Here is a 57,671-nt window from a genome sequence, read left to right as displayed (position 1 = left end):
GAGCCGGGACGACGTGATCAGCGGAGCCGAGGAGCTCGGGGTCGAGCTGGAGTCTCACATCGCGTTCGTGATCAGCGCCATGCAATCCGTAGCGGACGACATCGGCCTGGCCGGAATTCCTGTGACGAGCGACCCGACCTGATCATTCTGGCGCTGGCCGGGCGCGAGGTGTCCGCGTCGTCCGCTAGCGCTGCGCACTCTACGGAGCCCGACTCTTCGCGGCGGCTTCTTCCAGAAGCCGCGGCTTCGAAAGCCATCGGTCTCCTCGGAGCTTGCGACGCTACCGCCGCAGACACCTCGCACCCGTCCCCATACTTTTTTCCCGCGCCGACGCTGTACGGCTGAACGCCGGCGCGACTTCGCGGACGACCGAGTGAGCTTCGCGCACACGCGTGTCGGTTGTCGTTAGCAACGACACCGATGCACAGGCGGGTGCTGATGATGTCCTCCCGGGGCCGCCTGCTTCGCTGCGAGGAGACCGACGGTCATCGAAGCCGCGGCTCCCGGAGGGAGCCGCAGCGAAGAGTCGGGCTCCGTAGACTGCGGAGGCAAGCGGCAGCCGGGAGGACATCATCGGCGGCCGCCGGCGCGCAGAAATACTCAGTTGTAACGAAGTACACGCCGAATCGCGGCGCGCAGCTCACTCCATTACGAATTCGCGACGGAAGATCACGTCGAACGAATAGGTTTTGGGCTTGGTCTTCGCCTCCATTACCCCGGCAATTCGCTCGAGTCTGGCGGGGATCCCCATGATCTTCTCCTGTGCCTTGCGGCCTGCGTCGTTCAGATCGGTGAGCTTGTCTATCGCCCAGAACTTGATCTGCTCCTCGACGATCTTCAGGTAATCCCGCGGTCCGTAGATACCCGCTCGGCGCACCACATCGGCGAGCTCGCGGAAGTGGGGCATATTCACACCGGGCATGTCGATCGCCGGCATTATCTTCGCCGCCGACTCGAGTGCCTGGTTCGGGTCGCGCTCCAGCACCGCCTTGAACACCGACCTGTAGAACGTGAAGTGCCTCGCCTCTTCCTTCGCAACGTTGGAGAGCACCAGTCCAATCGTCGGCTCCGTCTCCGAAGCGAGCTTACCTGTGTTCGCGTGCGAGAACTGCGTGGCGCGCTCCTGCAGCGACGTATAGACAAAAACGCGATAGGGATCGCGATCCCAATCCGGAGCGAACCCGGCGCGCATGTAGTCGAACTGCATCTTCTCGATCACAACGCGGTCGAATACCTCCGCGTCGCGGGTGTAATCGTGAAGAATCACGCCGTGACGGTCTTCTTCCGCCGTCCACAGGTTGGTCCACGTTTGCCAATGGCTGTCGTCGCCCAGGTATACGGCAAGAATGCGGTGGAAATGCGGTAATCCTTCCTCCGTGAGCAGATTGAGCGCGAGAGCAACTCTGGCCGGCTCGCTGATGCCTTTTGCGCGTTCTCTCAGCTCGCGACGATGTCGTTCGGGATCTTCGTCCGGAGGAGGATCGAGAATCTCGCTGGGGAACCACAGGATACGCTTCGCTTCGTGCGTCCGCATGAGATCAGCCACCACAGCTTCGAGGTCAGCGAGAACCTCGATCTTCGAAAGCATTTCGGTGTCGGCGGTTTGCACGGTCAAATCGGCTTCTCCAGATCAGGTCGTCAGAGTCGAGCGCCCCCCGACCGGCTGGTCAGGGGGGGCCATTCTAGATATGCACATTGCGGCGGCTTGCATCAAGTCTGCCAGCGGTCAGCCTCGTCAGCCCGGCGGAGTGTAGCTATCGCCGAGCCTCCCTGCGAGCGACTTAAGGTATGCGTCGATGGTCGAGGTGTGTCCCATCGCACGGGAGACTACCCGGAAAATCGGGTTGTATATCTCGCCGTGCTCGGTGATCGTAATGCGGCTGCCCGAACCATCGGGAACGATCATGTAATCCCAGCTTCCACCGAACGGCAACCCCTTGTCGGTGATTCGCGTAACGAGGTGCCGCGGTGGCTCTGCGGTTTCTGCCTCGTACGTCAGCGCATTCCGGCTTCGTGAAGTCTCCCTCCACACAACCTTGCCGTCGCGCGAAGGAAGCTGCTCTGCGACTGCGACATCGTTTCTCCAGCTTGGAAACGAGTCAATGTTCGTGATCACAGTCCATACGCTCTCCGGTGGCTGCGACAGCTGGGCTGTGCGTGAAGCGGTGTGGTTCTGCGGCATCATCGAACCGGCTATGAAGACCGCTGCCACGAGCACGACTATCACCCCGACGATTATGCCAAGCCACTTCAGCATGTCGCTCTCCGGATCAGAGGATTGGCGCGGATTCGGCGGCGCCTTCCGTCACCTCGCACGTGCGCACGCGTGACCTGGAGATAGTCAACAATTTCAGCGAGCCGTTTCTGCACGATCCTCCATTGCTTCCGCCTTCGCGATGATCTCGAGCAGCTCCTGGACGGCTGTCTGGCCGTGGTCCCGGGCATACCACATGCGCACCTGACGATATCGCTCCTCCTTGGGAAGCGCGAGACCGCTCTCCGTCACCCATGCCTGGAGCTCCCCCGGCCTCGGGCCCCACCAGCCATGCTCGATGAAGTCGTCGTCGAGCACCATGATCACGGGAATGGACTGCGACAAACCGGCGAGATGCGAAGCGATGAGATCGGGATTCGCATCCCGCCCAATGATGCGCATGTCGATGAGCGGTGTCTTCTCGGTGAGCCGGGCGATTACAGGAAGAGTGTTGAGCGAGTCGCCGCACCAGTCTTCACTGAGGACGAGGAGATGCCAGGGCCGCCGAAGTCGGGCTACCCGCAGGTAGACATCGTCAGATAGCTTCGCGCGCTTGTAGAGTGCGTCCCACAGCTCACTGTTCTTCTTCGGCCGCTGGAGAAACTCCGGAAACGTCTCGCCTGCAAGAAATCGCTTTTTCAGCATCCCGCCCTCAGTGACGACGCATATCCAGATGCCAGATGCCATCTTCGAGGTACGGGTCGGCAACTCGGCGAAAATCGAAATCCTCGTAGAAGCCTTCGAGGTACAATTGCGCAGCCAGGCGGATTGGCTGCCCCCAGCCGGCGTCGGTGATTCGCTGGAGTGCTTCCACCATCAGCGCTTTGCCCAGTCCAGTACCTCGCGCAGCAGGGTGCGTCAGTACGCGGCCAATCGAAGCCTCGGGGTATTTCACGCCTGGAGGGAACAGCCGAGCGTAGGCGGCCAGCAATAACCCATCGGGTGTGTTGCGCCAACCCAGGAGATGATGGGCAAAATGGTCGGCGCCGTCTGCGTCGAGGTATTGACACTTCTGCTCGACGATGAAGACGCGCTGGCGCACCTCCATCACCGCGTACAGCTCCCCCGCCGTGAGCTCGTTGAACGGGCAGCACTGCCACGTTACCGTCAGTTCGGTGAGACTCGTTCTGGTCGTCATCCGTATGCTCCGGCCACAATATACGACTGGCCGCGGCGACCGCCTTGACGACTGCTACACCTCACGCCGCAGCGCTGTCCGTGATCTTCAGCTGCGAGCCCTTCGCATACATGTAATCGCGGGTGAGGGGCATCTCTGATCGTCCTTCCTTATCCGGCTTGACAAGCAGCGCTTGAATCAGGTTCATCCGCCCAACCGCGAACCCGTGCGCGCCGCTCGACATGTACAGACGCCACACGCGGTACGTACGCTCTCCCGCGATCCTGATCGCCTCCGATGAGTGCTTCTCGAGCTCCCTGATCCAGTGTCTCAATGTTATTGCATAATGCTCGCGCAGGCTCTCCACGTCGCGCAGCTCGAATCCGACTCTCTCGGCGCAGGCAATTACATGCGATACCGGGACCAGCCTGCCCTCCGGAAAGACATACTTGCGGATGAAACCCTCACGCCTCCACAGATGCGCCTTCGCACGCTCGACTATCGACATGGGACGAGCGCGTGCGACGCTGACGATGGTGTGATTCAGGAACAGCCCGCCCGGCTTGAGTACTCTGTAAATTGCGTCGAAATAGCCGGGTTGCAGATCCTCTCGAACATGCTCCATCATCCCCACCGAAGCCGCTCGGTCGAACTGCGGCTTTCCGTCGAGATCGCGATAGTCGAGCAGCTCGACCCGGCACCTGTCGGACAAGCCCGCTGCCGCAATGCGCTGTTTCGCGAGTGTCGCCTGTGCCTCGCTCAGGGTAATGCCAACCGCCTCGACGCCGTAGTTCTCCGCGGCGTGTATGATGAGCGCTCCCCAGCCGCATCCGACGTCGAGGAACCGCATTCCCGGCTCGAGCCGCAGCTTCCGGCAGATGTGATCGAGCTTCGCTACCTGCGCAGTCGCGAGATCGTCGTCGCTGCGGGTGAAGTACGCGCACGTATACACCATTTGCGGGTCGAGCCACAGCCGATAGAAGTCGTTGCTCACGTCGTAGTGATACTGAATTGCTTTTTCATCGCCCGGGCGCCAGTTGAGAAGCAGTCGCTTGACGCCTCGGGAGAAACGGGTGCCCTTCACCTCGCTGGGAGCCGAGCTCGCATCGCGCGGCAGTGCAATCAGCTTTGGAAGCAGCCGTGCGAAGGCTTTGCCTGATTGCACGCGCTTGCCGATGTCGTCCGCGAGCGACATCGCCGCCTCCATATGCCCCTCGATGTCGACGTCACCGGAGAGGAAAGCTTCGACGATCGATAGCTCTGAGGCTGGCAGCAGCATTCGACGCAGTGAGCCTGGTCGCTCGAAGCGCAACGTGAATTCTGGAGTCGAACAGGCTCCAGGGGGCTCGAACGTGCCATCCCAGTAGCGGACTGCAAAGTGTCGCTCCCTTATGGGGCCGAACGTCGCATCCACCACTTCCTGACTCAGTGCAACCCTCGGATCCGGCCGGTGGGGCTCGCGATCCTCCGCGGCTGAAAAGCTGTGGATCGTTCGCGGCGGCAGTGACTCCACGGCGGGTTGCTGCCCCACGCTGAGATCGCCGAATTCGAATGACTGCGGCTGGGACATGTTGGCGTCTGGTGACAAGTGTTCCCTCCCCGGAGACAACATTTGACTCATCGCAAGCACCCGGCCGTAGCAGGTGTGAGCGGTCTCTTTTTTTAATGATTGTATGGGCTTGCGTTTGTTTTCAAGCCGCTCGGCGCCATTCGGCAAGGTCGAGCTTGCGCTCGAGGTGTTTAAGGAGACGCTCGCGCCGGCTACTGCAAATCAATAACGAAGAAGCCGTCACGCCTCGCGGCGGCGCCCAGGCGCCGATCTGCAGTTACGAACTCGAGCCGGAGGAAAGCTTCACAACAACAGCTGCTCCGGCGACTCAGGGCGCGGTCCAGTAGATCGGTATCCTGTAGCCGCCGGACAGCGCGTCGCCAGCAACGTGCTTCCCGTCGCCGCTTATGGCGTGCGCACGGCCTGAGTTGCTGCCCTTCGGAGTCTTCAGGGTCGTCACACCCGTCAGCTTCCAGACGAACGCAGTTGTGTTGGCGCTGCCGGAGAGATCACCGGCGATGGTGCCATCGTCGGCCATCGCATTGGAATAGCTACGGTCGGACATCACCTCACGAGCAATGATCGCCCCGTTCGTGCGATCGATCGTCCACCGCACAGCCCGATAGTTGCCGTTCCGATCGTCACTCGTTCCGGCGACGTACACTTTGCCTGAGACCGGTTCACTGATCCCGCGCACCAGCGTAGACACGTGTCCCGTCAACGGTGGAAGCTCGACAGGCGTTCCACTCGCAATGCGTGCGTAGCCTCTGTGCAAGCCTGAGTTGTCGTGGAACTGAATGACCGCGTCGCCCGCGCTAGTGATATCGCGTCCCTCGACACCTTCGTACAGCGAAGGATCGACATTCGGCACCAGAATACGAGTGCCGTCGATCATCCAGATTGCCGCGTCTCCTCCACCCGCTGCGTAACCGATCCTTCCGATCACGTCGCCGTTGTCGTTCACTGCCGACGCAAATCCGCCCCCGGATAAATCGAGCATTGTCGGTTCGCTCACGCCCGTCTTCGGATCAAAGCTCCAGCGCAGAGGTTCGGATCCATTGGAGCCGGCGAGGTATGTCACGGGACCGCTGCTGATTCCCCGCACGACCGCGCCTATCATGTGGTTTTGTCCGCTCGCTCGGATGAACCAGTGACCCTGAATGAGCCCGGATTCGGGCCAGTAGTTGCTCTGAACCACCACTTGTCCGGAGTTGTTGACCTCCCACGCGAATCCCTCGCGATGACCGGGTAGCAACGCGATCTGTGTGACGGTGTAGCTCGTGGATGTGCCGCGTGCCTCGCGAACCGCGAGTGCAGGATCCCTGGGGGCCAGAACGGTTTCCTGCGTGCTGCACGCGCCGAGTACGGCAGCTGCTACGCTGATGAGAAGTGATGCGACGACGCGCTTCATAAAGAGCATTCCTCTTCAGTGGTTGACCAAGCTTTAACGGAATTGCGCCAAAGATTTCCGAACGTCAGTTCTGAACCGTCGTCCAGAGCAATGCGCGGTTCTTCAGCTGTTTTTCCCCCTGCCCGGCGATGTAACGGCCGCCGGGGCTCATGCCGTAGCCTTTGCCGTTCTTCACTCCTTTGGGCATGGGAAGCGTCGTGAACTGATTTCCACTCCAGACGAATGCCGAAACAGACCAGCGTGCCCCGTACGTTCCTGTGAGCTGTCCGAGCGAGTTCGCGCCCCACGCGCTGCCGCTTACGGAGTAGGTCTCCGTTGCGATGACAGATCCTCCGCCGACGTCGACGGTCCACCGCACAGGAGTACATTCGCTCGACGTGTGTTGAATCTTTCCGGCGACGTACACGACGGTGCGCCCTGAGCCATCGACAACCGCTTCGCTGATCGCGCCGACCACGCTCGTGTCAGCAGACATGTTCGCCGGCGGCTCCAGCATAACCATCTGTCCCGAGGCCAATCGCAGGTACGCCCGCGCCTGCCGTGCCGGTCCCTTGAGGTTGAACGCCGAGTGCCCCGCGTTGTTGATGTCCACACCCGAGCGGAAAGTGAATCCCTCCGGCAGATCGGGACTGATGACGGTTCCGTCATTCAGGCGAATGCGACTCCCGATGACGTCGCCCAGATCGTTCATACCCTGCGGGTGTCCGGCGGCTGACTCGACGTCGAGCTCCTCGACGACCGTCAATGGCGACCCTTCGAGCCGCCACCGCATTCCACGGCTGTTGCCGTCCACGGACTTCCAGCCGACCGCGTAGATGCTGCTGCCGTTGCTGATGTCGTTCGCTACACTCGGGATGCCGGCGGCGGTCAGTGGCGTCATCACGTTGTTGTGCCACACAAATGCGACCACCTCGGACGAACCGCTGCTCGTTCCGACGACCATACCCGCGTCGTTCACCGCCTGGGCACTAGCCGTCGAGTGACCCGGCAGTGTGCCGATGTCGATCACCGTGTATCCGGGAGCACTTCCACCGCCGCCGCCCCCGCCTCGGGCTAGCGCGGGCGAGACGTCTCGCGATACGGGCGCGACCGCGTCCGACGCCGTACATGCTGCGATCAGCAACGCGCACGTTGTAAGAACTGCACCAGCTGACTTTAGCGGGACCATGGTAGCTCCTTGTCGGTTTACGAAGCTTTAACGGAACCGCGTGGGATTATTTCATCGCAACCTGGCTCCTCACAGTTGCACGCGAGCGGAGATTACGACCGCAAGCCGGGCGAATTCATCAGGGACTTGGAGCAACCTCCGCGATTGGAGTTTCCACTCCTGCTCGATTGGATACTGAAGAAGTAACCGAAGCGTTGAACCTGAAGGTTGAACGGAAATCTGCCCGGCGATTCCGGCGCGTCTCGGGAATGCCATGCATCCAATCCGTTCAACTTTTGTAGACGTTGACAGTGAGACGAGGAGACCGCGCGCAACAATTTGCCATTCCGCGCGTTCGTTGCAATATTGGACGCCCGGTTGCCCCCAGAGCTGCGACACTGCATGGCTGAATCGCCACCACCGGTTCCACCCGAGTTGTCCGCGCTGCTTGCTGCGCAAACTGGCGCGGAAATGGACGCGGCATGGCAGCGCTTCGTCAACTCATACAGCCGCCTGCTGTTGCATGCCGCACGCTCCGCGGCGCGGAACTACGACGCGGGGATGGACTCCTACGCGTACATCCTCGACAAGCTCCGTGCGGACGATTGCGCGCGGCTTCGGGCATACCGCGCGAATGCGCGCAGCCGCTTCTCAACGTGGCTCGTCTTCATCGCGCGAAGGATGTGCGTCGACCGCCAGCGCGAGCAGTACGGCCGGTGGAAATCCCAGAACCACACGCCGGAAGCTCAGCAGGAGCGCTCGGCACGTCGGCGACTCACCGACCTCCTCGCCGCCGACTTCGACCTCGGCAGCGTCGAGGATTCGACAACGCCTGATCCCGAACAATGCATGCGAGACGCAGAGCTCAGTAATGCGTTGACCAGAGCGGCAAGCACCCTCGACCCCGGTGATCAGCTGCTGCTTACGCTCCGCTTCGTCGACGGACTTTCCGCGCGCGAGATCGAATCACTCAACCGCTGGGGCAGCGCAGCCCTGGTGTACCGCCGAATAGATCAGCTGAAGGTGATTCTGCGACGAAAGCTCATCGCGGAGGGAATCGACAGTCCCGTGCCATGACACGACAATTCAATACAGCGACGAAAAGCCACTCCCCGCATCCGTTACATCTTTGGCAAATGCCAGACACGTATCGGACCTTCGGGAGCGTACGAGCCGAAGGTGAACTGTGGACCATATGAAACCTGAAGAACTCGCGGCGTACGCCGATAATGCGCTCGGCACCGAGGATCTACGTCGCATCGACGCGCATCTCGTGCATTGCCCGGAATGCCGGACGGAGCTGGTGGGCGGCCTGCGTGCAGTTCGTGATCTGGACGGCGTGCACGTACTTACGCTCGACGGCGGCAGGGCCCACCGCACACCGCGACGCAACAAGATGTTGGTCGCGCTCAGCAGCCTTGCAGCTGCCGCCGTGGTTCTCATCGTGGCTGTACCCCAGATGCGTACCAGCCGGACCTCTCCAGGCGTCGAGCGCAACGCCGCGGAAATAGGCGCCCACGCAGTTCCGCGCATTCAGATCGTCACCCCGAGTGATGGAGGTGTCGTGAGGACCGGGCGACCTGCACTTACCTGGAATCGGCAGGAAGGTGCGTCCGATTTTCAGGTCAGCGTCACGGATGCGAGCGGCCGCGTCGTCTGGAGGACGGCCACCGCGGACACTTCGGTCCTGTTGCCCCCGGAGATCGTAAACGCCGGCCGACAGCAGTATTTCTGGTACGTCGACGCATTGCGAGCTGACGGCCGCGTTATGACTTCAGGAGTTCACGGCTTCACGCTGCAACGGTAGTGCGCGCGCGATCAGTGCAGGCGCGGTGCGCGATTCTGCTGGCGGGACTCATCGCTCTGGCATGTCGCGGTGACCGCCAGGCGCGCGTTGACGAATCACGCTCGGGTAAACCTGACAGTTCCTCGGCGCAACACGCTACCGTAGCACCCGCACCAAAACTTCCTGAAAACCCACGGGTTGCACGGGCGGAATCGCTGTACTTCGCCGGGCAATACGACACTGCCCACGCAATCTGGCGCGCAGCGCTCGACGATCCGCAGGTCCGCAACGACAGCGCAATGCAGGCGCACGTCGCGATGTGGCTCGGCCTCGCCGCCTGGCGGCTTGGCGATTACGCCGATTCGCGCCTCATGGGCGAGCGGTCACTCTCGCTCAAGCAGCGGCTGCGAAGAACGCACGAGTTGTCACGCTCGTACAATGCGCTTGGTCTCCTTGCACGTGACGAAGGACGCCTCAACGACGCGGCAGCGCTCTTCGACAGCGCAATGCGTACTGCTCGCGCGGTGGCTGACACCGCCGGCGTGAACCGCGGCGCCGTCAACCTTGCGCTCGTTCAGCTGGATCTCGGTGAATTCGCACGCGCGCGGGCGGGGTTTGAAACTGCGCGCGCATCCGGACGCGCGATGAAAGACGCGCGGCTCGAGGGCAACGCGCTCAACAACCTCGCGATGCTCACTATCAAGCTTGGCGATCCGGCAGCTGCCATTCCGATGCTCGACGAAGCGGGGCGCCTGTATGGATCCATAGACTACGGTACGGGCCAGCAGAACATGCTGGGTCAGCTCGCTACCGCATACGACCTGCTCGGTGAACCGCAACGCGCGTTCACCGTTCTGGACAGCGCCATGCGTCTGGCGCGCGCGCAGAAACTCAGGCAGGAGGAAGCCAACAACCTGCGCATCTTCGCGGAACTGTATCAAGCCGCAGGCGATCACAGGCGCGCGCTGGATTACTTCACACGTGCCGCAGCGCTCAGCCGTGAGCTCGGTCTGGCGCAGGAAATGGGGATCATTCTCCGATCACAGGCGCGCAGCAATTCAACGCTGGGACGACACGCAGCGGCACGAGCTGCCGCTGCTGAAGCGCTGCAGATTCATCGCAACCAGGGGGCCGCGTTCGAGGAGCTCTCGGATCTGCTGTTGCTTGCAGAGCTGGCCTGGACCGGCAACGATCCCGCGGGGGCTGAAACGCAGCTGCGGAACGCGCGAACGCTTGCGGCTCGACTCGATGTGCCGAGTGCGCGTGCTGACGTTGCGCTCGCGGACGGACGGCTTGCGGAACGTGCCGGCGACTGGCGGCGCGTGCTTGCGACGATGCAGCGCGCCGGCGCCGACCTTCGTGCGGCGCGTCTGGCTGCCGCCTGGGAGCAGCATGCGCTCATGGCACGCGCATATGCGCGGCTTGGCAGACTAGATTCCGCTGCGGCTGCGGGCCGGCTCGCAGTCGCCGCGGCGGAACGGGTGCGCACTAATCTCGGCTCGGGTGCGCTGCGCACTACATACACAGCCGAACGCGCGGCGGTGTACGGCGACCTTGCGGTGACGCTGCTTCAGCTCGGACGGGCTGACGAGGCATTCGAGGTCGCAGATGCGGCACGCGGTCGAGCATTGCTCGAGCATCTTGCGTCGGTTCGAAGGGCCGTGAGTGCACCGGCAAACCGGTTGGCGCGATCCGAGGAGTTGCTGAAGGAAATCGACGAGCTGCTTTCGCTGCTCAGAAACGCGGATCGCGTTCCTGCCCGTGAACGGAGCATCGCAGACAATCGGCGGGTGTCCGAGCTCACGACGCGGCTGGAACGCGCGGAGGCGGAGTACGAGGCGATACATGCGCGTTCGATAGCGGGCGATGCGCGGGAAGCCGCGATAATCGGCGTGCGCCGCACGAATATCGCCGAGGTCCGGCGTTCCCTTTCGCCGGACGAAGCGCTCCTGCAGTACTCGGTTTTTCCGGACCGGGTGCTCGTGTTCGTGGTGCGGCGGAACGGGGTTCGTCACTTCGCGATGCCTGTAGCGGAGGCCGATTTGTCGGCACGAATACGCGTCGCCCGCGAACTGCTCGGCAAGCGTGAGAACACTGCGGGTGTAGATGAGGTAATGTTCGGGCTCCACGATCTGCTCGTGACGCCGGTCATTAAATCAGGAACGATCGCGGGTGCCCGAAGGCTGGTAGTCGTTCCGCACGGAGCGCTGGCGTATCTCCCGTTTGCTGCGCTCCGCGGACGTGATTCGGGTAAATATCTGAGCGATCAGTTTGCAATTTTGCATCTTCCCTCCGCGGGTGCGCTGCCCACCCTCCGCGCGGCGGCGAATTCTGCTGGTGCGAAGTCCGGCTCGACCGTCCTCGCGCCTTTTCCGCGGACGCTTCCTGCAACCCGCATGGAGGCACAGAGCATTGGGCGGACCCTGCGCCGCGCGAGTGTTTTGTCCGGCGACCTCGCGACGGAAGCTGCCGCGCGCGATGCACTGCAGAAGCGCAGAGTGGTGCACGTTGCATCGCATGGCGTGCTCAACCTGCAGAATCCGCTGTTCAGCAGGATTGAGCTTGCACCTGTACCGCATTCGCCTCCGCCTAACGACGGCAGGCTAGAGCTTCGCGAAGTGCTCGACCTCAGTGTCGGCAGTTCCCTTGTTTTCCTTTCGGGCTGCGAAACCGGAGTTGGTGCGGCGTGGTCCACTAATTTCTCACGTGGTGAGGATTACGCGACGCTCGGGCAGGCGTTTCTCTTCTCGGGTGCGAAGTCGGTAGTCGCGACGCTCTGGCGGATCGATGATGAGGGGGCGGCCGCGTTTGCGACGCGGTTTTACAGGCATCTGAAGGATCGGGCGCCACCGGAGGCCTTGGCTCAGGCGCAGCGGGAAATGAGAACTAGCGCCCGGTTCCGGGCGCCGTATTATTGGGCTCCTTACCAGGTCACGGGCAGCGGAGAACAGATCCGGTTGGAAAATCGCCGCTGGATTCCGTTCAATCTGTAAGATAGGTTGCGCGCACAACACAAACCCGTTCCGGGCTCGACCATGGCACTCCTTCGTCGCAGTGTCACGAAACGTATTGCCGGATTCGCGACACTGGCCTTGATCTCCGCCTGCGTCGAGCCCGGCCCAACTGAGACATTCGACCCGCAACTGCGCGCGGCTAGGCCTTCGGGGGGCGGCAGCACAACAGGCCCGACGGTGAAATCGACCAGCCCCAGCAGCAGTGTGCGCGACGTCACGCTCGACGTGCGAGTCCTCGGCTCAGGATTCGATCAGGGATCTAAGGCCGAGTGGGCGATCGACGGAGTGCCTTCTCCGAAAGTCATCACGAATTCGACGCGGTTCGTTAACTCCGGCGAGCTCGTCGCGAACATTACCATCGCAGCTGACGCTGAAGTCACCCTGTATGACGTCATCGTCACCACCTCCAGCGGCAAGCCGGGAATCGGAACCGAGACCTTCGAAGTGATAATTGAGCAGTCGACGCTGCCCACTGTTGGCGGGACGAGCGGTGATGCCTATGCCGTGAACGACCAGGGGGTCATTGTCGGCGCTGCAACTGATCGGTCAGCCGATCGCAATGGTACCAGCTACCCGGTTCGATGGAACTTCGTGGGCGGTAAGTGGGTAATTACGAAGCTCGCCAGTGCCTCGAGCAAGGATGCCTTCGCCGCAGATGTAAATGGATCCAGTATCATCGTCGGCTTTTCGAATGGTCGGGCAATGGTATGGCTGCCTGACGGAAGTACGACAGATCTCGGGCCCGGTTGCGCCCGAGGCATTAACGACGCGGGCACAATCGTCGGAGTGCTCGCTACTCCTGAAGGTCAGCAGGGCGTCGTGTGGACGCGGAGTGGGAGCGGTTGGAATCCACCGCAGGTGTTGCCGCGGACGCTTGTCCCAACGTCGTGGGGTGCCTGGCCTCTATGTGGCTACCCAACGGCCAAGAACATCAACAATTCCGGCATCATCGTAGGAACAGCTTTGATGGGACAGGACACGCCCGCCGCATGGGTGCCTCAAACGCCCACCGGGCCATGGGGAGAGCCGACCCTCCCACTGGGCGCCGTCAACGGCAGTGCCACTTCAATCAATGAATCGGGCTACATGGTTGGGAATGTCGGCCCCGAGTGGGTACCAACCGTATACCTCACTGATGGTACCAGAACCGCCATCAGCAGGTCGGGTCCCACGTGGCCTACAGGGTTCAGCTTCGGCATCAATAATTCGGGTGATGTAGTCGCGCGCGACAATGGGATGGCAGTGTGGTTCCTCGCTGCCGGTGCAGCGACATGGACGAAGCTTAGTCGCACCGGCAATGGCGAAGTGCGGGACATCAGCAACGCCACTGCATATCAGCCGGCCAGGATTGTAGGCAAGCTGGGCGGCAAGCCTAGCGTTTGGACTCTGCGCTAGGCCGGGTTGCCAACGGGTGCGCCGGATTCGCTGGAACCGGCTCGAGCACTCGAAGTACGCGCCCGGTTGCGACATCGATGATACTCGCGCTGAAGAAAAGCGTGTCGTGCGACTGAAAGTAGTCGCCGGCCACCGCGAGGTTCGCCCCGTTGTTCCGCGCGAGCTGGAGCGCGCGGGTGGCGTTCCGGAGGTGCTCCTGCCCTCGAGGTAGAGAACGCCGGGATACAGCATGTCGACGCCAGGCGTGGAGGCGACCGCTCCGGCCCTGTCCAGTGGTGGCCTGTCATTTTGCCGAGCCTCCATCCGGAGCCTACGTTATCTCCATGCAACCATCGACCGCCCGCGACAAAGCCCTGAACCGGCTGCCATTGATAGGAAGGGAAACCGAGCTTGCACTCCTCACTTCAGCGCTCCGCGAAGCAGAGGAAGGGTCGGGACGCACGGTATTCCTCGCCGGTGAAGGGGGAATCGGCAAGACACGGGTGGCGGCCGCCGCCGCCGAGTGGGCGGAACAGGAGGGGTGGAATGTGGTCCTCGGCCGCGCGTACGCTGTGGAGACGGGCATCCCCTACGCCCTTTTCTCCGATGCCCTTCTCCCTTCGCTGAAGAAGATGGAACCATCCACGCTCGCCGTTCTCACACGAGGGAGCGCGTCCGAGCTGGCGTACCTCTTCCCGGCTCTCGCGACGACGGGCAATCGTGAGTCTGCTGCGGCGGGGATCGATCCCTCGGATCTCAAAGCCCGCATTCTCTGGAACTTCAGCCAGTTCCTCGGACGATACGCGGCAAAGCAGCCGCTCTGCCTGATTCTAGAGAATCTGCAATGGGCAGATGCGTCGTCACTCGAGCTGTTCCATTTTGTCGCTCGCCAGATTACCGGACAACGGATAGCGCTGATAGCGACCTACAACGACACCGAGGGCGATACCAATTCAGTCCTCCGCACGACGGAGCAATCCCTTGTCCGTCTCGGAGCCGCCACGAAGTGCCGTCTCGACCCGCTGTCTCAGGCGGAAGTTGCAGAAATGCTCGAGCTCGTCTTCGGGGTTGACTCCGCGTCGATTCGCCCATTCACAGCGCTCCTCTATGGATGGACCAGGGGAAATCCATTCTTTGTCGAGGAGACGCTCAAGTCGCTCATCGAAGCGGGGGCGCTGGAATCCACCGATGGGCGATGGACTGGCTGGGAGGTTGAATCTCTTAAGATGCCGGCCACTATCCGCGACGCGGTTGCGGGTCGACTCGAGAGGCTATCCGGCGAGGCACGCGAAATAGCCAATCTCGCCGCGGTGATCGGCAGGAGCGTGACGTTCGACAGGCTGCACGCCGTCTCGTCGCTGGGCGAGGATCAGCTTGCGACGGCACTCGACGAGCTTGCGGCACAGCGGATTCTGGAGGAGCGGGACAGTGCAGGCGGCGCGAGGTACGATTTCACTCATCCGATTCTTCAGCAGGTTACCTACAACGCGCTGGGAGGTGCGCGCGCGCGGCTGCTGCACGCCACTGTTGGCGAGGCGCTCGAGCTTTTTTACGGTGCCCGCGCAACGGAGTATGCAGGTGAGCTCGCGCTCCATTTCTCGCGGGCGCACACGTTCGCCCCGAAGGCGGTGCGTTATCTGAACGAGGCGGGCCGTGCCGCGCTCGTCACCTACGCCAATCGGGAAGCTGCTAGTCACCTCTCCAGCGCGCTGGAGCAGATCGAGGCGGGCGGCGACGATGTGCCGGAGAGAGACGAAATCATCCGGAATCTCGCACGAGCGCGGCAGCGGCTCGGCGATTACGACGGAGCATTGCAGCTCTGGACCCTCGCAAGAGATGCAGCAGTCGAGGATGGCGACAATTCAGCGCTCGCCGCAATCGAGCACCGCATGGGTCTCGCCTGCTACTGGAGCGGACGCTACGAGGACGCGCTCGAGCATTACGCGGAAGGTTTGCGCGCTGCGCAGGGGTCAACGGATAACACTGTTGTCGTTCGGCTCCACCTGGCAAAAGGAATCTGTCTCCAGGACCTCGGCAGGCTCGAGGCCGCGAAAGCCGAAGTCGAAGGCGCGCTCGTCGCGGCTGAGCAGACTGGGGATCCGACGCTTCTGGCTCGCGCCCATCGTGCGCTCCTTCTTCTGTACGCGTGGACCGGCCCGGCCAATGTTGCCCGCGAGCACGGCGAGAGAGCTCTGGCTCTCGCCGAAAGCTCGAGCGACAGGATGCTGGCATGGACTGCCCACTGGGGAATGGGTCTCCTCGCCGGCTTGACGAGTGATGCGCCGGCGGTAGCAGCTCACATCGCCGAATGCGAGAAGCTGGAGGAACAGCTCAAGTCTCCGTTGCTGCCGCTCTGGACCGCGGAGCTTTCGATTCAATACGCCTCCGGCGTCGGGGACTGGGACGCGGGAATCGCGACCGGCGAGCGCACGATCGCTCTCGCACATGCGTTGGGTCAGAAGATTCTTCTGCCCCGTCTCCTCGTGTGGACCGGTCTGATCTACCTCTGGCGAAGCGATCTGCCCAAGGCCAAGAGCTATTTCGATCGTGCGTGGGATTTGTCAGGCGCGGCAAAGGGAGAAATCGGCTACGCCGATGTTCCGACGGTGGTGCCGGCACATATGGGCCTCGCTGCCTATCACCTGGAGACTGACGATCTGGCTGAAGCAATACGAATCGGAGAAGCGGGCCTGGAGATCGCGGATCGCGCCGGCTACGTATCGTGGTCGCTTCAGTGGCTGCTTCCGGTTGTCGGCGAGGCCGCGCTGTGGATTGCGGATTTCGGAAGAGCGGAAAGACACTCGCAGCGGATGCGACGCGATGCAACGCGTCTGAGCAACCGGCTCGGTCTCGCAATGGCCGATGCATGCGACGGGATGCTGCGCCTGTTCCGTGACAAGGATCCGGTGGGAGCTCAGCCGTTGCTGCGTGCGGCGATAGAATCTCTCGAATCTATTCCGTTCCCTGACACGGCCGCTCGGGTACGGCGCGTGCTTGCGCTCACCTATCGCGACACGGGCAATCGCGAGGCGGCGACGAAGGAGCTGAAGAAGGCGCATGACGTGTTTGCGCGACTCGGTGCGGCGGGAGAGCTCTCGAAGGTCCGTGACGAGCTGAGAGTCATTGGTATCCGGCCTCCCGCGCGGTCTGTCACGTCCGGGGCGGCTGGTCTCACCGGTCGCGAAACCGAGATTGCGCGAATGGTCTCACAAAGAAAGTCAAACAAGGAGATCGGCGCTGCGCTCGACATTTCCGCTCGTACCGTGAGCACGCACCTGTCGAACATCTTCCTCAAGCTGGGCGTTGGCTCGCGCGGCGAGCTGGCCGATTTCGTCCGGTCGAACGGGATTCTCGAGTGACTGCGCGGCAACGCGCTCTGGCTAGGTCGCGGTCGGTGCGACGAGCGAGCTGCCTGTATCTCAGAGCCTCACGAGATACGACAGCTTCATGAAGAGATTGCTCTCGGTTCGCAGCCTCCCGCCATTTTCGACGATTGGCTCGTCGAAGTCCTGGCTTCCCTCATTGTATCCGACGTAGAAGAAAGACGCCGGGCCGAGCTCGTAGCTCACCAGAGCGCTGCGTGCGCGAACGACTCCGCGCCGGTTGAACGGATTCGCGACGCGCGCATCGTACTGATTCGAGTACTGCTCGATGAGTCTCAGTCCGAGCGGGCGGCTGAACTGGTAGGAGCCTTTCACCCGCAGAATGCGCGCGTCGTCCACGAGTGGACTTCCCCATTTGTCTGCGTGCCACGTGCGTTGCCCCTTGATGTCGACACTGACCTGTGAGGTCGGCCGCAGGACGAGCTGGACATTTGCGCTGTATCCCTTGCCTACTCGCGACAGCGACTGATCGATGATCTCGCGGTCACCGAAATAGATAAACCCGGAAACGGCAATCACCTGTGACGCGTTCGACGCTGCATCGAGCACCAGCCCGGTCATGTAGAGTCTTTTCTCGAAGAGTGTCAGATGCTGGCGCAGAGGCGTGACGGCGAATGACGTTGCCTTCTGAAGCTGGAATTGGAACGGCAGAGTGACCGTATAGTCGAGAAGCTTGCCGCCATAGGCTCTGGCGGTGGTGACGTTTATACCCTGTGAGAGCCACTGGAAAACCCTCGACGTCGGATACTGAGTTGCCGTGACGCGTCCGCCCAGCTGCTCGATTCCGACGCGGGAGAACCGTCCGACCTGATCACGAAATCCGGAGTCAGCGCCAGACGCCAGCAGTGCAGCGGACAAATATTTTCCCGATTGTGCCAGGAGCGCGCGGTAGTACACTCCCTTTCGCGTCCTGCCGTCGAGCACCGAGGCAGCACCTGGATCGAACGGAGCTTTGTCGGAGCTTCCTCCGGCCTCCGCCTTGAGCGTTATGCTGCCCCGTCTCAGGGAGACGTCGATCGCTCCAACGCCATTGTTGGAGTCACCAGTGCGACGGCCCAACGTGGTGACGCCGACGTAGGAGTCCGCTAGAATGTCCGCCCGTGCTCGTCCGACGAGAATGTCGGCCGTCGTGGAAAGCAGCGGACGATACCCGCTTGACTCGAAGCCGGAATAGCTGAAGTATCCCGGCTGATCGTCGCGGACGTAAAGCGAGCCGAACGTGACTCGTCCCTGCTTGCCGGTGAGGCGCACGCCGGCCGCGGGGTCGACGATCGCCCGGGAATAGAACAGGTCGCCGATATTGCTACGCGCCTCATCGAGGGATCGCGGAATCTCGAATGCGTCGCGGCTCTCGAGAAAGAACGTTCGCCGCTCCGACTGGAACAGCGTGAAACGCTGGTTCACGCGCACCTGATCGTCGTCCGATTCCACCTGTGAGAAATCGGGGTTCAGCGTCGCGTTGAGAATCGTCGATGACATGAGTGTGAACTTCACGTCGCCTCCCACCGCGCCGCTCGGACCTTCGTTGTGGAAGCCAAGTGGAGGGCGCGTCGCGAAGAACTGCCCTCCGGAGAGTGCCGAGTCGGTCGCAAAACGTCTCGTGCCAAGTCGCGAGCCCGAAACGTAGGGGAGCACGTCGATCGTCTTGTGCTTGTCTATCCCCGTGATTCCGACGAGGACACCTTCCTGGCAGATCTCGCATGGATTCCCATGGCGACGGGCAACCCATGAATCCTTCGCGCCGGCGCGTCCGTAGACCCGTACCACATTGAAGCCGATCGAGAGCGGATCAGCGTGGGGAAATCTGAGCGACGCCCAGGGAATCATCATTTCCACGGACCAGCCCTGATCGTCCGTGCGGCCGGCAGAGTACCACACAAAGTCGGGCGCCGGATCGCCCTCCAGCCCTTCGACTTTGATGCCGTCGGTTTGGATGCCGAACGGATTCGCCTTGAACTCGACCGCTCGTCTCTTGTCGAGGAAGGTATCGAGGAGGAACGTCACGCGATCGTCGCCCTCCCCGCCCCGCTCGCGCGGAAACACCGTCGCGCGCACCTGGCCGGGCCGAGACTCGAACGCGCGGAATCCGAGGAAAAGGTACTGCGCATCATACGCGACGTAGGCGATGCTTTTCTCCCGGCCGCGGACGAGGTCGTTCGGCTCGTACTCGACGAAGTCGGTGAGCTTCGCGGCCTGAGTCCACGTCGCGTCGTCCAGCTTACCGTCGAGAACCGGCCGCTGCGAGACCTTCGGAATCGCGATTCGCACCGACTCCGGCGACTTGAGGAGCGAGGAATCCGGACCGATCGTGAGCGCCACGATTGCCGCGAAAATGATCATGTCGGGGCAATTTACGGGGAAGCGGTCGAACCTGCCTCTTCAGCTATACGGAAGCGACCACGAAGGACGAAGAACGGCTTTTCCCCGGGCCACCAGTTCCATTTGCCGGCCAACATGAGCAATGCCGGCCCGATTGCCATTCGCACCACGGTCGCATCCACAAGAACGGCCACGCTCAGTGCGAAACCGAGGATCTTCATGAGCACGAAGTCGCCAAGCGTGAATGCGGCGAATACGACGATCATGATCGCAGCTGCGCTGGTGATGAGGCCGCCCGTTCGCGCGAGTCCCTCTGCAATCGCCTCCCGGTCGGACATTCCCGCGCGCCTCGCTTCAGCGACGCGGGACACGAGGAAGACCTCGTAGTCCATGCTGAGCCCGAAAACTACGGCGAAAACAATCACCGGTATCGCAGGAAAGTTTCCGCCCAGTGGCTCGGCGAGACCGAGCAGCGTTACGCCGAATCCGTCCTGAAACACGAGCACGACTGCGCCGAACGCAGTCGCCACCGAGACAAGATTCAGCGCGACTGCCTTCGCTGCGATGAGGACCGAGCGAAAGCCGATGAGCAACGCCAGGGTCGTGAGTCCCACCACGAGTGCGACGATTCCCAGGAACCGCCCGCTTATCGAGCTGTCGTAATCAACGTTGAGAGCTGGCAGTCCACCGACGTCCATCGTCGCCTGCGGTAGGCCCGTGAGCGTGGCGCCTCCCGCGGCGCGGACTTCGCGCACCAGGTTCATCGCGTCACGCGGTGTGGCACTCTCGGCCGGCATCACGTCGATCAGTGCGAGGCGTCCGTCGGAGCTGCCCAGGGATCCTCGAACTTCCGCAGGCACTGTAGCGAGTAACGTGAGATTCGGCGTGATCAGGCCGGTCACTACCGGAAGCGACCTGACCCGCGCGACGCGTGGATCGGCGGCCAGTGTGTCACTCGCCCGCTTGATTGCTGCCCAGCCCGCAGGTGAGTCCCACGTTCCGCCTCTCGGTAAGCCGACGACGATGCGAATCGATTGCACTACTCCGCTGCGCTTCATGCTTTCCAGTCGATGCAGGGCACGCGACGATTCCATCGCAGGCGGCAGCCAGTCCCCCCGCGGCAGATCGGTGCTGAGGCGAAACGCCTGCGAGCCGATCGCCACGAGCGGCAGTCCGCCCACAAGCAGAACCAGCAGCGGCCTGGCGCAGATGAATTGCCCCCATCTCCGCCACCTCTTCGAACCGGCGCCCGAGCTGACGCGGCGGCGGATCGTGCCGACGTTGATGCGCGACCCGAGTGACGCGAGCAACGCCGGTACGAGTGTCACCGCCAGGAGCACCGAGATCACGATCACGAGTAGTCCACCTACGGCAAGCGATCTGATCTCGTTTACCGGAACGAACAGCAGAGCGGCGAAGCCGATTGCAACGCTCGCTCCGGAAAGAATTATCGTGTGACCCGCATTCTCGACTGTGTCGCACGCTGATTCGTGAGCGTCCAGCCCCCGCGCGAGCCCTTCGCGAAACCGCCCGACCACGAGCAACGCGTAATCGATTCCAAGTCCGAGCCCCAGCATCGTCACGACGTTCTGAAGGAGTATCGAAAGCGGCCAGAATTGCGTGAGAGTTACCGCTGCGCCGAGCGCGAACGCTATCGACAGGCCTCCCGCGAGCAGAGGAACAAGCGCGGCTGCAACCGCTCCAAACGCGAGGACGAGGAGCACTAGCGTCAGAGGGAGAACGCGGCGCTCGGCCCCCTCCGCGTCGGCGGCGCTTGCATTGCGGAGGTCATAGTTGAGAGCTGACTCGCCGGTCCAGGTGAGCTGGAGTCCCGGATGCGCGGATTTGAGATCAGCAGTCAGCTCGCTGGTCGTCCTTCGAAGGATCGGAATCAAATCGTCAGGCCGGCGGCCGGCGGACGTAAGACCCACCATCATGAACGTGCCGCCGTTGGAACCGATGAAGAGAGTGTCCGGTGCGTCGAGCCACGAAAATGAGCGCGTTACGATAGGCAGCGACTCTACCGCGTTCCGTATGCGCTCGAGTGTCGCTCGCCCCGCTGCACTACTCGGTGTCGGAGCACCGGCGACGACGAGTACGGCGTAATCTCCGAATGCCGAGGGAAAGCGAGTGGAGAGCGTTGTAGCCGCGCGCGCGGACTCACTGCCTTCGACTCTTGCGGAAACGTCGAGCCGATCCTCGACCTGCGCCGCCTGCGGCACGAGCACGAGAGCGATGGCGATCCAGGCTGCGACGATCCACCATCGTCGTCTGACAATGACTTCAGCCGCGCGCCTGCCGGGAATAGTCATACGAGGGCGATCTCGTAATGGAGTGTCCCGCCGAGCTCCGCATGCCATGCTTTGCCGCGTGCATTCGTGACGTAGGCGTGGATGTACGTTGGCTGAGCGAGGAGTCCTTTCAGAGCAACGCCGAGCGGGTCGCTGATGTCGAGGCCGATGTTCAGAAGTGAGCATCCCGATCCGCGGAGCTCATTGTGCGCGGAAACGAGCAGCGCCCGCAGCACGTCAGCGCGATCGTGTTGGACGCACACGTGCGTGGCCGTTACCGCGTTGAGTGGTGCGCCGGCCCGCGGGAGTGGTTCCGATGAGGTGAGCGGTGCGAGAAAGTTGAACACTCGCCGCGCCAGTGCCATCCGCGACGAGTAGCTGACTACAGTCAGCTGCTTGAACTGGCGCTGGTCCCACAAACCGAGGAATCCAAGGAGTTTTCCGTCGCGTGCTCGCGCCAGGCGGAAATCGCGAATGTCGAGTCCCGGCGCTTCGCGCACCCACCGCGCGAGCGAATCAGCGTCGTGTGCAGGAGCGAGCTGACGTTGACTCGCTACCTCGCGCCACAACGCGGCCATCTCTTCCACATCGCTCCAGGTGGCAGGCGAGACAGCCGCCCAACGCACAGGATTGCGCCGCTTCCATAGTATGCTCAGGGAGTGAGTCCGAATCGTCCCGACGTGCGAGAAGCGCGCAAGGCCCCGTGGACCAGCGAGCCGCCTCTCCATTGCCGCGTTTCCCGCGAGGACGGTGATCAGCACCGGCGTGTTCTCCGGCAGGTGCCCCATGCACTCCGCAGCGGAGCGTGACAATGCGTCGGCGATGACGGAGTCGCGGTGATCCGGATGGACCTTGAGATCCCCGATGTAGGCGGTGCGCTGTACTCTGCCGTCCAGATAGCACTCGCGCTCGCTGAAGCAGATGCACCCGACGACCCCTCCCTCGCGCTCGGCAACTGCCAATCGCCAGCTCGCACCCTCGAGACGATTGAGTGCGAAGAAATCCGGAGCGCGGTCCATGCGCAGCTCGATATCGCCCGACATCGAGCACGCCTGTGCGAGTGCGACCAGCCCCACATTGTCCGAAGGCTTTGCATCGCGCACCGTGAAAGGAGCCCGGTCCCTCGTGCTCGCGGACGCAGGCACATGCACCGACCGCAGCAAGGTTGCGGACATCTATTTCTGCACGCGACAGGTTACGAATCGAGCCTGCAGGCAGCTCCGGTCGCGCTTGATCGCCGCGCGCCCGGCGTCTACATCCTCGCGGATCGTCGAGCGAAATCCTCGAGGCACCTCGGTGTGCCCCACGAAATTCCGGAAGCAGAGGCGGGCGTTCGGCCTGGCCACACGAACGATCTGCGAAAAGAGATGATGGATCTGCTCGTCGTCGAGCCATTCGCAGATGTTGGAGAGCGCAAACGCGTCCACGGAGTCGTCGTCGCACGTGGCGAGATACTCCGCGTAACCGCCATCGACGAGCTCGAGATTATCCAATCGCTCGCGAGTTGCCGCGTGCGCCGCCCGGTCGAGGTACGGAGGTACACCGCCGACGATGGCTGTCCGGTAGGTGCCCCGCAGCATGTGATGCAGGAAGTAGTTCGACGCAACTGGAATCTCGCAAAGCGCGTGCTCCATCAATCGGCGAAAATGTGTGGCGAAATCCCCGTTCTCGACGTTCTGGAAGAAAGCGGGGTCGTAGGTCCGGTTGAACACGCGACGGCTGAGGAGAACCTTGAAAAGCATATTCCACCGTCGAGTGTTCCACTCGCTCTCGTAGAGCGCACGCTGCTCGGCGAGCGTATCGCACGACAACAGGCGGTCGATTCGCGAGGCGGGGTGGACGAGCATTCGCAGCGCGTGTACGACCACGCGGATGAAGGCTTCGCTGACGCCGCTGTTGAGCAGCCCCTTTCCGATGACTCTCCCACGGAAGTCCCAGTATTTCCGGGCATCAAGGCTCAATGAAGGACGGAGCGCGCCGTAGTCGGCGATTCGCCACGCCCGGGGCGCTGAAGTCGCGCCGAGAAAGCCGAGCAACGCGCCCGGCTCGAGCAGGCGGACCGCCTGCGCCTTGAGCTCGACCAAGTGGTTTTGCGTCGCGTTGGAATCGACTGAAACAACCCTCCCGGCGCCGCATGCCACGAGCGACAAGGCCGTACAGCCGCCGGAGCTGACGACGACGATCGTGCTGTCCGCAGCCGGTGCGAGTGCCTCGATCTCGAGAAGCGGATCCTCCCGAACCTGTGCGAAGAACAACCTGCCGGCCGATGCCGAAGGCAATCGAATGTCCCTTCGCACGCGATACGGTCGCGTTTGCCGATCTTTGCCAATTGCGGTCCTTCGTCGTCGCTGCTTCTCGTCGAGCGGCGCGCGGTGCGGCATCGGGATGGCGGTCACGCTGCCCACCTCAATCCGAATTCACTCGACAGCGTGTCGTAGATCTGCCGGTCCGCAAGTGCATAACGGCGCATCACGTCGCGCACTTCCTGGCCGCGGTCCTTCGCCTGCTCGTCGAGCCAATGCTTCACCCAGGAGAGGTGGCCGCGCTCTTCCTCGAGCATTCGCTGGAGAGTCTGAGCGATGACGGGATGCACGCCCGGCACGCGGAGATGCAGCGTGAAGTGGCGGTACACCCGGCGCTCGAATATCTGCGTCAGCGCCAGGACCTCGAGTAGCGTGAGCGGCGTTCCCACGGCCTCGGCGTACCGGGTCTGGTACGTGTCGCGCACAGGCGCAGGCCTGCCGCCGACGGCGATTATCGCCTCCGTCCACAGTTGCGCGTGCATCACTTCCTCGGCGCTGTGGCGCGTGAGGCTCAGGATGAGGCCTGGATCGCGAGTACGCCGGACCATCTGCCCGAGTATGAGCCCGCCGTGCAGCTCCGACGCGCGATAGAAGTTGAGAAGTGCGATTTCCGAATTGTTGACTGTCATATGACCTCCGAAGGCTTAATCCGTTTGATCCGTTTGATCCGTTTGATCCGTTTGATCCCTTTGATTCGTTTATCCGTTCTTCTCAGAGCCGTTTCTTGATGTGATCCACCAGGCGCGTACCGCAGAGTCGCTCGATACGACGAGCGAATGTCTGGATTGCGATCGGGTCGCCCGCCTGAGCGACTGGAACCGTACCGATTGCCTGCTCGCCGAAGTGATGAAAGTTTGCGGCGGCGTCGAGAACGCGCGGTATGAGGTCTGGGTCCGCCGCTATCCGCTTGGCGATGAGATCCGACGCGCTCTGTGCATGTCGCACCTCGTCCGCGGCAATGCGGCCGAGCAGATCGGCCAGCACCGGCTCTTCGCTCTGCTCGCCGAGGCGGCGGAAGAAGTAATGGGCGAGATGCTCGGAGAGCATGAACTCCACCAGGTGGTCGATCAGACTGTCTTCATCGACCTCCGTTCCCGCCTGTGCCCGACGGATTTCTACAAGCTCATCGTCAGTAATTGCAGGCTCGTAGCCAATGCATTCGAGGTAGCGGCGCAGAGAGTGGAAGTGCTTGAACCCCTCGTAGAGCTCGAGCGAGAACACGACTCCCGCATCGACGTCCTCCCATGTTGCGCGAAGCAGCCGCGCAAGATTCACGGGATGGAACGACTCGATCAGCGCCGCATCGCGAAGGGCAGCGAGGAGCTCAGGGCGCGCGTAGGCGCGGATGCGATCGATCGCCGTCCATCTGATGTCGCGCTCCACTGACCAGCCGCCACGATCCGCGGCGGTGGCGGTGCGCTCGTAGACGCGTCGCGAGGGACGCGAAAGAAGATCAATCATCTCAGTCCTGCTCCAATTGTGCCGGGTGTACTGGGCGACCACCCGAACTCCGTTTCGTAATCGCCCGTGGCGACGCCGTTAGTCGCAAGCACCGCGAGCAGCCAACGCTCGATTCCGAACGCGACGCACGCAGATGCCGCTGCGTCCCCGTTGTCGAGCGAGATTGCGAACGATTCACCGAAAAAACGCTCGTGGTTGTTGAACGAGGCGATTGCCAGGGACCTGCCATTCGGGAAGCGGACGATCAGCTCGTGCTTCAACGCCTTGATGCGCTGCAGCGCGGCCTTTCCACGCGCCGTTGGCGCGAAGAAGGGATCGGTCGCCTGCACCGTTTCCACAGTGAGTCCGAGAGATTCAGCGAATGCCACGGCGCGCAGCATCCACCGCTGTCGAAAGTCCTCGACTTCGGCTGGCGTGCCGAGGCACACGATCTCGCGCATGCGAAAAGCCCAGCCACGCTCGAGCGGGGCGAGCCGATCGCCCTCGTATCTCCAGCAAACGCCCTCAGCGGTCATCAGCGTCGGGGATGGAACGCGCTGGCCGGCCAGTCTCTCGTAAGTGTGATAGCAGACCGCCGGCGAGAGCGCGGCGTCCGGCTCCTGCATCGCCTTGCGTGCTGTGCAGCCTGGCGACTTACTCATGGCGATCTCTTCGAGCAGCGACGAGTCGTCACTCAGGTGTGACGCCGCTGTCAGCCATTGCGGGAACGACGCGAAATACTGAGCGCGCTCCAGCGTCGAGAAAGAGATGCCCGAGGGAACGCTCCATTCGTCACCTGTCTCTTCGTTTGCCAGCTCCGCGAGAGAAAACGCGATGCGCTCCATCAGCTCTCGCGCACGTCCGCGTAGCCCGACGAGGCCGGGTGCAGTCTCCCAGATCTCACCCCGCTCGCGCAGAGACATGATCACGTGTTCAGGCAGCAGCATTGCTCGGCTCCGTGAGAAAGACGTCCGCAATCCGGGAAACGGTCTGGAAGTTGTCCATCCGCATCTGCGAATCGGGAATCGCTGATTCGATCGCCCGCTCCGTGTAGGCGATGAGCTCGAGGACTCTGATCGAATCCATCAGTCCGCGCACGAACAGCGGAGTATTCGCGTGGATCGTGATTCCCGGAGGCGCCACGTGAGCGTTGAGCCAGCTCACCATCTCGGCGGTGAATGTCTCGCGCGTCATCACGCTGCCGCCTCCTCCGTCACGCCCCAGCCAGTGGCGATCAGGTTCTTCAGCATGCGCCCCCAGTACTTGGAGGCAGACGGGGGCGTGAATGTCAGCAGCTCGTCTGCAGCGTTCGTGTCGAACTGCTTCGGCAGAGCGAGCTGTGGAACGAAATGCGACAGTGACGAAATGAGCCCGCGCAGCCGTGCGTCGCCGGTGTCCAGCACCGCGCGCTCGAACATCGCGTAGGTCGCGAGATCTGTCAGAATCGCGCGCGAGAGCCCCCGCCTCTTCCATTCGGCATCCTGCTCCCACACGTCGTACGCGACATCGAGCAGCTCACCAACCGTCAGCGCTCGCTTGCCCGAGCACAGGTGCACGGTGCGTCCGTCTGCGCTGTCATCGAGCGCCAGCTGCGCGATCGCGTCGTTCACGTAATCGCCGGTGATCACGTCGAACATGTTGTCCGGCGCGCCGGGCATCATCGCGGCGAGGCCGCGGTGGTAGATCCTGAGCGCTCGGTGAACGCCGTTGACTTGCGTGACCATGCCGTCGGCGCCACGGCAAACTACCGTGGTAGGACGGAAAATCACCCAGCTCGACGCGCTAGAGCGCACGAGAGTCTCTGCCTCGTACTTCGACTGCTCGTAGGCGTTCACCCATCCGGCTTCCGTGCCGTTGTCGCGCTCCAGGATGGTTCCGGTGGCACGCCCGGCGACGAACGCGGTGCTTACGAACGCAAACCGCTTCAGCTTCCGGCACTCCGAGGCAAGCTCGAGCATGTTGGCGGTACCGACCGTGTTTGACAGTCGTGCTTCTTCCAGCGGCTGCGAGAACCTCGTGTTCGCGGCGGCGTGGACGATTGCGCTAATTTCACCGGCGATGTGCGAACGGACGCCCGGATCCATGCCGAGACCAGGCGATCGAACGTCGCCGCTCACGGCGGTGATCCGGGACACGAGCGCTGCCCAGGCGGGCAGATCCCGCTTCCATCGCAGCTCGTCTCTGACAAGCACGTACGCTGTGAGGTTTGCGTCTGCCTGGAGCATTCGCTGGAGGACGCCGGCGCCGATCAGGCCTGTGGCTCCCGTAACGAGAATTGTCTCTCTCATCGCTCAGGCCTCCACCGCGACGCCGGTCCAGTGCGCGCCGAAACCGTAGGAGAAGAGCAACACGCGGTGGCCGGGCTCAATCTCACCCGACTCGAGCGCGTCCCTGTAGTTGATGAAGTTGTCGCCGGCGAGCGTATGCCCGTGGCGGGCTATGTTGTCGGTCCACAAGCGCGCGCGCGGAAGCTGAGCGAGGCCGGAAAGAATCTCCCAGCTCCGCATGCTGACGTTGTGCGGGATGATCCAGTCGACGTCATCCGGCGACCAACCGGCGTCGGCGATCGTCTGATGCAGAACATGCCGCGCCGTCGGGAAGTACGATGCAACGATCTCGTCGCGGAGGCCGTCGACGTCCCAGTAGTAGCCCTTCGTGACCGTCGTCGCCGAACGAAGCTGATTGCGGGCACCGCTCTTCTCGATCAGAACGGCGCAGGCAGCGTCCGACGTGCAGTTGAAAATCGCCTCACGCCCTGCTTTCGCCGGGAAAAATTCCGACGAGACGCACAGGGCCCGTTCGATTCCTTCGGTCAGGCACAGCGAGCGCGCGATGCGCGCAGCAGCCAGAAGCGTCGTGCACGCGAGCTGATCCACCGCGAACATCCACGCGTTCGACAGCCCGAGGTCGTACTGCAGGCGAGCGCCAGGGTACATGAACCGGCGAGTCGTGCAGAGTCCGGCTGCTCCCGCAGCGGAATCCGAAGCCGGCGAGAAGGCCATGGACCCCGGCGTCCCACCGTAAATGACCAGACCAATGCTTGCCGGATCGATGTCCTGCTCGGTCAGCAGCTGGCGCGCGGCCGACAGAGCGAGATCATAAGGGCTCTCGGCCACCGCGACATGCACCCGCGCGAAGCCGAACGACTCCATCGTCTCCGCAGAGCTCTCCAGAAGTCCGTCGTCGGCCATCTGACGCACGGTACGGGAGCCCTCGGGAAAGATGTACCTGATGCCCGCTATCGCCGGGAGGTTTGGGGGGGTGCCGTTCGTGGTGCTGCTCGCCATTTCCGTTGATCCATGAAGGGACGCGCTAAGGATCGCTCTCCGGACGATGGCGACATATCCGCCATGCTACGTAGACGGCGGTCTGGGATTACGTAGGCCGTAAATCGCGGCTCAAAGCGGGTGGCGGGGTAGCCTCAAACTATACGGCCTGCTTTCAGCGATTCGAGATCGAGCTGTTCGGAAGGTGTTGTGTCCGCGTCGAGTTTCGTCCAGAAAACGTCGAGTTCCCGGCGCCCGCGAACTGCCTCGAGCTCCCATGACCGTGTCGCGTGTCGGAAAATCTTTCTCAGAAAGAGTCGGCCCTCGCAAAGGGAAGAACTGTGCCCTGAATGGCGGTGGGAACAGGTGACCGCCCCGGGCGCGTGAAATTTGCATGGGTGAGGTGAGTCTCTCCGGATTCCTCCATGAGCCCTTTCGCGCGAAACGCACGTCCGCAATCGACCGGCAAGGCTCTCATCGGAGAGATCGCGAACATCGCGCTCCCGCTCGATGGGCCCGTTCATGTCGACCCTCTCATCGAGATGATAGGGGATGCGAGGTTCGTGTTGCTGGGGGAAGCAACACACGGCACTTCGGAGTTTTACACCTGGCGTACGGAGATCACACGCCGTCTCGTCACCGAAAAACGGTTCTCGTTCATCGCCGTGGAAGGCGACTGGCCTGACTGCTACAAAGTGAATCGGTACGTCAAAGGAGACGGGGGAGAGACCGCCGAGGACGTGCTGCACGCGTTCGAGCGGTGGCCAACGTGGATGTGGGCGAACCAGGAGGTCGCTCAGCTCGTCCGCTGGCTGCGCGCTCACAATGAGCGCGCACTCGATGAGCGCAAGGTCGGGTTCTACGGTCTCGACGTTTACTCGCTCTGGGAGTCAATGGATTCCGTGATCCGCTACCTCGAGCGCGTAGATCCGGCGGCAGTCGCCCACGCCCGGCGCGCTTATTCCTGCTTCGAGCCGTACAACGAGGATGCGCAGGAGTATGCGCGCGCCACGGCTTTAGTCCCGATCTCCTGCCAGGCGGAGGCCGTTGCGGCTCTCGTCGCTCTGCGCTCGCGGGCGGACGATTACCGCGAGAAAGCCGCAGGCACCGACGACTACTTCGACGCCGAGCAGAATGCGCTAATCGCGAAAAACGCCGAGCTCTACTATCGCACGATGGTACGCGGCGGGCCGACGTCGTGGAACGTCCGCGATCATCACATGACGGACACGCTAGATCGGCTGATGAAGCATCACGGACCGAAGGCGAAAGCGATCGTCTGGGAGCACAACACGCACATCGGCGATGCGAGGTTCACCGACATGGCGCGCGCGGGCATGGTGAATGTCGGCCAGCTCGTGCGACAGAAGCATGAGCAGGAGGGCGTCGTGCTCGTGGGGTTTGGCACCTACAAGGGCAGCGTGATCGCCGGCCGCGAGTGGGGCGCACCGATGGAGCGGATGCACGTTCCTGAAGCACGCGGCGGCAGCTGCGAGGCGGCGATGCACCAGTCCCTGGGCCGGAATGGTCTTTTTCTTTTTGAGGCCCAGGAAGAACCCATGGTTGCCCTGCGCGAGCCGCGCGGGCACCGTGCTATCGGGGTAGTGTACGATCCCCGCACCGAGAGCTGGGGGAACTACGTGCCCACGATACTGCCGCAGCGGTACGACGCATTCCTTTTCGTGGACGAGTCGAGGGCGGTTGATCCGCTGCACATACCCGCGAAGCTCGACGGTGACGTTCCCGAGACGTTCCCGACAGGGCAGTGAGACAGCCGACTATCGCTTCGCCTCAGGCCCCCCTAGTCCCCATCTAGCTTCCGCCCGCCAGAAATCCGGATACTCGAGAACGAAGCCCGCTTCGTCTATCGTTAGATCGCGGCGGAATTTTCCGTTCGCGCTCTCGTACCGGTAGCTCGTGGGCCCGATGCGTGAGTATGTCTGCTCCAGAACCTCGAGGGTGAATTCAGGGAATCGTACCCACGCCGCGCGTACGCCCGCGTTTTTACCCACCGCAAGTCCGAGGCGACGGATGGGAAGCATGTTAGTGCTCGGGCTGAAGTTGAGGTCGACGTCGTCGCAGTCCGTCAGCTCCCACACCTTGCTCCCGTGCATTGACCACTCGCCAGCGGGATTCCGAAGGAGCTCCATCGCGATTGTCCTTTCACCCACGTTGCCGCTGAGCGTGACGAGCTCGGTCTGCCAGTTTTCGTCACAGCGGATGTCGTATTCCACGCGGCATGGTCGATCCTCATGCGCAAACACCGCAACGCCGCGAAGCTGCCAGCCATGGACAGTCTGCCGCTGCTCCGCCACCTCGTGGCCGGGAACGTCCAGACGTCTCCATAGAATGCTTTCATAGTATTCCATATGCATTGGTTAACGCGTCGATTGCGCAGCCTGCCACAAGCGCTTGATCAGCTGGATCTGACCCGTGTGATACGCATCGTGCTGGGCAATGCCAACTATCAGCTCACCGATGGTCCACCGCTTTCCGTCGGCGAGTGCGGTCGAGTATCGACTCGACGGGATTCTCGCGATTGTCCCTGCGAGCTGTTCGTGTTCGGCTTTGACGAGCGCTACATCGGCGAGCCACGCCTCAGCGTCTGCCCGCTCGGGCACTCCTGGGAAGTTCGCCGGTGACCGCGCGAACCGTCCTCTGCTGCCACCCTCGAGCCGGCGCCGGACTGCGTAGTTCCAATAGGCGATGTGAAGGGCGAGCTGCCATATGCTATTGCGACCAGGTGCAGGGATCCAGGCCGCTTGCTCGGCCGACACACCGCGAAGAGATCCGACGGGCGTTGGCCCGCCGTGCCAGCCGCCCCGGCCGGGCCGAGGCTGAAGGTTTTCAAGAAGCAGCGTAGCGAAAGAGTCGGCCATCACATACCGGATCTAGCGTTTCGCCGCTCGCGCCTGCCGCACCATCTCCTTCACCTCGGACATCAGCCTCGGGCCATTATATGGGATCCCATCCTTTATCGTCCATTCGACGCCGCCGGTATGCACGGCTGTCCCGTCCCTCGTCTCCTCGACTCCGGTAGCATACAACACCTTGAGATTCTCCAGCGGGTTGCCGTTGACGACGATCAGATCGGCGAGATAGCCGACTCTCACCCGCCCGAGCCGGCTTTCTTCACCGAGGATCCTTGCATTGTTGCCCGTTGCGTGCTGGATGATCTTGATCGGGTGGAAGCCGGCTTCCTGGTGCAGCTCCAGCTCGCGAATCAGACCAAACCCGTAAAGCTGATAAATAAACCCCGCATCGTCGCCGATGCCGATCAGTCCTCCGCGCCGCTCGAACTCGCGAAGTGCGTTCATCCAGATACGGTAGTTCTCCTTCCAGAATGTCTCATCGGTTGAAGTCCACCCGATGAAATAGGATCCGTGGCTAGCCAGGTCAGGCTTGAAGAATTGCTCGAGCGTCGGGTGGAGATAGTCGGCGAACCACGGCTGAGTGCGCGCTCGCTGGAGATCACGGCTGGCCTCATAGATGTCGAGCGTCGGAACCCAGGCTACGCGCGCCGCGACCATCGAATCCAGAACCTGCATCAGCTTCGCTGAATCGGCCTCACGCCAGAGACGGCCAGCATATCGAAAGCGGTCGACCTCGTTCCGATAATTGTAGCTCGACGGAAAATTCTGAATGCGATCCTTGATTGCGGCATCGGGAATCCCGTACCAGTGCTCGATGCTCGTCGTGCCGAGGCGGATGTCGTCCCAGGCGGTGGTCTCTTCGACGCCGACATGATGGGCGATGCGAAGCCCCAGCTTGCGTGCCTCATCCTGCATCGCCGTCATGATGTCCCGATCGGTGCCTACGAGCTTGATGCCGTCAACACCCATCTTTTTGAGATCACGGACACGCTGCCTCGCATCGTCCACGCTCCTCGGCGCCGGCGCTGCGGCGAAGCGGCCGTAGACGAAAATCCTCGGGCTCGCTACTTCACCTCGCGCGCTGCGTCCGCGGAGGTCAATGATTGACTGCGTATTGTCCGCGCCGACTTCGCGAACAGTCGTGATACCCGAGGCGAGCCACAGGTTTAGTTCGTACTGCAGTGGCTGCGGAATTCCGCCGCGCTCCTCCTGTACATGCGCGTGCGCGTTGATGAGACCGGGAAGCAAAAACTTTCCCGTTGCGTCTATCTCGGCATCACCAGCCGCGGGCCGCCTCGCAACGCCGGTTCTGACGGCGACCGGATCGAGGAATACAACACCGGTGATGCGGTTGCCTTCTACTACGACGTCAGCGGGACCCGACGCCGGCGTTCCGTTCCCATCGGCGATGGTTGCGTTGCGGATGACGAGCCGCGTCGCGCGCTTTCCATGCACAGGAGGGCCCGCGCCCTGGCCGGACGCCGGCTCGGCGACGAGAATCGTCAGCGCCAAAACCAAAGGTGCCAATAACGGGAAAACGGACACGAAGGACACGAAGGACACGAAGGACACGAAGAAATTCTTGAATGGGAAAAACAAAAAGTAACTCCCTGCAGTTCTCCGTGTTCCGCGTCTAATCCGTTCTATCTGTTGTTATCCGTTCATAGAAAAAGGCCCGGACGTTTCGCCCGGGCCGTTCTCTCTTGTCTTTGATCCGCGTCAGCTGCTGAGCTTGAACTTGAACGACTGCTGCACCACCTGCGAGACCTTCGTGTTGCCGATTTTCGCCGGCCTGAATCGCATCGAAGGTATTGCCCGCTTGACGGCGTCCACAAACGCGGAATTGGCCGAGTTCAGAACCTTAAACGTGCCGCTCTGGATGCGCCCGTTCTCGTCGACGACGAACTGCGCGTCAACCTGCCCCTCCAGACCGCTGGACCGCATCGACTCCGGATAGTCCACCTTCGTGCCGGAGATCGCCGAGACCTGCTCCTCGACCTGGAAGTCCATGTACGCCTTGTCGGGGTCGATACCAACCTTCCCGCCCTCATTATCGCCAGTGCCGCCTTCCTTACCCGACGCGCTGCCGCCCGCGACTCCCTTACCGCTGAAGTCGGCTTCGTTGGTCACTTTGGCCGAGAGGTCGACCTTCGGAAGCTCGACCGGAACGTTCACCGGGGCCTTCAGTACCTGGAACCCCTTGGGCGGCGGGATCTCCTGCTTTGGCACCGGCGGCAGAGGGTCAGGCGTATGCTCCGTCTTCGGAGGTGGCTTCTTTACCTTCGGAGGTGGTGGAGGAGGCTCCTTCTTCTTGATCTCCGGTGGCGGAGGAGGCTCCTTCATTTTCACGAAGTTGACCTTCTGCTCGCGCTTCAGGTTGTCCTGTTCTATACCCGCGCGCGCCGTCGCGTAAACGGCGAAAAAGATGATCGCTGAATGGAAAACCACGCTGAAAATCGTCCCCCCTGCTGCCTTTTGCTTCTGGGGCTTCGATTCGAGTAATGTCGTCAGCATCCCAAGTCTGCTCCGTTGACTGCCACCCCTTTTTATAGGCAAGGGTCCTGCCACGGGAACAACGCCGAGAGGCCGCTTACACCCTTGACATCGGACACTATTTCCGGTCCTCCTGCTATTGTCTCTGAAGGCGTTAACTGCATTTCTTCAATGGATACTGTGGCACATTCACCATGAAACCTCAGGCACTTTCCCACATCACACTTTTTTGCGCGTTTCTGTTCGGGGCGGGCTGCACCGACGGGATTACCGCGCCCGAAGATCTGTGCGGTGTCACCCGCACAGCCTCGAGCATTCCCCTCACGCACGATCCTGTTCTATTCGTGCACGGCTACGGCGAGAACCCCGACTTCTTCTGCCCGATGATCGACCGGTTCCGGACTGATGGCTGGGCCGAGCGAGAGCTTTACGCCTACAACTACAGCTTCGTCCTCTCGCACGCCGGCAATGCCGACGAGATCAGGCAACAGGTCGACAAGATTCTCGCCGAGACACAAGCCGCCAAGGTGGATATCATCGCCCACTCTGCGGGGAGCGTGTCGTCGCGGTACTACCTGAAGAATTTTGCCGGCACCGCAAAGGTGGACGCGTGGGTCTCCCTGGCCGGACCCAACCACGGCACCGATACGGCGCTGAACTGCAACTTCACGCCGTGCCTCGAGATTCGCATCGGCTCGCGGTTCCTCGCCGACCTGAACGCGGGAGACGAAACGCCAGGTCTCGTGCGCTACGCAACCTGGTGGTCGCCGTGCGACGAGACGATCAACCCGGACACGAGCGTCCCGCTCGCCGGTGCGACGAACAATCAGTCAGCCTGCATAGCGCATGGGCAGTTCCTGACTGATGGAGTGATTTATCAGCAGGTCCGGGATTTCGTGGACTGACGAAAACTACAACTACAACTACAACTACAACGGCAATTTCTAAGAGGGTCCGTCAGTCCAAGTAAGTCCCGAGGGCGTTCTCTCGATCGTTGAGTCAAGCAGATTGGCGCAGAGGCACCGAGAATTCTTTAAGGCATCTACCACCCTAGGCTGACTCCCACGGAGAAGTATGGCCTCGCCTCATCCGGCTGCGAACCCGTGAACTGGTTGTAGGTGAGAATTTCTCCGCCACTCGCCTGCCCGAATTCCCCTACGATCCGCAGGATCTGCGCGTTGATCCAGAGACTCGCGAAATAATTCGTCCGCGTGAGCTTCTGCTGGAGCGCTATCGGCCCGCCGCTTCCTCCCTCGCTCGCCGGACGTGGCGCGACGAACACACTGATGCTCGCGTTGCTGTCATATGTGTCCTGTCCAACTCCGACCGCACCCCCGAAGAAGAGAAAGCCCTTGCCCGCGACGGCGCGCCATGAATTCGTCTTGACTCGAATACTGTCCAGAACCAGGCGGTCTTCCCCCGCGCGACCGGTGATCCTGACGAGCGGGAGCTCGCGCGTGAGAAAGCTCACGGAAACGCCGGGAACGAGCAGGCTCTCCTGAAGTATCCCGAGCTTTGCTCCGTAGCCGAACTTCCATGACCCCGCGGGCACGGCGACATCGACGCTCGCGTTGTTGTAGTTCGGCAGATACGACGCGCTCAGCAGGAGATCCAGCCCGCCGATCCTGGTAAGTCCGAGCGGAAGACCACCGAAAATCCCGATAGCCGCGTCGCCGGTGGGCAGACCCATGAATGGCTCGGTCACCGTATACGTGATCTGCTGTGCGCCCTCCGTCGCCGGCACGAACTTGTCAACTTCCGGGAGAGACCCGCGGATTGCGTTCCCTCTCAAACCGATCACGAAATGGCCGAGGCCGCCCAGCGTTCCGGTCAGTCCCTGAGTCGCGTTGCCGCCGGCGAGCAGAGCCCCCAGCTGAGGCGCCATATACTGAAACAGGTCTATCGCCTTCTGACAGGCGTCCTGCGCGATTTTCGTGTTGTCGGGCTCGCCGTTCGGCAGGAAGGAGCCGGGCGGACACTGCGGGCTTATGCCCTGCGCACTGACAGCTGGTGCAAGCGCGAGCGAGAAGGCGAAGACGACGGATAAGATTCTGATTTGCATCTGATTATTGCGGGCAAGTGTTGACGAGTCGGCCGCGGGCGCGTCACCCTTCGGCGGTGACCCAGAACTTCTCGGGACGCTGCGCCATTTCCGGCCGGAAGAGACCCTTCAGGAACTCGATGTCGGCTTTGGCGTCTGCTGTCGGCTTGAAGGGAGGAAAAAAGACAATCGTCTTTCGCGAATAGTCGAACGCAACTGGGACTATCGGAACGTCCGCACCTTTCGCGACGTGGTAGAATCCGGTCCTCCAATCCGCCACTTTTTTTCGCGTCCCCTCCGGCGTGATCCCCACAACCAGCTGGTCGCGGCTCCGGAATACGTCGATCATCTCGGCGACTCTGTCGCGGCTGACAGAACGGTCTACCGCGATTCCCCCGAGCCAGCGCATCATCGGCCCGACCGGTCCCCGGAAAATTGAATCCTTACCGAGGAAGGAGATTCTGATTCCGAGCGAGAAGAGGGCGCCGACCCCCACGAAGAAGTCCCAGTTCGAGGTATGCGGCGCCACGATCACTACGAATTTCGGCAGAGGCGGCAACGTTCCCTCGAACCGCCACCCTGAAGCCAAGAGAGCGGTCCGTCCGAGCGACCGCGAAAAGGCGTTCCCGCGCGCGGGGACATTCGGATGGAGCTCCGGCACGTGCATTCGCGGATTGTACTGTCCCGCGGCGGTAACGGCCACCTCGAGAGGCGGCCATCCGGTCACTTTCGACTCTACCGTCGGGCTCGCGTGCGTTTGGCGAGCGTCGAGCAGACGTTGGCGAATGCGCGCGCCCCGTCCGATCGCAGCTTTGGACGGTCCCACGACATGTACTGAACATGGCTGGGATCAGGCATCGACCCTTCCTTCACCACTGCGCCGTTCTCGGCATAAAACGACTCGGTCAGCCGCTTGATCCGCACAGGCGTACACCTGACGAGTGCCACCTCCGTCATCTGCGTGTAGGGCCGCTTGCTCTCGAGCCTGCGCGGTGACGAATAATCCCAGCGGGTGCGTGTGATATACGATCCGTCCGAGTTCCGCTTTGCGCCGGCGGTATCGAGGGCCACCTTCACGCCGTTCTGGCTGTAAATGATTGGCCATGAGGCCTGCGCACCGGCAACCGGCGCGATTCCCGTCAGTGCAATTGCGGCGATCGCCGCCAGAGAGGACAAACGCTTCATCAATTATCTCCGTAAGAGAGCGCGCCGGTGATGACACGCTGCCTGTAAGACCCGCCCGGTACCCGACGGGTTCCGCCGGTCTATGCCAAATCCGCGCCAGTTGACGGCGCGGCCGGCAGCGTAAAGAAGAACGAGGCACCCTGCCCGGGCTCGCTCTCCACCCAGATGCGGCCGCTGTGCGCTTCGACAATCCCTTTTGCAATCGATAAGCCGAGTCCGGTTCCAAGCTTCGCCGTCGATTTCGCCTGCCAGTACCTGTCGAAGACATGCGCGGCGTGCTCAGGCGGAATTCCCGGCCCGGTGTCGCGGACGGAAAACCTGACGGCCAGCGTTTCGCTTTCCGCGCGTATCGTTATCCGTCCACCCTCCGGAGTGAACTTGATCGCATTGCCGATGAGATTGCCGAACACCTGCAGCACGCGATCGCGATCGGAGCAGACGGCCGGCAGATTCTCCGGCACCTCCCTCTCGATCGTGAGCTTCTTGCCGGTTGCCAGAGGAGCGGCGGCTTCCATCGCTTCCTGCACGAGCGACGCGGCGTCGACGGGAACAGGCTCGACGGCAAGCCCACCCGCCTGAATCCGCGCAACATCCAGCAGGTCGCTTATCAGGCGATTTGCCCGATTCGCGGACCGGCGTATCACTTCCAGCTGACGGCGAGATGTCACACGCCGGTCGTCGGCTGGAGCCACATCCAGCAGAAACGAAGCAGCCATGTTGATCGTGTGAATGGGATTTCTGAGATCGTGAGACACGATCGCAACGAGATCGTCTCTCGCCCGCGTGGCGTCCTGCGCTGCCTTGTACAGCCTGGCATTCTCCAGTGCAACCGAGCACATCTGTGCCAGCTGCGTCAGAATCGCCTCGTCGCCTTCACTGAACTTTCCGTCTTTCTTTCCCCACAGCTGAATCACACCGAGCGTGCGGCCGTTTCGGCCTACCAGCGGCGCCGACAGATAGCTCTCATCGGGGTCGTTTCGCAGGAGTGCGCCATCGTCCAGCACTGAATCCGACAGCGCTTCCAGGTCCACCGTTCGCATCTCGCGGGTGACATCCGTCCACGAGGTGATCTTCTCTTCCGGTTCCGAAGCGTGCCAGATGGCGGCCGCCTGCTCCGGAGATATACCGCGCATCGCACCCGACGTCAGAGTCTCCTCGGTCAGCCTTGTTTCCGCGCGCCGGGTATTCAGAATGCGACGCGCACTCTCGGTCGCGACCTGGAGCATGGCGTCGGCGGCAAGCGTCGAGTTGATCGCAATCGCAGCCTCGGCGAGCGATCTCAACTGCGTTGCATATGTCCGCAGCTGGTTTTCTGCCCTTCCCGCTTCGACTTCGGCTTCGCGCACGCGCACTACCGACCGAACGCTTTGCCCCAGCCGCTCGGGTGTCAGCGAATTCTTGGGGAGGTAATCGGCGGCACCGGCCTTCATTAGGTCCACGGCTGTCTGCTCGTCACCAAACCCTGTGAGCATGATGACGGGAGTTCCAACGCCGTCGGCCCGAATCTGACGGAGCAGCTCCAATCCATCCGATCCGGGCATCCGGAAATCGAAAAGCGCGCAGTCGTAGCTCGCCGAGCGGATCCGCTCGAGCGCCGTCGCCGCGTCTTCGGCTTCCGTGATCTCGGCGTCGATTCCGGAGGCCTTTAGCGAGCGGCGTACCGCCATGCGGTCTACGTCGTCATCGTCAACTACGAGAACCCTGAGCCGCTCTTCCATTTCTGCCCTACGGCATCTCCACCAGCGTCCAGTACTTGTCGAACGTCGCCATCCGCTCGCAGAAGCTGCTGAAGGTCACCGGCTTCAGCATGTAGCCGGCGACGTTTAGATGGTAGGCGTCCGACTTGTCCTGCTCATCGTTCGACGTGGTGAGAACGACGACGGGCGTGCTGGCCAGCTCAGGATCCGCACGCAGGGCTTCCAGAAACTCGATGCCGTTCATCTTCGGCATGTTGAGGTCGAGCAGAACCAGCCGCCGCTCCTTCGGGATTTTCTGGCCTCGGAGCAGCTCGAGCGCCTCGAGGCCGTTTCCCGCGACGAACAGCGAATTCTGCAGCTTGTTGCGCTCGAAAGCGCGCTCGACGTTCATCACATCGACTTCATCATCTTCAACGAGCAGAATGTTCAATGATCGCTCCGGCATCTATGTCATTCTCCGATCTTCGGCTCTTTTGGCCACAGGAACCGGAAGGTCGCGCCTTTCCCCACATCGGATTCTACCCACACGCGTCCCTTCTGGGCTTCCACGATCTTCTTGACGACCGACAACCCGATCCCTGTCCCCTCGATCTTGTCACGTGCTTCAAGGGTCTGGAATATCGCGAATATGCGGTCGTGATACTGAGGGGCGATCCCGCGGCCATTGTCCTGAACCGAGAACTGCAGGAACGCGCCCTTGTCCGCCCAGGTCACGTCGATGGTCGGCGTGTCGGCGCCCGCATGCTTGATCGCGTTGCCGATGAGGTTGATGAAAACCTGCTGGAGCGGGACGCGCTCGGTCTCGATGGTCGGCATTCCGTCCAGCACGTTGATCCTTACGCGCTCCGGCGGCGCGATCAGCTCGATCACATCGTGCACCAGCGCATTGATATCGACCGTCTCGGGTTTGACGCGCATCCTCCCCGCGCGCGAGTACTGCAGGATGCCATCGATCAGCGCCTCCATCCGGTTGACTCTTCCGCGAAGGAGCTCCATGTGAGCCTTCCCTTCGCCCGCCAAGGATCCGCCGAGATCCTCTTCCATCCACTGTGACAGGTTGGCGATGCCGCGGAGCGGCGCCTTCAGATCGTGCGATGCGACATAGGCGAACTGGTCGAGCTCCTCGTTGCTCTTTGCCAGCGCCTTGATCAGCTGCTCCCTTTCCAGCTCCGCCTTCTTGAGCTCGGTGATGTCGCGCACTACGCCGGTGAAAGTCGGGACGCCCTCGATGTGCGCGACAGTGATCGACAGCTCGGCAAGAAACTCGGTTCCGTCGCGGCGCAGAGCGGGCAGCTCGAGGCGTTTGCCGATCACCCGGGCCTCTCCCGTCTCCAGATAGCGCTTCAGGCCCTTCCGGTGAGCTTCGCGATAGCGCGAAGGGATAATGATTTCCTCGAGGCGCTTGCCAATGACCTCCTCCCGCTTGTAGCCGAATGCCTCTTCGGCCGCACGGTTGAACTCCGTGATGCGATCCTCGGCATCCATCGCGATGATCGAGTCGAGAGTGGATCTCAGCACCGCGTCCTTGCGCTGCTCATTCTCGCGGAGCGCCCGCTCGGCTTCGATTCGCTCGGAGATATCGGTGAAGGCGACTACCGAGCCGCGAAGGTCGCCCGCTTCCATCAGCGGGGATGTGGAATACTCGACTGGGATCGGCCGCCCGTCCTTCGCCCACATGACTTCATCCGCTACGCGCGCCTGAGAGCCGGTCTTGAGCGCATTGTATATCTGGCACTCGGCCAGTGGATATGGTGAGCCGTCGGCGTGCTTGTAATGGACGGCCTCGTGCATCTGCCTGCCGATCAGCTCCGCCGGCTCGTAGCCAAGCAATCTCGCGCCCGCGGGGTTGATGAACGTGCAATTGCCGCGCTTGTCCATCCCGTAGAATCCCTGGTCGGTAGACTCGAGGAGTGCCGCGTTCTGCTTGGCGAGGCGCGCCTGTTCCCTCTCCGCCTCGCTGGCGTGACGAAGCGCTTCCTCCGCTCGGGCTCGAGCTTCGCTTGTGGCGAAGCTCGCCGCCTGGAGGTTGTCGTTGGTCATGGAGAGCTGGCTGGCGAGCGTCCGCGATTCCTTCAGCTGCCGCTCGAGCTCAGCTGCCTGCTTCTTCAGCTGGCGTGCCTGCTTCTCGATGAGCGCCTTCTGGCCTTCCTGTGCGATGACATCCCGCCGTATCCCACGGTTGATGAGCAGCGACAGAAGGAACGCGATCGCGCTTCCAACCGCGATAACCGTCAGAGCGACGATTCTGCTCTCCCGCTGCGCCTCTGTTCGGCTCCGCAGGAGCGAGCGTTCTTCGCGCTCCATCTGGTCGAGTATCGACGCCGCATGATCCATCACCTGCTTGGATTGTCCGGTCCCAATCAGCAGGCGCGCCGTCTCGTAGCCACCGGTCCGGCGAAAGCGGACGATCTGGGAATCCAGCTGCATGGCCTCCCTTCCAACGCTCTCCAGGGTATCGAGCCGTTCCTGCTGGCGTGGATTGTCGGCGGTCAGTGCCCGAAGTCCCTGCAGCGATTTCGCCACCTTCGCTGCCGCGGTGTTGAAGGGCTCGAGAAACGCGGTGTCTCCCGTGAGGACATACCCTCGCGCCCCTGTTTCACCATCCTTGAGGGCGGAGAGAAGCATTTCTCTTTCTATGAGCACCGAGTCAGTGCGGGAGACGAGCCCGGCAGCACGAGTCGACCGGCCGACTGCGTAATACGAAGCTCCCCCAACGAGCAGAACGAGGAGCGCCGTCACGAGCCCGGCGGCAATCTTGGCGCGGAGTGAAGAAACGAAGCTGTCGCTCACGGTGGGCGCAAACTTAGTGCAAAGACGGCCCGACGGTCGAAGTGCATCCCGACGGACCTCTTAACGACACTTTTACGTAACTACGAGCTTTCCGCGCAGCATGTTCATGCCGCAGGTGAACGTGAACTCGCCCGCCTTGTCCGGGGTGAACTCGATCGCGGTCGTCTTGTAGGGCGGCAGATCGCGTGCAATCCCGAAATCCCCGAAGATCACCTGATCGCTGCACGAAGCCGTTTCGTCCCGGAAAAAATCGAGCTTCACCGGCACTCCGCGCTTGACCACGATAACGTCAGGAGAGTAGCCGCCTTTCACGGTGATCTTCACCTCCTGCACACCCGCGTCCGTCATCGCGGCGGACACCTTCTCGCGCTCGCCGAAGAAATACCAGATCACCATCGCAATCATGGCGAGCGCCCCGATGATTACGAGCAACTCCGCAGTGTCCATCAGCCGACTCTCACAGCCGCGGCCGTCATCGGCGGCCGGAATCCTCGCAGACGGAGACTATTCGTCACGACCGAGACGCTCGACATCGACATAGCCGCGCTGGCGATGATCGGAGACAGCAGCCAGCCAGTCAGCGGATAAAGCGCTCCAGCCGCAAGCGGAATCCCGATCACATTGTAAATGAAAGCCCAGAAAAGATTCTGCTTCACGGTTCGGATTGTCGCTCGCGAGAGCGCAATGGCCGTGACGACACCTCGCAGATCTCCGCGCAATAGCGTTATGTCGGAGGCCTCGATCGCCACGTCGGTGCCTGTTCCGATCGCGATCCCAACGTCGGCCCTGGCCAGTGCCGGCGCGTCGTTGATGCCGTCGCCGACCATCCCGACCCTCCGCTTCTCCGCCTGCAGCCGCGCCACTTCTTCCGCTTTCTGCGCGGGGAGAACCTGAGCCAGCACGCGTGTTATGCCGACCTCTCGTGCAATCGAGTCTGCCGTGCGCTGGTTATCACCTGTGATCATTACGATGTCGAGTCCCATTCGCTTCAGCTCGGCCACCGCACTTTGTGCTTCGGGCTTCACCTCGTCCGCGACGGCGAGAATTCCGGCGAGCTCCCCGTCAATCGCCGCGAACATTGCTGTCTTGCCCTCCGCCTCGAGGTGCTCAGCTCTCGCGCCTGCGTCGCCGATGGTGACACCGCGTTCGCGCATGAGGTCGCTGTTCCCGAGCAGAATGTCGTGTTCGTCGACCGTGGCCTCGACCCCAAACCCTGGCAGCGCACGAAACTCGGACGGGTCCGTCACCTCGATCTGGCGCTCAGTCGCCGCGCGCATGATCGCTTCACCAATCGGATGCTCGCTCCCCTTCTCGGCGCTTGCAGCGAAGCGCAGCAGCTGCTGCTCCGTATTCCCGCCGATCGGGACGAAGTCAGTAAGCACGGGCTGCCCGCGGGTGATCGTTCCGGTCTTGTCGAGAACAATCGTGTCCAGCTTGTGCGCGGTTTCCAGACTCTCGCCACCCTTGATGAGGATCCCGTGCTCCGCACCTCGGCCCGTGCCGACCATTATCGCCGTCGGCGTAGCGAGACCGAGGGCGCAGGGGCACGCGATGATGAGCACCGACACGAAATTCACGAGCGCCATGGTGAACCGCACCTCGGGCGGTGCGAGAACGAACCAGGCGGCAAAGGTCGCTATCGCGACGCACAGAACTACCGGCGTGAAAATTCCGCTGATGACGTCGGCCAGTCGCGCGATGGGGGCTTTCGATCCCTGAGCGTCGTGCACCATTCGCACAATTTGCTGCAGCGCAGTGTCGCGGCCGACCTTCGTCGCCTCGAATCGGAACGCGCCAGTCAAATTGAGCGTCCCGCCGAATACCTCCTGACCGGGGGCCTTCTCCACAGGGAGGCTCTCGCCAGTGAGCATGGATTCGTTCACCGCGGAGCTGCCGTCGCGGACGACGCCGTCGACTGGGATTTTTTCGCCGGGCCTGACCTGAACGATGTCGCCCTGCGTGACCGCGTCGATCGGAACCTCCATTTCGGTACCGTCGCGGATTACGTGAGCGGTTTGCGGCTGAAGCTTCATCAGCTGGCGGATCGCATCCGAAGTGCGTCCCTTCGCCCGCGCCTCGAGCATTCTGCCGAGAAGGATGAGCGCAATGATGACGCTTGCGGCCTCGAAGTAGACAGGTGGGATGGACATTCCCTGTGCGCCATCCATTCCGCCCATCGGTGCTGCGCCCACCGCGCCCGCGAATGCGCGCGGTACGACAGTCGCCGCGACGGAATACAGATACGCCGCGCCGGTTCCGATCGCGATCAGCGTGTTCATGTCGGCAGCGCGATGCCGCAACGCCGCCCATGCGCCTTTGTAGAATTGTGCACCGCAATAGAGGACGACGGGCGTCGTCAGCAGGAGCTGAAGCCAGCTCACGCCCGGGAAATCGAGGGCGGCTATGCGGCCGTGCGACATTGCGATGATCAGTACAGGCAGCGATAGAATTGCGGCTATCCAGAACTTCTTGCGGAGATTCTCGTATTCCTCGCGCCGCGCGTGGTCTTCGGCTTCGTCAGCGCTCGCGCCGCCGGCGAGCGAGCCATCGCGGGATGCGCTCCGGACGTTGTAGCCGAGCTCCTCGATTGCCTCTCTGATTGCCTGCGTGTCCGTTCGACCGGGGCGATAATCGACCCGGACTTCCATGGTGCCGAGGTTGAACGCGGCGTCGGTGACTCCTGGGAGCGATTTCAGATGGCGCTCGAGTGGCAGCGGAGATCCGGAGGGTCTCGAGGAATCGTCAACGACAAACTCTGCCCGGAACGTTTCTGCGGTACCGTATCCCGCGTCTTCAACTGCGCGGACAAGATTACGAACGCCCGTCGCGGCCGGGTCGTACTCCACCGTCGCTCGCGCGGTCGCGAGATTCACCCCTGCTTTGCGCACGCCGGGCGACCCCGCAAGCGATTTCTCCACCCGGCTCGCGCACGAGGCGCAGGTCATTCCGGTAATCGGTAGATCGACACGCGCGGAGTCGGACCCCCCCGGACTCGAATCGTGGTGTGGGGCATCGTGTTGCACTGGATCGAGCGTCGCCTGCTTCTCGTCGGTTGTCATCGCGTGTTCTTGTACATCAGGTCGATGAGCTCGTCGTACATGACTGTCGCTTCGTCGTCGCTAGAGCGGATTGCAGTGGAAGCGCAGTGCTTGAGATGATTCCGCATGAGCTCGCGGCCGACGCCGCGCAGCGCTTCCTGGACGGACGAGATCTGCATCATGATGTCCGCGCAGTAGCGGTCGCTCTCGACCATTTTCTGGAGGCCGCGCACCTGGCCTTCGATGCGCCGGAGGCGCTTGAGATTCCTGTCCTTGATGTCGGCGTCGACACCGACGGCCGAGCGTTTGTCGTTGTTCCGGGGCATAATTGAATGCTATATACCCCCTCCCCCTATATCAAGAGGCAGCTGCAACAGCGGGCAACAGCCAACGGGTACGGGTAGGGGCAATGGCTGACGGGGTATCGGGTAGCCCGCTTGTTTAGTTGACAGGTGAGGGGGTGCAGCACTACCCATTGAGGTGAACCCTGCATCAAGCACATGGAGATTTGCGAATGACAACAAGCCGCGAGACCGAATCCCTTGACCATCCGGCCATCCGCGAGCTCGTCAATGACGCAAACTCGATGTCGCTCGCGGAACGGCTGACACTGATCAAGGGCCTCATTCCGGGTATCGCCAGCGAGATGAGGCTGGAGGAGTTCGAGAAGCTGATCAACGAGCTCCGCCTGAAGGGCCAGCGCTTTTACGAAGCCACGAGTCACCCCAAAGAGGGGCGCGCTACCCGCCAGGTAATGGGCGAGCGGGACGTCGAGGGGAGATAACCTTCGCTGACTCTGTGGCTAGTTCAGCGACGAGAATGGAGTTAGTGCTGTGACTTTCCCATCCAGGCCAACGGCAGTCCGTCGCGCGGACCGGTAGACCTTGCCTGCGTAGCGATGGCAGTCAGGAGTGTTCGTGCCCCGAACGCACCCGTTGTAGCGCTGGAGCGCCGTCGGCAGGTTGCGCGATCGCTTCAGATTGTCCGCGAGAATCTGAACCCCGTGACAGATGTTGGCGTCGATGTCAAAAAGGTCGCTCGAGGAGCAGCCCCATTTCCCCGCGTGAAAGGGCATCACCTGCATGAGCCCCCTCGCACCCACGCTGCTGGTCGCCCTCGGCTCCAGATCCGGATTCTCGGTAAGCAGGACTCCAATGAGGAGAGTCGCGCCGATGTTCGCGCGCCTCGCTTCCCGAACGAGTGCTGCGGCCACGCGGTTTGCGCGGTCAGCATCAGGGGTGCGCTTGCGCAGCAACGCCGCGATGCGTGCCTCTTCGCTGCCTGCAGGGAGAGCTGTGCCGGATGCGGCATTCACCGCGACTGTGCGACTGTCGCCACGGTCACCAAGAATCAGGTCCAGGATCTCGTTGACAGTGGGTCGTTTGGCGACGACCACGACGGGAGAGACCCGCATTTCCGCCGCGGGGAATGGCCGCGCCGACTTCACAGGCGGGGCCGCGTGGCCGGCATGTCCAACGAGCATTCCGCCGGCAACAGCGCAGAGCGCGCCGGCAATCGCAATCGATCTGAGCTGCATCTCCATCAACTACCCAGAAGTCTCCGTTGGGTGCCAGCGACTGTGTTTCTGCCGTCCGCAGTCCGAAGTTTTGTCCGCAGTCCGCAGTGTAGTACCGCAGGCCGCAGAGTAGTACCGCAGTCCGCAGTGTAATGCGGCAATCCGCATTGATCAAGCATTCTAACTGGTGCCCGCGACTTTCCGCGACTGCTCGAGCGCCGCCAGCCTGTAACCGCAGAGGCTCGCCTGCTCTGCCCCGTCGAGAAGCTTCGCAAGAAGCCGTTGTGCCGCGAAAACAGTGGCACGGATGATCTCGAATTCGCGCCGAAGATCGTCTTCGGTCCATCCGACACGCTTTCGCTGGGCGCCGTGCCGTTCCGAGACGACTTTCCGGAGCACCGATCCATCGCGCATGATTCCGGATGCCTTTCCTTCGGCTTCCTCGACTGCCCTCCACCCTTGCTTTCAACCCTTCCATTCACAGAACCGCCCTCGCAGTATCCGGCCTTTGCACTCCGGCGTGACGATCCCGGATCGCCGTTACTCGAGAGGCCGCGACTCCGCGTGATTCATCTTCGAGAGCCGCGTTGCACGGCACCCTCCGCTCCACGCCGGCCGGCTAGAGTCGCCTAGCCACCATATCCAGCAGAGCCGAAGCCCTGTCCAGTGTGTCGACGCTGGCGGCATCGAGCGACTCGAGCCTCGCGGCAAGCGCGCTGACGCGCGCCTTTCTGCCACGCAACAGCAGCCGCCGTCCGCGCGCAGTCGCCTCGATCCAGACCACGCGCTTGTCGTCCGCATCTGGCGTGCGCCTCACCAACCGCTCGGCCTCGAGCGCCTGAACGAGTCTCGTCATCGTCGGCGGACGCACCTGCTCGGCGCGAGCAAGATCGCCGAGCGTGACCGGACCTCCGAAGACCACCACCGACAGCGCAGACAGCCGCGGCGCGCTCAGGCCCCATTTGTCGTCCTGGCGTCTCAAGCCGCGCAGCAGCCGAATGGCGGCGGAGTGAATTCGGTCGGCCACTTCGCCTGCCGACGGAGTCGCGCCCTTGCGTGCCTCGGTGTGTCTGGTCATATTAGTTAGCAAAGCTAACTAATTCGACGGCACGACGGAAGTGATTGCGTTCCGTGTCCGCGAGATCGACCAAATTGAGGATAAAAAGCCATGACCACAGCTGCGCAGGCTCCCGGCATCACGAGCATCGGACAGATCGCGATCAACGTGCAGGATCTTCAGCGGGCCGTCGGCTTTTATCGCGACAAGCTGGGTTTGAAGCTGCTTTACGAGTTTCCGGGTCTGGCGTTCTTCGATTGCGGCGGCGTTCGCCTGATGATGTCGCGCGCGGAAAAAGCCGAGTTCGATCATCCGGCTTCGATCATTTATTACAAGGTCAGTGACATACAAGACGCGTCTCGCGCGCTCGTGGCTGCAGGTGTGCCGCTGGAGCACGAGCCAACGATCATCGCGAAAATGCCCGACCACGATCTCTGGATGTCATTCGTTCGTGATTCCGAGGGCAACGTCGTGGGCCTGATGAGCGAAGTCTCCGCGTCGACCTGACGCTGACGAGGAACATCCGTCTCGTGGGTGTTCGGGTTTCGTAAGAACACTCCGTTTGCGCGAAATGCAACAAACGCTTTGCCATTCCGTAATGTCATACGAGCATAGGAACAACGCTCGTTCAACAGTGAGGAAACAATGCGAACTCTAATTCACGTAGGCGACATCTCATCCGGTACGTGCCACAACTGCCGGAAGCCGGTTACTACCCGTTTCGAGACGCGAAGCATCCGCCTCAAGCGCTCGAGTGTGACATTCCCGAACGTTCTCGTCAGCGTTTGCACAGTGTGCAACGAGCCGGTGGATGTCCCGAAGCAGTCGTTTGCTCAGTTCCGGGAGCTCGGCTGCTGGAAGTAGTGTGACTCGCAGCAGCCCCGGGGCGCGTTGACTGGATGCTGAGTCAGACCGTGGTCGGGGCTGTTCCCGCCGCGGGCGGAGTTGGGGCGGGCCCCTTGCCGCCCCTCCGATCCCAGATCGCATTTGGAGGAACGAGAAGCGACCGCGCGGCGCGAATCGCCTCGTGTGAGCCGGCGAGCGCGAGAATGTCACCAACGTGCAATCGCTCGGAGCCGGACGGGACCTGAACCAGCTTCATCGGCTCGCCCGGAATTCGCGAGTCGAGCCTGGTGATTGCGAGCACCGTCGCTCCGGTAAGTCCACGGATGTTGAGCTCGGCGAGAGTCCGCTCCACCGCCGGGCTGTTCACTGCTATTCGCACCGCTTCCGGGTCGCCGAGTCCGGGTAGCATCAACGCGACGTGCTCCATGGTCTTCATCATCAGATCACTCTCATCCTCCAGCACCTGTGGTGCGAGCGCGGAGACGATCATTTGCGCGCCTGCCTGGGCGTGCCCCTGAAGGTTGAGCGCGCTGCGCCAGAGTCCGATGCCCAGGAGGAGTATCACCACGAGGATCAACGCGATGCCGGGATATAGCGGAAGAAAAGGCTGCGTCACCGCGAGCAGGGGCACGGCCACGAGCATCAGCATCGCGAGCTGTAGAATCGCCACCAGTGCGCGGCGCGGTGCCCCGGCGAAATCCACTGCACGCCTTCCCGCACTCGGCAGCGCGCGCACGGCAAGGATGAATCCGAGGCGCCGCGCGCTGCGGAAGATTCCCACCACCAGCGGCGTCGCAATTATCAGCGCACCGGCAGTAACGATAATGAGACCGACGGTTTCGGAGACGCCGAAGTAGGTCCTGAGGAGTGCATTGATCCGATCCGTTTCGACGGCGGCGGCTACGATCACCACCGCCAGCAGCACGGCGTCGATAACCAGCACCCTCACCAGCCCGCGCACACGCGAACGCCCGGCCTGAGGCGGTGCGCTCTGCATTCGCTCGATCCACGAACCGTACAAAGCCGCCGTTGTCTGCAATGGCCGCGGGAGCTTCCGATCCACCCACATCGCAGCCGGACCGGCGCTCCGGATGAGCCACGGCGTCGTAAGGGTGGTGATCGCTGACACGGTCACCGCTACCGGGTAGAGAAAGTCACGCGTTACGCCCGCGGCAAGTCCGACGGCGGCGATGATGAAAGAGAACTCACCGATTTGCGCCAGGCTCATTCCCGCCTGCATCGACGAACGCAGGCCGTTCCCGGTGAGAAACGAGCCCACCGTGACGGACACGACTTTTCCGACGATCACGAGCACGACTAACGCCGTGATCGCTCCGGCATGCTCCACGATGACTCTCGGCTCGATCAGCATTCCGACCGATACGAAGAAGATTGCGACGAACATGTCACGCACGGGATGTACGTACTGCTCGATCCGCACACTCTCGCCCGACTCCGCCACGAGAGAGCCGGCGATGAAGGCACCGAGAGCGACAGAATATCCGAACCCGAGAGCGAGGAGAGCCGCAGCAAAGCAGATCCCGATGGTCGCAACGAGCGTGGTTTCGCTCTTGTCCAGCTTGATGACGGTTCTGATCAGGCGTGGAACGATGAGCAAGCCGAAACCAATCAGCCCGACGAGGAACGCGAGCAGTCTGATCGCCGTCAGGCCGAGGCTTTCGGGCGATATCCCGCCGCCGACGGCAATTGCCGTAAGAACCGCCACGAGGAAGATCGCAATGAGGTCCTCGACGATGAGGATTCCGAACACGATCTCCGTCAGCCTGCCGCGTACATCCTGTTCGGCGAGCGCACGCGCGACAATCGTCGTGCTGGAGATCGCGACCATCGCCCCGGCGAAGATGCTTTCGATTGTCGTCCACCCGAGGGCCCGCCCGACCAGGAATCCGAGCCCCAGCATCATGCTGGTCTCGAACAGCGCGGCGACTCCCGAAGTTGCGGCGACCTGGACGACACGCTTCAGGCGGAACTCGAGGCCGAGCGAGAACATCAGCAGGATCACGCCTAGCTCGGAGAGGGTCCGCACCATCGCCTCGTCGGCGTTGAGCGGAATGGGCGTATGCGGGCCAACGATCATACCCGCCAGCAGGTAGCCGAACACAACCGGCTGCCTCAGCCGTTGAAAGACGACTGTCGTTACCGCGGCCGTGCACAGCACGAGCGCAAGGTTCTGAAGAAACGCGTGCGCGTCTGACATCCCGGCCATTTTACACACGGGTGGTGCTACATGGCTAGCGCGTCTCCCCTTTACAGCTGCGCGTCAGTGTGAGCGTAGGAGTGAAGGTGATGTTCGCGCGCGTGCTCATCGAGAGCGACCGCTGGTGAGGGGACTCGACGCCGCCTCAAAACGTCCGCTAGGGAACCTTCACCCGCGCGATCGTATTCTTGTCAGTGCCGAACCAGAGTGTCCGCGTGGGTTTGTGGTAGACCATGTGTCGCACAGTACCTCCCCCGCTCTGGGCAATCGGCGTCACAGAGATCCACGTTCCGGATTTCGGATCGAATCCCACAACGCGATTCGGCTGCACGCCGGTCTCGACCAGCCAGATCCGCTCACGATCGTCCACCGCCATCGCGTACGGCAGAGATGTCCCTCCCGCGGGCATCGGCCACTCCTGCGTCTCGCGCGTCTGCGGATTAAAACGACCGAGCATGCCGCGGGCGTAATCGCCGTACCAAACCATTCCGTCCGAGGTCGTGACCAGGCGTCGCGCACGCGTCTTGTCGCTCGGCAGCGCGTACTCCGTAATTGCCATCGTCGCCGGATCGATCGTCGCCAGCTTGTTCGTTCCGAACTCGATGAACCACGTCCGGTTCTTCGCGTCGACAACTATTCCATACGGTCTGGCCTTCTCAGTCGGAACCTTGGCCAATCGGACCTTTCCTGTTTTCGTCGCCAGATGACCGACGTAGTTCGCGCCCTGTGCCGTGAACCAGATGTCGCCCGCTCGATCGAACACCAGCGTGTGGGGATCATTGACCGCCGCGTCCGGCATCATGAATGTCGTGAGCTTCTCCGTCTTCCCATCGATCCTGCCAATCCTGCCGTTGCGGTTTCCCGCGTACCAGACATTTCCCGCGGCATCGACAATGAGATTGTGAGGATGCGTTCCGTCTTCAATCTCGAAACGCTTGAACGCTCCTGAAACGGGGTCAAGCCTGGCGACGTAGTTCCCCGCTTGACCGACGAACCAGACACGGCCCTGACCGTCTACATATGGATCACGTGGGCGGGTCTTTTCCCACGGAACCGTCCATTCCGTGATTGCCACTGGTGACTGAGCTGTCGCCGCCTGGCCCTGCTGCCGAGGTGCCGGGACGCGCGCGGAAGCATCCGCAGGCCGGCCGTAATCTGCGAGTGCGAGGGCGGGGAGAACGAGGATGAAATAGCGCATTGCAAAGACTCCGTCGCGGATTGTTCGTCTGGTTTCACCTTAGCGTTCGGGCCTGTGTTCCGCTAGATGCCCACGGGCGTGTTCCTGAACGGGCAAGCGATAACCGGACTCCAATCATTTGATCCAGTCTCGTACCTGCTGATACACAGTCGCATCTACGTAAAGCTGGCTGTGCTGGAGACAGGATGTCTGCGTGTTCGTCGCACCGGCGAGAACGACGCTCTGCTGCGGGGTCGTGACCTGATCACACGCTGACCACCAGGTGGCGTAGCGCGGCGGCCCCGGCGTCTCGTCACCCGCATTGAGCTCCACGAGGAATGTCGACCCCGGCCGCATTTCGACACATGAAACGGTTCCGCACAGATTCGCGGCCGTGGTGCCGTGATTAGGCCCGGCCAGGGACACCCACGCGTCCGTCCTCACATCACCGCCGAGGTTTTTCAACAGGTAGCGCGACGACAATCCGCCCATCGAGTGCGTTACGATGTCGACTCGTGCAGCGCCAGTGGAGCCGAGCACGTTCTCGACCGCAGTCCTGAGCTCGCCGGCAATCGTCGCGTTCGACTGGTTGGTGTCGTAGCTCACGGCGTACATCTGCGACATGGGCCAGCCGTCGCTCACGAACCAGCCGATCATTGTTCCCCAGATCGCGCCGGACGACTGGAAGCCGTGCACGAAAATGATGGGATCGTGCAGAACGCTGACCGTGGCGGTGGAGCTCTTTCCCTCCGATGTCGCCGTGATGGTCGCAGACCCGAAGGAGATGGCCGAAACGAGGCCCGCGTCGGAGACCGAGGCTATTCCCGTATTGCTCGATGACCATGAAACCTGCCGGCCGGGCAAAGCGTTTCCCGGTGCATCTCTCGCTGTTGCCGTCAGCATGAGAGAGCGCCCCGAATAAAGCGAGCCGCTTCCGGGAGTCACCACAATGCTCGCAACCGCAAGGTCTCCTACGATCGCATATGATCCGAGACGCGTGATGGGGGCGGACACGGTTCGCGTGTTCGCATCGAGAGCGCTGCCGGTGACGGGCTGCCATCCGTCGCCCACGAGTGAGAAAAGACGAATGCTGGCTGGACGAATCTCGTTACCGAGCGCGGAAGCGTCGTAGCGCAGCGTGAGCGTCACTGGCTGCGCGAAAGTCGTTGCGGCGGGAGAGAGATCGTAGCTGGTTCCGGGAACGAGGGCCGGATCCGATGACGTGCTCGCGGCTACCCGCACAAACACTGGAGTCGCCTGCGACACCGCCCCTGCCGGTGCATTGATTTGCACGGAGCCGCCCCTCGCGCTCAACACGCCTCCCGCGGGACTCATGACTCCTCCGTCGACAATCGTGATGATCGCCTGCGCCGTCTTGCCTTCCACAGCGGCGGTGATGGTCGCAGCCCCGGGAGCCACGCCGGTGATGACGCCGTTTGCTACGCGTGCCTTCGTTTCATCCGAGCTGGTCCAGGCCACTGATCGGTTGAGCGTCTGGCCGGCGGCGTCGAGCGCGGCTGCAGTTATCTGGACTGTCGCGTCGGGAACCAGTGTCGCGGTATCGCGCGACAGCTTCACCGACGCGACAACAGGCGGAGCCGGTGTACCAGGCCCTGATACGCCGTCTCCGCTGCAGGCGAGGATCAGCATCGCAAGTGCCGCAGATCTCAGTGGACGACGCATCGACTTCTGTGCTTGTTATCGGCTACAGATGAATACGAGGATACTATGAATATGCTGGGTTGGCGATCGGGATAGAGGGTAGCGGCTGATCGCCGCTACTCCCCTCCCATACCACCGGACATGCGGGTCCGCATCCGGCGGTTCAAAGTGTTGAGGTCCGTGTGGCCAGCCGGGGCACTCAACGCTGTTCGCAACTGCTCGAGCACTGATTCCATCGCTGGGGCTATGGTGGTGCAGGCATTCGTCGCCTGCCGGACAGCCTTTCGCAAATGCGACACCCGGCGGCGTGGTCCGCGAAGCCGATACACCGCACCTCGCAATCCAAACCGGTCAGAAAAACGTAACTGGTTTGCGCTTGATACCGAGGACAGATTTCGACAATGCCGTCGGCTGTTAACCCGCGGTTACCGGAATCGATCCGACTCAGCGGACCGGCCGGATTCTTCACGGAGGTGATCAACGACGGCGACGGCTTCGGCACCTCGGCAGATGTGTACGCATTGGGCTGTGTGGCATACTGGCTGCTTACAGGAAAGTTCGTGTTCGACATGCCCAACGCCACCGCAATGCGCCTGCCTCACCCGCTGACTGCGTGAACATCGCGCTGTACGTAGGACTGTTCCTTCTCGGAATTGTCGTTGCCGTTCTCCTGTTGATCGGTCTCCTCGACGTTCTGCGCGGAACTCCGATTCGCTCGATCGGCCGGCCCGGCGACGAAAGCGGCGCCCCGAAGGTCGGCGACCCGTTTTTCCTGGAAGCGATGGAGCTTCTGACCGCCATCAGGCTCGAGCCCGGACACGAAGTTGAAGTCTTCATCAACGGCGACCAGACGTACGACCGCCTCTGGGGAGACCTGCGTTCTGCAAAGACCTCCATCACGATGCAGATGTACTACTGCAACCCGGGGAAAATGGCCGATGAGCTCCATCGGATATTCGTGGAGAGGGCCCGCGCCGGCGTAGACGTCTATTTCCTGTTCGATTCGTTCGGGACCAGCCTGCCCAAGGAGTATTTCGAGTCACTTCGCGCGGCGGGAGTGCACACCATTCCGTTTCGTCCCGTCACTCTGCGCTCGTTTCAAAAGGCGCAGCACAGGGCACACATTCGCGTTGTCGTGATCGACGGAACAATCGGGTACACCGGCGGTTTCGGCATCGACGACAAGTGGTTCGGAAACGGAAGGCAGGAGAACCAGTGGCGCGACAGCAATGTCCGCTTCACGGGGCCGGCAGTGCGCCAGCTCCAGGCGATGTTCGTCGTCTGCTGGGCCGAGGCGAGCGGGGTGCTGCTGACCAGCGAGCGGCTCTTCCCTCTCGTGTCGAAGACAAACGGTCGCGAGTCGGACCGTCTTGATGACGCGACGCAAGAAGCGAAAGAATCATCGTCGCGCGGCAAGGGAATTCTTGCGGGTGTTCTTCACGCGTCACCGACAATCGGCAGCACCGAAGCCGAGCGATTCTTCGTGCTGTCGATTGCGGCTGCGAGAGAGCGCCTCTACATCGCCAACTCGTATTTCGTGCCCCACAAGCCGTTCCGCAGAATGCTCTGCGAGGCGGCAAAACGGGGCGCCGACGTGAGGATTCTCACGACAAGCAGGCAGACCGACGTGAAAAGCACGTGGTACGCAGGGCGGGCTCGATACGAGGAGCTGATGAAGAGCGGCGTCAGAATCTTCGAGTACCAGCCGGCGATGATGCACGCCAAGACGATCGTGGTCGACGGACTGTGGATGTCCGTCGGCAGCATGAACGCGGACAATCAGTCGATCTCATTCAACGAGGAGTCGAACCTGGTCGTCCTCGACAAGGACGCTTCCGAAAAAATGGAGAAGCTCTTTCTGGAAGACCTCGAGTATTCGGAGGAGATTGACCCGGAGGAATTCGCGAAGCGGCCACTGACGGACAGGATCGCGGAGACCGCCTGTCACCTGGTCTGGAGAATTCTGTAGCCGCCCTGAACCTGCCGCCTGTGGTTTCCGGTTTCTCGCACCTGCGATTTTCTCAGTGGCCGTTACCCACATGTATATTTTTCAGTAACTGATTGGTTTGAGTGTCGATCCATCGACTTCGGAGGAGTAAGGAATGCCTAGGTACCTTATCCGGCGCGAGATTCCCGGCGCCGGCAAGCTCAGTAGCGACGAGCTCCAGCAAATCGCCATGAAATCGAACGGCGTGATCCACGGCCTCAACCTGGAAGGCCGCGACGTTCAGTGGGTACACAGCTACGTTGTGGACGACGGGATTTTCTGCGTCTACAACGCGCCGAGCGCCGACGTGGTTCGCGAACATGCGATGAAGGGGGGGTTTCCGGCGAACGCGGTGATGGATATCCGGGAGATCATAGATCCGACGACCGCGGAGACGAAGCGCGCCTGACGCTCAGTGCTCAACGGAAAAAAACTCAGCCGCTCTCGATTAAGCGGCTGTTTTTTTGTGGCCCGCGTTTCGCCTTATCTTCCTCAGCAGGGTAGAAACGAGACGAAGACAAAATGAGGTTAATGATGCCACGACTGCAGTTACTGATGATGGTTGTAGTATCCATCGCTCTTGCGGCGGCTTGCAACGGCGAAAGCGGGGGCGGAGGGTTGAGCAATGGCGACGAGGTCTGGGCCCCGGCAAAGCTCACCTCGGTTGCCGGCGTGCCGGAGGCCGAGATCGAGAAGGCTCTCCGGGCGCGTCTTGCCGGCGCGCCACCCGCGCGAATCGACGACCACAAATGGGCGCACGCCAAGCGCCTCTATAAGATGTACGGCGACAACCCGCTCTGGCTGGCAGAGGACGGGCTCCACACGGAGCGGGCATTCGCATTGACGAACGCGTTGCTGAACACCGAGAGCGACGGGATGCGAATGGACAGCTATCCCATCGGCGAGCTCGCAACCGCCATTGCGGCGATCAAAGGACAAAAGCCGACGGCCGAGCAGCTCGTGAATGCCGAGGTTCTGCTCACGTCGGCGTTCGTGGCCCTGGGAGTCGACTACCTCGGAGGCCAGGTGAAGCCCAAGTCGGTGTCTCAGAACTGGCACATTGACGCGCATGACGAAAACGAAGACAGCGCGCTGGTGCGCTCGATCCGGAATCCCGCGCTCGACAAGGCGCTCGCGACTATGCGCCCGACGGACGAGGACTACCTGGGTCTCATGAAAGAGCTTGCCCGCTACCGCGCGATCGTCGCGAAGGGCGGCTGGCCGACCGTTCCGGAGGGAAAAGCCCTCAAGGCGGGCGACTCGGATAGCCCCGCCAGGCTCAGCGCACTTCGCACGCGCCTGGCAGCCGAGGGATTCGGGGCACCGGCGGCAGCTGCCACGCCGGCGGACTCCGCTGCATCAGCGAGCGGAGGAGGCACGCGCCCGGCTCCGGCAGCTGGCTCGGGAGTCTACGACCCGGCTCTTGCCGCCGCCGTTGCCGCGTTCCAGGCCAGGCATGGCATAGTCGTCGACAGCGCGCTTGGCGCCGAGACCGTGAAATCGCTCAACCTTCCCGCCGCCTATCGTCTCCAACAGATCGCGGCAAACCTCGAGCGGTATCGCTGGCTGCCCCGCGCGTTCGGAGCGCGATATGTTGCCGTCAATGTGCCTGCCTTCAGGCTCGAGGCGTTCGATGGTGGCCGGAAAACTCTCGAAATGAAAGTGATCGTCGGCGAGGACTACGAGGACAAGGCAACTCCGGTATTCGCCGACTCGATGGAGTTCGTCGTCTTTCGGCCGTACTGGAACGTGACGCCGGACATTGCCGCCAAGGAGATCTTCCCCAAGCTCGCGTCGAACCCGGGCTACCTCGCCGCGAACGACATGGAGACATACCGGGAAGGCGGAGCGACACGGATTCGTCAGCGCCCGGGCCCAAAGAACTCGCTCGGGCTGGTCAAGTTCCTGTTCCCCAACGACTTCAACATCTACTTCCACGACACGCCGTTCGGCGAGCTGTTCAAGGAGGATGTTCGCGCTTTCAGCCATGGCTGCATTCGTCTCGAGAAGCCCGAGCTTCTCGCACAGTATGCGCTTGGCTGGGATGTAGAAAGAATTCGTGAAGCCATGGAGAACGGCTCGAATAACAGGACCATCAAGGTGCCGCAGAAAATCCCCGTCTACATCATCTACGCCACTACCTATATAAGGAACGGGCAGCTGCACTTCGGGAACGATCTCTACCAGCGGGACGAGGGTCTGGCCCCGGCGGTCGCCGAAGGAGCGATGCCAAGCCCACAGACTCGCCAGGCCGTGGAGGCCCTGCGTCGAATAGCGGCGACGACGTGACAATGCTCCGCGCTCGCACCGGAATTTCGGGCCGCGCGTGATGGTGACTAACGCCCCGCGACGCTATCGCGCTCCGTAGCCGCGAGCCATGGCGGCCGCGATAAAAACCATTATCACGACAATTGCCGCCTCGATGTGGCTGATCGTG

At 62.1% G+C, this 57,671-nt stretch carries 53 protein-coding genes (2 of these 53 only partly in view); 16 read left to right on the top strand and 37 right to left on the bottom strand.

The features are described from left to right. A protein-coding gene (locus VES88_07925; protein ID HYN81413.1) for an HD domain-containing protein crosses the window boundary here: on the top strand, positions 1-142 show its 3' end. It extends 428 nt beyond the left edge of the window; only the last 142 of its 570 coding nucleotides appear in the window; the start codon falls outside the window, past its left edge; the stop codon is at positions 140-142. 498 nt (positions 143-640) lie between these two features. Here VES88_07925 and VES88_07920 read toward each other — a convergent pair whose 3' ends face one another. The 7 genes from VES88_07920 to VES88_07890 all read right to left on the bottom strand — a co-directional run bounded on the left by VES88_07920 (position 641) and on the right by VES88_07890 (position 7,499). Beyond that, positions 641-1,609 carry an acyl-ACP desaturase gene (locus VES88_07920; GenBank protein HYN81412.1) on the bottom strand — a complete coding sequence of 323 codons (969 nt, stop codon included), beginning with the start codon at positions 1,607-1,609 and terminating at the stop codon, positions 641-643. 126 nt (positions 1,610-1,735) lie between these two features. Continuing rightward, the gene (locus VES88_07915) at positions 1,736-2,257 is read right to left on the bottom strand and encodes an SRPBCC family protein (protein HYN81411.1); all 522 of its coding nucleotides are present in this window, start codon (positions 2,255-2,257) and stop codon (positions 1,736-1,738) included. A 93-nt stretch (positions 2,258-2,350) separates the two neighbouring features. After that, a complete protein-coding gene (locus tag VES88_07910; protein HYN81410.1) occupies positions 2,351-2,941 on the bottom strand; it encodes a thioredoxin family protein in 591 nt (196 codons plus the stop codon). Beyond that, complete coding sequence (locus tag VES88_07905) at positions 2,907-3,392, bottom strand: GNAT family N-acetyltransferase (GenBank protein HYN81409.1); 486 nt, start codon at positions 3,390-3,392, stop codon at positions 2,907-2,909. Before VES88_07905 ends, VES88_07910 begins: the two co-directional genes overlap by 35 nt. 61 nt (positions 3,393-3,453) lie before the next feature. After that, positions 3,454-4,959: a class I SAM-dependent methyltransferase gene (locus tag VES88_07900; protein ID HYN81408.1), complete on the bottom strand. Its 1,506-nt coding sequence runs from the start codon at positions 4,957-4,959 to the stop codon at positions 3,454-3,456. A gap of 289 nt (positions 4,960-5,248) precedes the next feature. Beyond that, positions 5,249-6,331 (bottom strand): hypothetical protein, encoded by a 1,083-nt coding sequence (locus VES88_07895; GenBank protein HYN81407.1) that lies wholly within the window; start codon positions 6,329-6,331, stop codon positions 5,249-5,251. Between the two features lie 64 nt (positions 6,332-6,395). Further along, positions 6,396-7,499, bottom strand: a complete 1,104-nt coding sequence (locus VES88_07890) for a hypothetical protein (protein ID HYN81406.1) — start codon at positions 7,497-7,499, stop codon at positions 6,396-6,398. Positions 7,500-7,880: 381 nt separating this feature from the next. Here VES88_07890 and VES88_07885 point away from each other — a divergent pair, with 381 nt between their 5' ends. From VES88_07885 to VES88_07860, 6 genes are all read left to right on the top strand, one after another. Next, positions 7,881-8,555, top strand: coding sequence for a sigma-70 family RNA polymerase sigma factor (locus VES88_07885; protein HYN81405.1), 675 nt, complete (start codon positions 7,881-7,883; stop codon positions 8,553-8,555). A gap of 118 nt (positions 8,556-8,673) precedes the next feature. Continuing rightward, positions 8,674-9,285: a zf-HC2 domain-containing protein gene (locus tag VES88_07880; protein HYN81404.1), complete on the top strand. Its 612-nt coding sequence runs from the start codon at positions 8,674-8,676 to the stop codon at positions 9,283-9,285. Continuing rightward, a complete protein-coding gene (locus VES88_07875) occupies positions 9,285-12,257 on the top strand; it encodes a CHAT domain-containing protein (protein HYN81403.1) in 2,973 nt (990 codons plus the stop codon). The genes VES88_07880 and VES88_07875 overlap by 1 nt, the downstream gene beginning before the upstream one ends. Before the next feature lie 42 nt (positions 12,258-12,299). Further along, positions 12,300-13,673 (top strand): hypothetical protein, encoded by a 1,374-nt coding sequence (locus VES88_07870; GenBank protein ID HYN81402.1) that lies wholly within the window; start codon positions 12,300-12,302, stop codon positions 13,671-13,673. A gap of 16 nt (positions 13,674-13,689) precedes the next feature. Beyond that, a complete protein-coding gene (locus VES88_07865) occupies positions 13,690-13,884 on the top strand; it encodes a hypothetical protein (GenBank protein HYN81401.1) in 195 nt (64 codons plus the stop codon). Between the two features lie 112 nt (positions 13,885-13,996). Then, the gene (locus tag VES88_07860; GenBank protein ID HYN81400.1) at positions 13,997-17,011 is read left to right on the top strand and encodes an AAA family ATPase; all 3,015 of its coding nucleotides are present in this window, start codon (positions 13,997-13,999) and stop codon (positions 17,009-17,011) included. Positions 17,012-17,071: 60 nt separating this feature from the next. Here VES88_07860 and VES88_07855 read toward each other — a convergent pair whose 3' ends face one another. The 10 genes from VES88_07855 to VES88_07810 all read right to left on the bottom strand — a co-directional run bounded on the left by VES88_07855 (position 17,072) and on the right by VES88_07810 (position 28,675). Next, entirely contained in the window at positions 17,072-19,375 is a 2,304-nt protein-coding gene (locus tag VES88_07855) for a DUF5916 domain-containing protein (protein ID HYN81399.1), read from the bottom strand. Between the two features lie 11 nt (positions 19,376-19,386). Next, positions 19,387-21,666 (bottom strand): MMPL family transporter, encoded by a 2,280-nt coding sequence (locus tag VES88_07850; GenBank protein ID HYN81398.1) that lies wholly within the window; start codon positions 21,664-21,666, stop codon positions 19,387-19,389. Then, positions 21,663-22,820 (bottom strand): GNAT family N-acetyltransferase, encoded by a 1,158-nt coding sequence (locus VES88_07845; GenBank protein ID HYN81397.1) that lies wholly within the window; start codon positions 22,818-22,820, stop codon positions 21,663-21,665. Before VES88_07845 ends, VES88_07850 begins: the two co-directional genes overlap by 4 nt. Beyond that, positions 22,821-24,041, bottom strand: a complete 1,221-nt coding sequence (locus tag VES88_07840; GenBank protein ID HYN81396.1) for a DUF3419 family protein — start codon at positions 24,039-24,041, stop codon at positions 22,821-22,823. Then, positions 24,038-24,577: a ferritin-like domain-containing protein gene (locus tag VES88_07835; protein HYN81395.1), complete on the bottom strand. Its 540-nt coding sequence runs from the start codon at positions 24,575-24,577 to the stop codon at positions 24,038-24,040. The genes VES88_07840 and VES88_07835 overlap by 4 nt, the downstream gene beginning before the upstream one ends. A gap of 82 nt (positions 24,578-24,659) precedes the next feature. After that, a complete protein-coding gene (locus VES88_07830) occupies positions 24,660-25,409 on the bottom strand; it encodes a hypothetical protein (GenBank protein ID HYN81394.1) in 750 nt (249 codons plus the stop codon). Next, positions 25,406-26,335, bottom strand: a complete 930-nt coding sequence (locus VES88_07825; protein HYN81393.1) for a hypothetical protein — start codon at positions 26,333-26,335, stop codon at positions 25,406-25,408. The genes VES88_07830 and VES88_07825 overlap by 4 nt, the downstream gene beginning before the upstream one ends. Next, entirely contained in the window at positions 26,322-26,585 is a 264-nt protein-coding gene (locus VES88_07820) for a phosphopantetheine-binding protein (GenBank protein ID HYN81392.1), read from the bottom strand. Before VES88_07820 ends, VES88_07825 begins: the two co-directional genes overlap by 14 nt. Next, positions 26,582-27,676: an SDR family oxidoreductase gene (locus tag VES88_07815; GenBank protein ID HYN81391.1), complete on the bottom strand. Its 1,095-nt coding sequence runs from the start codon at positions 27,674-27,676 to the stop codon at positions 26,582-26,584. Before VES88_07815 ends, VES88_07820 begins: the two co-directional genes overlap by 4 nt. Before the next feature lie 3 nt (positions 27,677-27,679). After that, positions 27,680-28,675 (bottom strand): 3-oxoacyl-[acyl-carrier-protein] synthase III C-terminal domain-containing protein, encoded by a 996-nt coding sequence (locus VES88_07810; GenBank protein HYN81390.1) that lies wholly within the window; start codon positions 28,673-28,675, stop codon positions 27,680-27,682. A 404-nt stretch (positions 28,676-29,079) separates the two neighbouring features. Between VES88_07810 and VES88_07805 the strand changes: the two genes are divergently transcribed. Beyond that, positions 29,080-30,423: an erythromycin esterase family protein gene (locus tag VES88_07805; GenBank protein ID HYN81389.1), complete on the top strand. Its 1,344-nt coding sequence runs from the start codon at positions 29,080-29,082 to the stop codon at positions 30,421-30,423. Positions 30,424-30,432: 9 nt separating this feature from the next. Here the strand turns inward: VES88_07805 and VES88_07800 are convergent, their stop codons facing one another. The 4 genes from VES88_07800 to VES88_07785 all read right to left on the bottom strand — a co-directional run bounded on the left by VES88_07800 (position 30,433) and on the right by VES88_07785 (position 34,041). Then, positions 30,433-31,023, bottom strand: coding sequence for a putative glycolipid-binding domain-containing protein (locus tag VES88_07800; GenBank protein ID HYN81388.1), 591 nt, complete (start codon positions 31,021-31,023; stop codon positions 30,433-30,435). A 9-nt stretch (positions 31,024-31,032) separates the two neighbouring features. Continuing rightward, a complete protein-coding gene (locus tag VES88_07795; GenBank protein HYN81387.1) occupies positions 31,033-31,533 on the bottom strand; it encodes a DinB family protein in 501 nt (166 codons plus the stop codon). 12 nt (positions 31,534-31,545) lie between these two features. Further along, positions 31,546-33,099: an amidohydrolase family protein gene (locus VES88_07790; protein HYN81386.1), complete on the bottom strand. Its 1,554-nt coding sequence runs from the start codon at positions 33,097-33,099 to the stop codon at positions 31,546-31,548. A gap of 147 nt (positions 33,100-33,246) precedes the next feature. After that, positions 33,247-34,041: a TonB family protein gene (locus VES88_07785; protein HYN81385.1), complete on the bottom strand. Its 795-nt coding sequence runs from the start codon at positions 34,039-34,041 to the stop codon at positions 33,247-33,249. Between the two features lie 173 nt (positions 34,042-34,214). Here VES88_07785 and VES88_07780 point away from each other — a divergent pair, with 173 nt between their 5' ends. Beyond that, positions 34,215-34,925 (top strand): triacylglycerol lipase, encoded by a 711-nt coding sequence (locus tag VES88_07780; protein ID HYN81384.1) that lies wholly within the window; start codon positions 34,215-34,217, stop codon positions 34,923-34,925. A 137-nt stretch (positions 34,926-35,062) separates the two neighbouring features. On the opposite strand, the gene VES88_07775 is transcribed toward VES88_07780, so the two are convergent. From VES88_07775 to VES88_07735, 9 genes are all read right to left on the bottom strand, one after another. Beyond that, on the bottom strand, positions 35,063-36,082 hold the full coding sequence (locus tag VES88_07775) for a hypothetical protein (protein HYN81383.1): 1,020 nt from the start codon (positions 36,080-36,082) through the stop codon (positions 35,063-35,065). A gap of 43 nt (positions 36,083-36,125) precedes the next feature. After that, positions 36,126-36,788: a lysophospholipid acyltransferase family protein gene (locus tag VES88_07770; protein ID HYN81382.1), complete on the bottom strand. Its 663-nt coding sequence runs from the start codon at positions 36,786-36,788 to the stop codon at positions 36,126-36,128. A gap of 8 nt (positions 36,789-36,796) precedes the next feature. Beyond that, positions 36,797-37,246: a surface-adhesin E family protein gene (locus VES88_07765; protein HYN81381.1), complete on the bottom strand. Its 450-nt coding sequence runs from the start codon at positions 37,244-37,246 to the stop codon at positions 36,797-36,799. An 80-nt stretch (positions 37,247-37,326) separates the two neighbouring features. Continuing rightward, complete coding sequence (locus VES88_07760) at positions 37,327-38,964, bottom strand: ATP-binding protein (GenBank protein ID HYN81380.1); 1,638 nt, start codon at positions 38,962-38,964, stop codon at positions 37,327-37,329. Between the two features lie 7 nt (positions 38,965-38,971). After that, positions 38,972-39,388 (bottom strand): response regulator, encoded by a 417-nt coding sequence (locus VES88_07755; protein HYN81379.1) that lies wholly within the window; start codon positions 39,386-39,388, stop codon positions 38,972-38,974. Between the two features lie 5 nt (positions 39,389-39,393). Then, positions 39,394-41,733: a PAS domain S-box protein gene (locus VES88_07750; GenBank protein HYN81378.1), complete on the bottom strand. Its 2,340-nt coding sequence runs from the start codon at positions 41,731-41,733 to the stop codon at positions 39,394-39,396. A 72-nt stretch (positions 41,734-41,805) separates the two neighbouring features. Beyond that, the gene (locus tag VES88_07745; GenBank protein ID HYN81377.1) at positions 41,806-42,180 is read right to left on the bottom strand and encodes a cupredoxin domain-containing protein; all 375 of its coding nucleotides are present in this window, start codon (positions 42,178-42,180) and stop codon (positions 41,806-41,808) included. After that, complete coding sequence (locus VES88_07740; GenBank protein ID HYN81376.1) at positions 42,180-44,792, bottom strand: heavy metal translocating P-type ATPase; 2,613 nt, start codon at positions 44,790-44,792, stop codon at positions 42,180-42,182. Before VES88_07740 ends, VES88_07745 begins: the two co-directional genes overlap by 1 nt. After that, positions 44,789-45,097, bottom strand: a complete 309-nt coding sequence (locus VES88_07735; protein HYN81375.1) for a metal-sensitive transcriptional regulator — start codon at positions 45,095-45,097, stop codon at positions 44,789-44,791. The genes VES88_07740 and VES88_07735 overlap by 4 nt, the downstream gene beginning before the upstream one ends. A gap of 188 nt (positions 45,098-45,285) precedes the next feature. Here VES88_07735 and VES88_07730 point away from each other — a divergent pair, with 188 nt between their 5' ends. Then, positions 45,286-45,555 (top strand): hypothetical protein, encoded by a 270-nt coding sequence (locus tag VES88_07730; protein HYN81374.1) that lies wholly within the window; start codon positions 45,286-45,288, stop codon positions 45,553-45,555. Positions 45,556-45,573: 18 nt separating this feature from the next. Here VES88_07730 and VES88_07725 read toward each other — a convergent pair whose 3' ends face one another. The 3 genes from VES88_07725 to VES88_07715 form a co-directional block, all read right to left on the bottom strand. After that, positions 45,574-46,308 (bottom strand): lytic transglycosylase domain-containing protein, encoded by a 735-nt coding sequence (locus VES88_07725; GenBank protein HYN81373.1) that lies wholly within the window; start codon positions 46,306-46,308, stop codon positions 45,574-45,576. A 159-nt stretch (positions 46,309-46,467) separates the two neighbouring features. Next, entirely contained in the window at positions 46,468-46,701 is a 234-nt protein-coding gene (locus VES88_07720; GenBank protein HYN81372.1) for a hypothetical protein, read from the bottom strand. Positions 46,702-46,906: 205 nt separating this feature from the next. Beyond that, positions 46,907-47,365: a MarR family transcriptional regulator gene (locus VES88_07715; protein ID HYN81371.1), complete on the bottom strand. Its 459-nt coding sequence runs from the start codon at positions 47,363-47,365 to the stop codon at positions 46,907-46,909. A gap of 90 nt (positions 47,366-47,455) precedes the next feature. Here VES88_07715 and VES88_07710 point away from each other — a divergent pair, with 90 nt between their 5' ends. After that, a complete protein-coding gene (locus VES88_07710; GenBank protein HYN81370.1) occupies positions 47,456-47,851 on the top strand; it encodes a VOC family protein in 396 nt (131 codons plus the stop codon). Between the two features lie 138 nt (positions 47,852-47,989). After that, on the top strand, positions 47,990-48,208 hold the full coding sequence (locus tag VES88_07705) for a hypothetical protein (protein ID HYN81369.1): 219 nt from the start codon (positions 47,990-47,992) through the stop codon (positions 48,206-48,208). A 43-nt stretch (positions 48,209-48,251) separates the two neighbouring features. On the opposite strand, the gene VES88_07700 is transcribed toward VES88_07705, so the two are convergent. The 3 genes from VES88_07700 to VES88_07690 all read right to left on the bottom strand — a co-directional run bounded on the left by VES88_07700 (position 48,252) and on the right by VES88_07690 (position 53,268). After that, positions 48,252-50,417, bottom strand: a complete 2,166-nt coding sequence (locus VES88_07700; GenBank protein ID HYN81368.1) for a cation:proton antiporter — start codon at positions 50,415-50,417, stop codon at positions 48,252-48,254. A 148-nt stretch (positions 50,418-50,565) separates the two neighbouring features. Next, entirely contained in the window at positions 50,566-51,606 is a 1,041-nt protein-coding gene (locus VES88_07695; GenBank protein ID HYN81367.1) for a hypothetical protein, read from the bottom strand. Positions 51,607-51,720: 114 nt separating this feature from the next. Further along, positions 51,721-53,268, bottom strand: a complete 1,548-nt coding sequence (locus VES88_07690; protein HYN81366.1) for an Ig-like domain-containing protein — start codon at positions 53,266-53,268, stop codon at positions 51,721-51,723. Between the two features lie 380 nt (positions 53,269-53,648). On the opposite strand from VES88_07690, the gene VES88_07685 reads away from it, so the two are divergent. The 4 genes from VES88_07685 (at position 53,649) to VES88_07670 (ending at position 57,523) form a co-directional block, all read left to right on the top strand. Continuing rightward, positions 53,649-53,864, top strand: coding sequence for a hypothetical protein (locus tag VES88_07685; GenBank protein HYN81365.1), 216 nt, complete (start codon positions 53,649-53,651; stop codon positions 53,862-53,864). Continuing rightward, positions 53,861-55,216 carry a phospholipase D-like domain-containing protein gene (locus VES88_07680; GenBank protein HYN81364.1) on the top strand — a complete coding sequence of 452 codons (1,356 nt, stop codon included), beginning with the start codon at positions 53,861-53,863 and terminating at the stop codon, positions 55,214-55,216. The genes VES88_07685 and VES88_07680 overlap by 4 nt, the downstream gene beginning before the upstream one ends. A gap of 133 nt (positions 55,217-55,349) precedes the next feature. Further along, the gene (locus VES88_07675) at positions 55,350-55,643 is read left to right on the top strand and encodes a DUF4242 domain-containing protein (GenBank protein ID HYN81363.1); all 294 of its coding nucleotides are present in this window, start codon (positions 55,350-55,352) and stop codon (positions 55,641-55,643) included. Positions 55,644-55,789: 146 nt separating this feature from the next. After that, positions 55,790-57,523 carry a L,D-transpeptidase family protein gene (locus VES88_07670; protein ID HYN81362.1) on the top strand — a complete coding sequence of 578 codons (1,734 nt, stop codon included), beginning with the start codon at positions 55,790-55,792 and terminating at the stop codon, positions 57,521-57,523. Positions 57,524-57,586: 63 nt separating this feature from the next. On the opposite strand, the gene VES88_07665 is transcribed toward VES88_07670, so the two are convergent. Continuing rightward, on the bottom strand, positions 57,587-57,671 hold the final stretch of the coding sequence (locus VES88_07665; protein ID HYN81361.1) for a DUF2214 family protein. The gene runs 449 nt beyond the window's last position; the window shows 85 of its 534 coding nt (coding positions 450-534); the start codon falls outside the window, past its right edge — the gene reads right to left on this strand; it ends in the stop codon at positions 57,587-57,589.

This window comes from Gemmatimonadaceae bacterium (assembly GCA_035633115.1).
In the GTDB taxonomy this organism is placed as follows: domain Bacteria; phylum Gemmatimonadota; class Gemmatimonadetes; order Gemmatimonadales; family Gemmatimonadaceae; genus UBA4720.
The sequence above is the reverse complement of the archived record's forward strand: the minus strand, read 5'-3'. Positions and strand labels throughout refer to the sequence as shown.

Bases quoted from the DNA above. Each gene is read 5' to 3' on its own strand.
- VES88_07765 (HYN81381.1), bottom strand. From the start codon at position 37,246: ATGAAGCGTTTGTCCTCTCTGGCGGCGATCGCCGCAATTGCACTGACG.
- VES88_07810 (HYN81390.1), bottom strand. From the start codon at position 28,675: ATGGCGAGCAGCACCACGAACGGCACCCCCCCAAACCTCCCGGCGATA.
- VES88_07830 (HYN81394.1), bottom strand. From the start codon at position 25,409: ATGATTGATCTTCTTTCGCGTCCCTCGCGACGCGTCTACGAGCGCACC.
- VES88_07740 (HYN81376.1), bottom strand. From the start codon at position 44,792: ATGACAACCGACGAGAAGCAGGCGACGCTCGATCCAGTGCAACACGAT.
- VES88_07710 (HYN81370.1), top strand. From the start codon at position 47,456: ATGACCACAGCTGCGCAGGCTCCCGGCATCACGAGCATCGGACAGATC.
- VES88_07725 (HYN81373.1), bottom strand. From the start codon at position 46,308: ATGCAGCTCAGATCGATTGCGATTGCCGGCGCGCTCTGCGCTGTTGCC.
- VES88_07685 (HYN81365.1), top strand. From the start codon at position 53,649: ATGCCGTCGGCTGTTAACCCGCGGTTACCGGAATCGATCCGACTCAGC.
- VES88_07815 (HYN81391.1), bottom strand. From the start codon at position 27,676: ATGAGAGAGACAATTCTCGTTACGGGAGCCACAGGCCTGATCGGCGCC.
- VES88_07675 (HYN81363.1), top strand. From the start codon at position 55,350: ATGCCTAGGTACCTTATCCGGCGCGAGATTCCCGGCGCCGGCAAGCTC.
- VES88_07785 (HYN81385.1), bottom strand. From the start codon at position 34,041: ATGCTGACGACATTACTCGAATCGAAGCCCCAGAAGCAAAAGGCAGCA.
- VES88_07695 (HYN81367.1), bottom strand. From the start codon at position 51,606: ATGCGCTATTTCATCCTCGTTCTCCCCGCCCTCGCACTCGCAGATTAC.
- VES88_07895 (HYN81407.1), bottom strand. From the start codon at position 6,331: ATGAAGCGCGTCGTCGCATCACTTCTCATCAGCGTAGCAGCTGCCGTA.
- VES88_07890 (HYN81406.1), bottom strand. From the start codon at position 7,499: ATGGTCCCGCTAAAGTCAGCTGGTGCAGTTCTTACAACGTGCGCGTTG.
- VES88_07700 (HYN81368.1), bottom strand. From the start codon at position 50,417: ATGGCCGGGATGTCAGACGCGCACGCGTTTCTTCAGAACCTTGCGCTC.
- VES88_07800 (HYN81388.1), bottom strand. From the start codon at position 31,023: ATGGAATACTATGAAAGCATTCTATGGAGACGTCTGGACGTTCCCGGC.
- VES88_07735 (HYN81375.1), bottom strand. From the start codon at position 45,097: ATGCCCCGGAACAACGACAAACGCTCGGCCGTCGGTGTCGACGCCGAC.
- VES88_07705 (HYN81369.1), top strand. From the start codon at position 47,990: ATGCGAACTCTAATTCACGTAGGCGACATCTCATCCGGTACGTGCCAC.
- VES88_07905 (HYN81409.1), bottom strand. From the start codon at position 3,392: ATGACGACCAGAACGAGTCTCACCGAACTGACGGTAACGTGGCAGTGC.
- VES88_07850 (HYN81398.1), bottom strand. From the start codon at position 21,666: ATGACTATTCCCGGCAGGCGCGCGGCTGAAGTCATTGTCAGACGACGA.
- VES88_07855 (HYN81399.1), bottom strand. From the start codon at position 19,375: ATGATCATTTTCGCGGCAATCGTGGCGCTCACGATCGGTCCGGATTCC.
- VES88_07880 (HYN81404.1), top strand. From the start codon at position 8,674: ATGAAACCTGAAGAACTCGCGGCGTACGCCGATAATGCGCTCGGCACC.
- VES88_07835 (HYN81395.1), bottom strand. From the start codon at position 24,577: ATGACAGTCAACAATTCGGAAATCGCACTTCTCAACTTCTATCGCGCG.
- VES88_07845 (HYN81397.1), bottom strand. From the start codon at position 22,820: ATGTCCGCAACCTTGCTGCGGTCGGTGCATGTGCCTGCGTCCGCGAGC.
- VES88_07775 (HYN81383.1), bottom strand. From the start codon at position 36,082: ATGCAAATCAGAATCTTATCCGTCGTCTTCGCCTTCTCGCTCGCGCTT.
- VES88_07730 (HYN81374.1), top strand. From the start codon at position 45,286: ATGACAACAAGCCGCGAGACCGAATCCCTTGACCATCCGGCCATCCGC.
- VES88_07805 (HYN81389.1), top strand. From the start codon at position 29,080: ATGAGCCCTTTCGCGCGAAACGCACGTCCGCAATCGACCGGCAAGGCT.
- VES88_07755 (HYN81379.1), bottom strand. From the start codon at position 39,388: ATGCCGGAGCGATCATTGAACATTCTGCTCGTTGAAGATGATGAAGTC.
- VES88_07870 (HYN81402.1), top strand. From the start codon at position 12,300: ATGGCACTCCTTCGTCGCAGTGTCACGAAACGTATTGCCGGATTCGCG.
- VES88_07885 (HYN81405.1), top strand. From the start codon at position 7,881: ATGGCTGAATCGCCACCACCGGTTCCACCCGAGTTGTCCGCGCTGCTT.
- VES88_07910 (HYN81410.1), bottom strand. From the start codon at position 2,941: ATGGCATCTGGCATCTGGATATGCGTCGTCACTGAGGGCGGGATGCTG.
- VES88_07690 (HYN81366.1), bottom strand. From the start codon at position 53,268: ATGCGTCGTCCACTGAGATCTGCGGCACTTGCGATGCTGATCCTCGCC.
- VES88_07795 (HYN81387.1), bottom strand. From the start codon at position 31,533: ATGGCCGACTCTTTCGCTACGCTGCTTCTTGAAAACCTTCAGCCTCGG.
- VES88_07780 (HYN81384.1), top strand. From the start codon at position 34,215: ATGAAACCTCAGGCACTTTCCCACATCACACTTTTTTGCGCGTTTCTG.
- VES88_07720 (HYN81372.1), bottom strand. From the start codon at position 46,701: ATGCGCGATGGATCGGTGCTCCGGAAAGTCGTCTCGGAACGGCACGGC.
- VES88_07715 (HYN81371.1), bottom strand. From the start codon at position 47,365: ATGACCAGACACACCGAGGCACGCAAGGGCGCGACTCCGTCGGCAGGC.
- VES88_07915 (HYN81411.1), bottom strand. From the start codon at position 2,257: ATGCTGAAGTGGCTTGGCATAATCGTCGGGGTGATAGTCGTGCTCGTG.
- VES88_07825 (HYN81393.1), bottom strand. From the start codon at position 26,335: ATGCTGCTGCCTGAACACGTGATCATGTCTCTGCGCGAGCGGGGTGAG.
- VES88_07670 (HYN81362.1), top strand. From the start codon at position 55,790: ATGATGGTTGTAGTATCCATCGCTCTTGCGGCGGCTTGCAACGGCGAA.
- VES88_07745 (HYN81377.1), bottom strand. From the start codon at position 42,180: ATGGACACTGCGGAGTTGCTCGTAATCATCGGGGCGCTCGCCATGATT.
- VES88_07860 (HYN81400.1), top strand. From the start codon at position 13,997: ATGCAACCATCGACCGCCCGCGACAAAGCCCTGAACCGGCTGCCATTG.
- VES88_07760 (HYN81380.1), bottom strand. From the start codon at position 38,964: ATGGAAGAGCGGCTCAGGGTTCTCGTAGTTGACGATGACGACGTAGAC.